This window comes from Profundibacterium mesophilum KAUST100406-0324, assembly GCF_009835145.1.
Lineage (GTDB): Bacteria > Pseudomonadota > Alphaproteobacteria > Rhodobacterales > Rhodobacteraceae > Profundibacterium > Profundibacterium mesophilum.
The window spans coordinates 1-55,829 of the sequence record NZ_APKE01000035.1 but is presented as its reverse complement, the minus strand read 5'-3'; the positions used below and the strand labels follow the sequence as shown (position 1 = coordinate 55,829).

The 55,829-nt window shown below is 66.0% G+C and carries 53 protein-coding genes, 1 tRNA gene and 1 pseudogene (1 of these 55 running past the window's edge); 37 read left to right on the top strand and 18 right to left on the bottom strand.

From position 1 onward, the window contains the following. A protein-coding gene (gene coaD, locus PMES_RS14090; RefSeq protein ID WP_159966368.1) for a pantetheine-phosphate adenylyltransferase crosses the window boundary here: on the top strand, positions 1-470 show its 3' portion. The gene continues 22 nt to the left of window position 1, outside the view; 470 of the gene's 492 nt are visible here — the last part of the coding sequence; its start codon lies beyond the left edge, outside the window; its stop codon occupies positions 468-470. Further along, positions 463-1,392, top strand: a complete 930-nt coding sequence (locus tag PMES_RS14085) for a Gfo/Idh/MocA family protein (RefSeq protein WP_159966367.1) — start codon at positions 463-465, stop codon at positions 1,390-1,392. Before coaD ends, PMES_RS14085 begins: the two co-directional genes overlap by 8 nt. Before the next feature lie 40 nt (positions 1,393-1,432). On the opposite strand, the gene PMES_RS14080 is transcribed toward PMES_RS14085, so the two are convergent. Further along, positions 1,433-1,909, bottom strand: a complete 477-nt coding sequence (locus PMES_RS14080) for a DUF305 domain-containing protein (protein ID WP_159966366.1) — start codon at positions 1,907-1,909, stop codon at positions 1,433-1,435. A gap of 214 nt (positions 1,910-2,123) precedes the next feature. Here PMES_RS14080 and PMES_RS14075 point away from each other — a divergent pair, with 214 nt between their 5' ends. The 5 genes from PMES_RS14075 to PMES_RS14055 all read left to right on the top strand — a co-directional run bounded on the left by PMES_RS14075 (position 2,124) and on the right by PMES_RS14055 (position 6,747). Then, positions 2,124-3,329: a type 2 periplasmic-binding domain-containing protein gene (locus PMES_RS14075; RefSeq protein WP_159966365.1), complete on the top strand. Its 1,206-nt coding sequence runs from the start codon at positions 2,124-2,126 to the stop codon at positions 3,327-3,329. Between the two features lie 117 nt (positions 3,330-3,446). After that, entirely contained in the window at positions 3,447-4,343 is an 897-nt protein-coding gene (locus PMES_RS14070; protein ID WP_159966364.1) for a YicC/YloC family endoribonuclease, read from the top strand. A gap of 4 nt (positions 4,344-4,347) precedes the next feature. Then, positions 4,348-5,004 (top strand): guanylate kinase, encoded by a 657-nt coding sequence (gene gmk, locus PMES_RS14065; RefSeq protein ID WP_159966363.1) that lies wholly within the window; start codon positions 4,348-4,350, stop codon positions 5,002-5,004. Beyond that, positions 4,985-5,512 carry a gamma carbonic anhydrase family protein gene (locus PMES_RS14060; protein WP_159966362.1) on the top strand — a complete coding sequence of 176 codons (528 nt, stop codon included), beginning with the start codon at positions 4,985-4,987 and terminating at the stop codon, positions 5,510-5,512. Before gmk ends, PMES_RS14060 begins: the two co-directional genes overlap by 20 nt. 41 nt (positions 5,513-5,553) lie before the next feature. Next, positions 5,554-6,747: a trans-sulfuration enzyme family protein gene (locus PMES_RS14055; protein ID WP_159966361.1), complete on the top strand. Its 1,194-nt coding sequence runs from the start codon at positions 5,554-5,556 to the stop codon at positions 6,745-6,747. On the opposite strand, the gene PMES_RS14050 is transcribed toward PMES_RS14055, so the two are convergent. Beyond that, positions 6,736-7,125 carry a hypothetical protein gene (locus tag PMES_RS14050; protein ID WP_159966360.1) on the bottom strand — a complete coding sequence of 130 codons (390 nt, stop codon included), beginning with the start codon at positions 7,123-7,125 and terminating at the stop codon, positions 6,736-6,738. The two genes, PMES_RS14055 and PMES_RS14050, sit on opposite strands and share 12 nt — an antisense overlap. Positions 7,126-7,362: 237 nt before the next feature. Here PMES_RS14050 and PMES_RS14045 point away from each other — a divergent pair, with 237 nt between their 5' ends. The 7 genes from PMES_RS14045 to phoB all read left to right on the top strand — a co-directional run bounded on the left by PMES_RS14045 (position 7,363) and on the right by phoB (position 14,492). Next, positions 7,363-8,376, top strand: coding sequence for an ATP-binding protein (locus tag PMES_RS14045; protein WP_159966465.1), 1,014 nt, complete (start codon positions 7,363-7,365; stop codon positions 8,374-8,376). Between the two features lie 114 nt (positions 8,377-8,490). Beyond that, complete coding sequence (locus tag PMES_RS14040; protein WP_159966359.1) at positions 8,491-9,528, top strand: PstS family phosphate ABC transporter substrate-binding protein; 1,038 nt, start codon at positions 8,491-8,493, stop codon at positions 9,526-9,528. 72 nt (positions 9,529-9,600) lie between these two features. Continuing rightward, a complete protein-coding gene (gene pstC, locus PMES_RS14035; RefSeq protein WP_159966358.1) occupies positions 9,601-10,974 on the top strand; it encodes a phosphate ABC transporter permease subunit PstC in 1,374 nt (457 codons plus the stop codon). Between the two features lie 10 nt (positions 10,975-10,984). Next, on the top strand, positions 10,985-12,253 hold the full coding sequence (gene pstA / locus PMES_RS14030; protein ID WP_201289010.1) for a phosphate ABC transporter permease PstA: 1,269 nt from the start codon (positions 10,985-10,987) through the stop codon (positions 12,251-12,253). 17 nt (positions 12,254-12,270) lie between these two features. Further along, on the top strand, positions 12,271-13,074 hold the full coding sequence (gene pstB / locus PMES_RS14025; protein WP_159966356.1) for a phosphate ABC transporter ATP-binding protein PstB: 804 nt from the start codon (positions 12,271-12,273) through the stop codon (positions 13,072-13,074). Positions 13,075-13,085: 11 nt separating this feature from the next. Continuing rightward, positions 13,086-13,799 carry a phosphate signaling complex protein PhoU gene (phoU, locus tag PMES_RS14020; RefSeq protein WP_159966355.1) on the top strand — a complete coding sequence of 238 codons (714 nt, stop codon included), beginning with the start codon at positions 13,086-13,088 and terminating at the stop codon, positions 13,797-13,799. 3 nt (positions 13,800-13,802) lie between these two features. Further along, on the top strand, positions 13,803-14,492 hold the full coding sequence (gene phoB / locus PMES_RS14015) for a phosphate regulon transcriptional regulator PhoB (RefSeq protein WP_159966354.1): 690 nt from the start codon (positions 13,803-13,805) through the stop codon (positions 14,490-14,492). Positions 14,493-14,721: 229 nt separating this feature from the next. Here phoB and PMES_RS14010 read toward each other — a convergent pair whose 3' ends face one another. Further along, entirely contained in the window at positions 14,722-15,897 is a 1,176-nt protein-coding gene (locus tag PMES_RS14010; RefSeq protein WP_159966353.1) for a glycosyltransferase, read from the bottom strand. Between the two features lie 145 nt (positions 15,898-16,042). On the opposite strand from PMES_RS14010, the gene PMES_RS14005 reads away from it, so the two are divergent. Next, complete coding sequence (locus PMES_RS14005) at positions 16,043-16,885, top strand: phosphotransferase (protein WP_159966352.1); 843 nt, start codon at positions 16,043-16,045, stop codon at positions 16,883-16,885. Positions 16,886-17,026: 141 nt separating this feature from the next. Here PMES_RS14005 and tsf read toward each other — a convergent pair whose 3' ends face one another. Both tsf and rpsB read right to left on the bottom strand, forming a co-directional pair. Then, positions 17,027-17,902, bottom strand: a complete 876-nt coding sequence (gene tsf, locus PMES_RS14000) for a translation elongation factor Ts (RefSeq protein ID WP_159966351.1) — start codon at positions 17,900-17,902, stop codon at positions 17,027-17,029. A gap of 90 nt (positions 17,903-17,992) precedes the next feature. Beyond that, positions 17,993-18,859, bottom strand: a complete 867-nt coding sequence (gene rpsB, locus PMES_RS13995) for a 30S ribosomal protein S2 (protein ID WP_159966350.1) — start codon at positions 18,857-18,859, stop codon at positions 17,993-17,995. Between the two features lie 259 nt (positions 18,860-19,118). Between rpsB and PMES_RS13990 the strand changes: the two genes are divergently transcribed. The 3 genes from PMES_RS13990 to PMES_RS13980 all read left to right on the top strand — a co-directional run bounded on the left by PMES_RS13990 (position 19,119) and on the right by PMES_RS13980 (position 21,719). Then, a complete protein-coding gene (locus PMES_RS13990; RefSeq protein ID WP_159966349.1) occupies positions 19,119-20,012 on the top strand; it encodes a PfkB family carbohydrate kinase in 894 nt (297 codons plus the stop codon). Then, entirely contained in the window at positions 20,009-20,926 is a 918-nt protein-coding gene (locus PMES_RS13985; RefSeq protein WP_159966348.1) for a pseudouridine-5'-phosphate glycosidase, read from the top strand. Before PMES_RS13990 ends, PMES_RS13985 begins: the two co-directional genes overlap by 4 nt. Before the next feature lie 79 nt (positions 20,927-21,005). After that, entirely contained in the window at positions 21,006-21,719 is a 714-nt protein-coding gene (locus PMES_RS13980) for a DUF502 domain-containing protein (protein ID WP_159966347.1), read from the top strand. 5 nt (positions 21,720-21,724) lie between these two features. Here the strand turns inward: PMES_RS13980 and PMES_RS13975 are convergent, their stop codons facing one another. Together PMES_RS13975 and PMES_RS13970 are read right to left on the bottom strand one after the other, a co-directional pair. Next, positions 21,725-22,753: a patatin-like phospholipase family protein gene (locus tag PMES_RS13975; RefSeq protein WP_159966346.1), complete on the bottom strand. Its 1,029-nt coding sequence runs from the start codon at positions 22,751-22,753 to the stop codon at positions 21,725-21,727. Between the two features lie 11 nt (positions 22,754-22,764). Then, positions 22,765-23,538 (bottom strand): 3-hydroxybutyrate dehydrogenase, encoded by a 774-nt coding sequence (locus tag PMES_RS13970; protein ID WP_159966345.1) that lies wholly within the window; start codon positions 23,536-23,538, stop codon positions 22,765-22,767. A 289-nt stretch (positions 23,539-23,827) separates the two neighbouring features. Between PMES_RS13970 and PMES_RS13965 the strand changes: the two genes are divergently transcribed. The 7 genes from PMES_RS13965 to PMES_RS13935 all read left to right on the top strand — a co-directional run bounded on the left by PMES_RS13965 (position 23,828) and on the right by PMES_RS13935 (position 30,284). Beyond that, positions 23,828-25,654, top strand: a complete 1,827-nt coding sequence (locus PMES_RS13965; protein WP_159966344.1) for an extracellular solute-binding protein — start codon at positions 23,828-23,830, stop codon at positions 25,652-25,654. Between the two features lie 4 nt (positions 25,655-25,658). Further along, positions 25,659-25,808 carry a hypothetical protein gene (locus PMES_RS13960; protein WP_159966343.1) on the top strand — a complete coding sequence of 50 codons (150 nt, stop codon included), beginning with the start codon at positions 25,659-25,661 and terminating at the stop codon, positions 25,806-25,808. A 139-nt stretch (positions 25,809-25,947) separates the two neighbouring features. Beyond that, a complete protein-coding gene (locus PMES_RS13955) occupies positions 25,948-26,295 on the top strand; it encodes a CsbD family protein (RefSeq protein ID WP_159966342.1) in 348 nt (115 codons plus the stop codon). Between the two features lie 44 nt (positions 26,296-26,339). Continuing rightward, positions 26,340-27,881 (top strand): class I adenylate-forming enzyme family protein, encoded by a 1,542-nt coding sequence (locus PMES_RS13950; RefSeq protein WP_159966464.1) that lies wholly within the window; start codon positions 26,340-26,342, stop codon positions 27,879-27,881. Next, positions 27,878-28,546, top strand: a complete 669-nt coding sequence (locus PMES_RS13945) for a DsbA family oxidoreductase (protein WP_159966341.1) — start codon at positions 27,878-27,880, stop codon at positions 28,544-28,546. The genes PMES_RS13950 and PMES_RS13945 overlap by 4 nt, the downstream gene beginning before the upstream one ends. Then, positions 28,543-29,772: a multidrug effflux MFS transporter gene (locus tag PMES_RS13940; RefSeq protein WP_268892426.1), complete on the top strand. Its 1,230-nt coding sequence runs from the start codon at positions 28,543-28,545 to the stop codon at positions 29,770-29,772. The genes PMES_RS13945 and PMES_RS13940 overlap by 4 nt, the downstream gene beginning before the upstream one ends. A gap of 119 nt (positions 29,773-29,891) precedes the next feature. Further along, complete coding sequence (locus PMES_RS13935) at positions 29,892-30,284, top strand: plastocyanin/azurin family copper-binding protein (protein ID WP_159966340.1); 393 nt, start codon at positions 29,892-29,894, stop codon at positions 30,282-30,284. 75 nt (positions 30,285-30,359) lie between these two features. Here the strand turns inward: PMES_RS13935 and mfd are convergent, their stop codons facing one another. Together mfd and PMES_RS13925 are read right to left on the bottom strand one after the other, a co-directional pair. Then, complete coding sequence (mfd, locus tag PMES_RS13930; protein ID WP_159966339.1) at positions 30,360-33,815, bottom strand: transcription-repair coupling factor; 3,456 nt, start codon at positions 33,813-33,815, stop codon at positions 30,360-30,362. A gap of 82 nt (positions 33,816-33,897) precedes the next feature. Further along, entirely contained in the window at positions 33,898-34,425 is a 528-nt protein-coding gene (locus PMES_RS13925; RefSeq protein WP_159966338.1) for a component of SufBCD complex, read from the bottom strand. A 123-nt stretch (positions 34,426-34,548) separates the two neighbouring features. Here PMES_RS13925 and hemB point away from each other — a divergent pair, with 123 nt between their 5' ends. The 4 genes from hemB to trpE all read left to right on the top strand — a co-directional run bounded on the left by hemB (position 34,549) and on the right by trpE (position 39,714). Further along, positions 34,549-35,544 (top strand): porphobilinogen synthase, encoded by a 996-nt coding sequence (gene hemB, locus PMES_RS13920; RefSeq protein ID WP_236549813.1) that lies wholly within the window; start codon positions 34,549-34,551, stop codon positions 35,542-35,544. Between the two features lie 128 nt (positions 35,545-35,672). Beyond that, positions 35,673-36,233: a lipid-binding SYLF domain-containing protein gene (locus PMES_RS13915; protein ID WP_159966336.1), complete on the top strand. Its 561-nt coding sequence runs from the start codon at positions 35,673-35,675 to the stop codon at positions 36,231-36,233. 104 nt (positions 36,234-36,337) lie between these two features. Next, positions 36,338-38,200: a peptidylprolyl isomerase gene (locus PMES_RS13910; protein WP_159966335.1), complete on the top strand. Its 1,863-nt coding sequence runs from the start codon at positions 36,338-36,340 to the stop codon at positions 38,198-38,200. Between the two features lie 5 nt (positions 38,201-38,205). After that, positions 38,206-39,714, top strand: a complete 1,509-nt coding sequence (gene trpE / locus PMES_RS13905) for an anthranilate synthase component I (RefSeq protein WP_159966334.1) — start codon at positions 38,206-38,208, stop codon at positions 39,712-39,714. Positions 39,715-39,787: 73 nt separating this feature from the next. Here trpE and PMES_RS13900 read toward each other — a convergent pair whose 3' ends face one another. Next, positions 39,788-40,660: an NAD(P)-dependent oxidoreductase gene (locus PMES_RS13900; RefSeq protein ID WP_159966333.1), complete on the bottom strand. Its 873-nt coding sequence runs from the start codon at positions 40,658-40,660 to the stop codon at positions 39,788-39,790. Between the two features lie 86 nt (positions 40,661-40,746). Between PMES_RS13900 and PMES_RS13895 the strand changes: the two genes are divergently transcribed. Then, entirely contained in the window at positions 40,747-43,227 is a 2,481-nt protein-coding gene (locus tag PMES_RS13895) for a penicillin acylase family protein (protein WP_159966332.1), read from the top strand. Between the two features lie 467 nt (positions 43,228-43,694). After that, positions 43,695-44,465 carry an invasion associated locus B family protein gene (locus PMES_RS13890; RefSeq protein ID WP_159966331.1) on the top strand — a complete coding sequence of 257 codons (771 nt, stop codon included), beginning with the start codon at positions 43,695-43,697 and terminating at the stop codon, positions 44,463-44,465. A 59-nt stretch (positions 44,466-44,524) separates the two neighbouring features. Here PMES_RS13890 and PMES_RS13885 read toward each other — a convergent pair whose 3' ends face one another. The 4 genes from PMES_RS13885 to PMES_RS13870 are packed head-to-tail and all read right to left on the bottom strand — an operon-like array spanning position 44,525 to position 48,808. After that, positions 44,525-45,733 (bottom strand): beta-ketoacyl-[acyl-carrier-protein] synthase family protein, encoded by a 1,209-nt coding sequence (locus tag PMES_RS13885; RefSeq protein WP_159966330.1) that lies wholly within the window; start codon positions 45,731-45,733, stop codon positions 44,525-44,527. Beyond that, positions 45,730-45,996, bottom strand: coding sequence for an acyl carrier protein (locus PMES_RS13880; RefSeq protein ID WP_159966329.1), 267 nt, complete (start codon positions 45,994-45,996; stop codon positions 45,730-45,732). The genes PMES_RS13885 and PMES_RS13880 overlap by 4 nt, the downstream gene beginning before the upstream one ends. A 30-nt stretch (positions 45,997-46,026) precedes the next feature. Further along, complete coding sequence (locus PMES_RS13875) at positions 46,027-47,118, bottom strand: UDP-3-O-(3-hydroxymyristoyl)glucosamine N-acyltransferase (RefSeq protein WP_159966328.1); 1,092 nt, start codon at positions 47,116-47,118, stop codon at positions 46,027-46,029. Positions 47,119-47,152: 34 nt separating this feature from the next. Then, positions 47,153-48,808, bottom strand: coding sequence for a L,D-transpeptidase family protein (locus PMES_RS13870; RefSeq protein ID WP_159966327.1), 1,656 nt, complete (start codon positions 48,806-48,808; stop codon positions 47,153-47,155). Positions 48,809-49,172: 364 nt separating this feature from the next. Between PMES_RS13870 and mepK the strand changes: the two genes are divergently transcribed. Then, a complete protein-coding gene (gene mepK / locus PMES_RS13865) occupies positions 49,173-49,742 on the top strand; it encodes a peptidoglycan L,D-endopeptidase MepK (RefSeq protein ID WP_159966326.1) in 570 nt (189 codons plus the stop codon). Between the two features lie 351 nt (positions 49,743-50,093). Here the strand turns inward: mepK and PMES_RS13860 are convergent. Continuing rightward, a tRNA-Leu gene (locus PMES_RS13860) sits at positions 50,094-50,177 on the bottom strand. Positions 50,178-50,252: 75 nt separating this feature from the next. After that, positions 50,253-51,113: a KPN_02809 family neutral zinc metallopeptidase gene (gene ypfJ, locus PMES_RS13855; RefSeq protein ID WP_159966325.1), complete on the bottom strand. Its 861-nt coding sequence runs from the start codon at positions 51,111-51,113 to the stop codon at positions 50,253-50,255. Between the two features lie 102 nt (positions 51,114-51,215). Here ypfJ and PMES_RS13850 point away from each other — a divergent pair, with 102 nt between their 5' ends. Beyond that, positions 51,216-51,794 carry a YqaA family protein gene (locus tag PMES_RS13850; RefSeq protein WP_159966324.1) on the top strand — a complete coding sequence of 193 codons (579 nt, stop codon included), beginning with the start codon at positions 51,216-51,218 and terminating at the stop codon, positions 51,792-51,794. Further along, positions 51,791-52,252, top strand: a complete 462-nt coding sequence (locus PMES_RS13845) for a disulfide bond formation protein B (protein WP_159966323.1) — start codon at positions 51,791-51,793, stop codon at positions 52,250-52,252. The genes PMES_RS13850 and PMES_RS13845 overlap by 4 nt, the downstream gene beginning before the upstream one ends. Positions 52,253-52,291: 39 nt before the next feature. On the opposite strand, the gene PMES_RS13840 is transcribed toward PMES_RS13845, so the two are convergent. Beyond that, complete coding sequence (locus PMES_RS13840) at positions 52,292-52,714, bottom strand: Lrp/AsnC family transcriptional regulator (protein WP_159966322.1); 423 nt, start codon at positions 52,712-52,714, stop codon at positions 52,292-52,294. Between the two features lie 137 nt (positions 52,715-52,851). Here PMES_RS13840 and rocF point away from each other — a divergent pair, with 137 nt between their 5' ends. Then, complete coding sequence (gene rocF / locus PMES_RS13835; RefSeq protein ID WP_159966321.1) at positions 52,852-53,781, top strand: arginase; 930 nt, start codon at positions 52,852-52,854, stop codon at positions 53,779-53,781. A 103-nt stretch (positions 53,782-53,884) separates the two neighbouring features. After that, positions 53,885-54,913, top strand: coding sequence for an ornithine cyclodeaminase (gene ocd / locus PMES_RS13830; protein WP_236549820.1), 1,029 nt, complete (start codon positions 53,885-53,887; stop codon positions 54,911-54,913). Here the strand turns inward: ocd and PMES_RS13825 are convergent. Next, on the bottom strand, positions 54,889-55,311 hold the full coding sequence (locus PMES_RS13825; protein ID WP_159966320.1) for a PaaI family thioesterase: 423 nt from the start codon (positions 55,309-55,311) through the stop codon (positions 54,889-54,891). The two genes, ocd and PMES_RS13825, sit on opposite strands and share 25 nt — an antisense overlap. 57 nt (positions 55,312-55,368) lie before the next feature. Here PMES_RS13825 and PMES_RS13820 point away from each other — a divergent pair. Continuing rightward, positions 55,369-55,752: pseudogene (locus PMES_RS13820) on the top strand (enoyl-CoA hydratase-related protein); the annotation flags it as partial. Positions 55,753-55,829: the final 77 nt, after the last annotated feature.

The following is a 55,829-nucleotide window of genomic DNA, read 5'->3' as shown; positions in this document are numbered from 1 at the left end:
GAACGTTCGATCCCGTCACGCTGGGTCATCTCGACATCATCTGCCGGGCCTGTGTCTTGGTCGACCGCCTCGTGATCGGCGTGGCGATCAACCGCGACAAGGGTCCGCTCTTTTCGCTCGACGAGCGCGTGGCGATGATCGAGGCGGAGTGCACGGCCCTGTCGGCGCAGACGGGCACCGAGATCGTCGCGCATCCGTTCGAGAACCTGTTGATCGACGCGGCGCGCGATGTCGGGGCGGGCCTGATCATCAGGGGCCTGCGCGCGGTCGCGGATTTCGAATACGAATACCAGATGGTGGGGATGAACCGCGTGCTCGACAGCTCGGTCGAGACGGTGTTCCTGATGGCCGACGCACGGCATCAGGCGATCGCCTCCAAGCTCGTCAAGGAGATCGCGCGCCATGGCGGCGACGTGTCGAAATTCGTGCCGCACGAGGTGAACCGGGCATTGCGGAGCCGCCTTGACTGAGGGCCGGCGCCCAATCCTCCTCGCGGGGATCGGAAAGATCGCCCGCGATCAGCATGTGCCCGCCATCCTCGGCGGGGATGACTGGGAACTGGCGGCGACGGTCAGTCGCAACGCGGGCATCGACGGCGCGCCGGGATATGCCACGCTTGCAGAGGCGCTCGGGGCACATCCCGAGATCGAGACGGTCTCGCTCGCGCTGCCGCCGGGGCCGCGTTTCGCCTATGCGGCAGAGGCGATCGCCGCCGGGCGCCATGTGATGCTCGAGAAACCGCCCGGCGCCACGCTCGCCGAATGCAGGCGGCTGCGCTCCCTCGCGCATTCGCACGGCGTCACGCTCTTCGGCAGCTGGCATTCGCGCGCCGCCCATGCGGTGGATGCGGCGACCCAATGGCTGAAGGGTCGCGATCTGCGGCGTGCCGATCTGATCTGGAAGGAGGATGTGCGCCATTGGCATCCTGGCCAGGAATGGATTTGGGAGCCCGGCGGGCTCGGGGTGTTCGATCCCGGGAGCAACGGGCTGTCGATCCTGACCGCGCTCATGCCGGGCGCCCTGCATCTTCGCAGCGCGGTGCTCGACGTGCCGGCCAATCGCGACACGCCCATCGCCGCGCAACTCGTCTTCGACCACGAGAGCGCCGAGGTGACGGGACGGCTCGACTGGCGCGGGACCGAGCCGCAGGCCTGGGACATCCTTCTCGAGACGGACAGCGGTGCCGCGCGGCTCGGCGATGGCGGCGCGATCTTCGAGCCCGGGGGCGGCGCGCGCATCGAGGGGGAGGACCGGGAGTATCCCGCGCTCTACGAGACGATGGCGCAGCTCGTCAGGGAAGGGCGCAGCGTGCTCGATCTCGAGCCCCTCATCCACGTGGCGGATGCCTTCATGATCGGCCGCCGCCGCCTCACCGATCCCTTCGACTGGTAGGCCCCGCGCCGCGATACCATGGGCGCGGGGCGACAGCCGCTCAGCGCCCGTCGATCTCGGGCGTGGCGGCCGGGCCGCCTTCGAGATCGGCAATGAGCGCCTTCATCTCGGCGATCTCGCGGCGCTGTGCCTCTATGATCTCGTCGGCCAGCTTGCGCACGCGCGGATCGCTGATCTCGGCGCGCTCGCTGGTCAGGATGGCGATCGAATGGTGCGGGATCATCGCCCTCATCCAGGAGGCGTCCTGAACCGTCTGCTGACTGCGCACCAGCCAGAGCGAGCCGGCCGCGATCACCGCCGCACCCGCGAAGATCGCAATGTTGAGCGATTTCCTGTCATACATCGACAGCATGAAGGCGAGCATGATCACCGCCATCACGCCGCCCATCATGATCGCCATGTACACCCGCGTTTCGCTGAATGTCAGGTGATCGGCGGCATAGGTGTTGAGATACATCAATCCGAACATGACAACCGTGGAGGTTGCGATCATCGCGAAGAAACGTCCGTAGCCCATTGGTCTTGCTCCTATGCTTGGCGAGTTTCGGCGGCAGGTGCCGCATGGACCCGAAACACACCTCCCATGCTGGAGGGTTCCTTCCGAGCGTAATGCCCGCCATCCGGCCGGCCATGACGGCTCCCCGCACGGGTCGCCGAAGGTGCGTTGAACTCGCCGGTCGAATTGTGCAGGCTCGCGGACACAGCACATACAGTCACGAGGTCTGGCGAACATGACCAAGGCAGCTTCCGAACGCCCCCGCCGGCGCATGACACTTGTCGGCATTGCGATGGCCGGCATGACGCTGGCCGCATCCCTGCCCACGCGCACGGCAGCCGCAGGGCCCGAGGCTCCGGGAAAGCCGGTGATCGGGGCGACGCTCGGTGCGGCGGCGCCGGGGCACGACACGCAGGAGGAAACCGAGCGCGGGCAACCCCTGCCACCCGGTGCGATCGAGTTCGTCATCCCCTTCACCGAGACGGGGGGCTCCGCGCGCTGGGCGAACTTCTATGCCAGGATGCTGTCCGAAGCGCTGGATGACCCGCCCCGGCAGGTGCTCGTGCGCTACCGCCCCGGTGGCGGGTCGACCCTTGGGGCGAACTGGTTCTCGGCGCAGGCGGGGCGCGGGGCGGATCTGCTGTTCGGCACCTCGGCACAGACGCAGTTCTCCTACCTGCTGGGCGATCCGCGGGCACAATACGACTACGCGGGATGGCGTCCGCTCCTCGCCTCCGGCACCGGCGGGCTGATCTACGGCAACGCGGCGCTTGCGCGCGCCTTCGCCGCCGATCCCACGATCCTGCGCGAGGTCCCGGTGCGCTACGGTGCGGTCAGCGCGACGGGGCTCGATCTGCTGGCGCTGCTCGCGCTCGACCTGCTTGGCGTGCAGATCACCGATCCGTTCAAGTTCGAAAGCCGCGCGGAGACCCGCCGGGCCTTTCTCGACGGCGATACCGACCTCGACTTTCAGACCGTGCCGGCTTTCCAGAGGCAGACGGGCGGGCGGAAGGGAACGCGGGGAAACGCGCTGATGACCTTCGGCACGCTCGAGGCAAACGGCGAGATCGGCCGTGACCCCCTTCTGCCCGAGGTTCCGACCGTCCTCGAAATCTGCGACGCCTTGCCCGAATGCACGCCCGACGGGGCCGGATGGGACGCATGGCGCGCCTTTCTCATCGGCGGTCTGGCCGCGCAGAAGATGCTGTTCGCGCCCGAGGACGCCCCGACGGAGGTGATCGAGGAATACGAGGCCGCGTTCGCCGCGATGGTCGCGGAGGATGATTTCGAGGCCAAGGCCTTCGAGGCGATCGACCCCTATCCGCAGCTCGCCGGCGCTGATGCGCAGACCGCGCTCGACGCCATTACCGAGCTGACGCCCGAGGCACGCGTGTTCGTGCGCGACTGGCTCGAGCAGCGCTACGGCGTGATCATCGAATAGAGCCGCGCCGACCGGGACTGGCCCGGCATGGGCCACCGGGCAAGGGGCGCGCGCGATTGCCAGCTTCGCGCGCCTTTGCTAGGGCAAACGGGCCATGTGCCTGAAGGGAAGACGTGAATGCTCCATTCGATGACGGGTTTCGCCGCCGGGACCGGCGCCGCCGAGGGCTGGAGCTGGAGCTGGGACCTGCGGTCGGTGAACGGACGCGGTCTCGACATGAAGCTGCGCCTGCCCGATTGGATCGAGGGTCTCGAGGCGGCGGTGCGCGCCCGCATGCAAGGGGCCGCGACACGTGGCAACATAACGCTCGGGCTGCGGCTTGCGCGCGATCCCGAGATGACGCGCGGCGGCGGGATCAACACCGAGGCATTGGCCGAGATGCTCGCCCGCGTGCGGCGGATCGAGGGCGCGGCGCAGGAGGCGGGCCTCGTGCTTGGCCCCGTGACGGCGACCGACATCCTCGCCATGCGGGGGGTTCAGGATCTGCAGATGCGCGGCGGGGAGGACCATTCGGCCCTTCGCGATGCGCTCTTGCACGATCTGTCCGAGATGCTGCGCCAGTTCGAAGCGAGCCGGGCGGAGGAGGGCGCGCGCATCGGGGCGCATCTTCGCGCGCGGCTCGATGAGATCGGCGCGCTTACCGAGCGGGCAGTCGCGCTGGCACAGGAGCGTGCGGGCGGGCTGCGCGCGCAGATGGAGGCGGCGCTGGAGCGGGCGCTCGACGCACGTCCCGATATCGACCCCGCGCGGCTCGAAGAGGAGCTTGCGCTGATCGCGGTGAAGATCGACGTCTCCGAGGAGATCGAACGCCTGCAGACGCATCTTCTGGCCGCGCGTACGCTTCTGGCGGCGGGCGGGCCGGCGGGACGCAAGCTCGACTTCCTGACGCAGGAGTTCAACCGCGAGGCGAACACCCTGTGCGCGAAGGCACAGCACGGCCCCCTCACCAGAACCGGACTTGACCTGAAATACGCCATAGATCAGATGCGCGAGCAAGTTCAGAACCTGGAGTAAGACATTGGCGAGACGCGGCCTTCTCATCATCCTCAGCTCGCCATCGGGGGCCGGCAAGTCCACCTTGGCCAAACGCCTGATGCTCTGGGACGACGCGCTGAGCTTTTCTGTCTCGGCAACCACGCGTGCGCCGCGCGCGGGCGAGCTGGACGGGCGCGAGTATTATTTTCGCAGCCGTGACGAGTTCGCCGCCATGATCGCCGGCGGCGAGATGCTGGAGCATGCGGAGGTCTTCGGCAACTTCTACGGCTCGCCCGCCGCGCCGGTCCAGGCGGCGATCACCGAGGGGCGCGACGTGCTTTTCGACATCGACTGGCAGGGCGGCCAGCAGATCCGGAACTCGATCCTGGGCAAGCATACCTTGTCCATCTTCATCCTCCCCCCGTCCATACCGGAGCTGGAGCGGCGGCTGCGCTCACGCGCGCAGGACAGCGATGGGGTCATCGCCGCGCGCATGCGCAAGAGCCGCGACGAGATCAGCCACTGGCCCGAATACGACTACGTTCTGGTCAATGACGATCTCGACGAGACCGAGGAGCGTCTGAAGACGATCGTCAGCGCCGAGCGGATGCGCATCTCGCAACAGCCGTCCCTGGTCGAGACGGTCCGGCGGCTCAATCACGAATTCGAGGAGAGAAACGATGACGATCTACGCCCTTGACGACATCCGCCCCGAACTGCCGCAGGACGGCTCGGCCTGGATCGCGCCCGATGCGAATGTGATCGGGCGCGTGATCCTCATGCCAGACAGCTCGATCTGGTTCGGCGCGACGCTGCGCGGCGACAACGAGCCGATCACCGTCGGACGCGGCAGCAACATCCAGGAGAATTGCGTGCTCCATACCGATCCGGGCTTCCCGCTCGAGATCGGCGAGGATTGCACGATCGGGCACAAGGCGATTCTGCATGGCTGCACCATCGGGGATGGCAGCCTCATCGGCATGGGCGCGACGGTGCTGAACGGCGCCCGGATCGGCAAAGGCTGCCTGATCGGGGCCGGTGCCCTTGTCACAGAAGGCAAGGAGATCCCCGATGGCAGCCTCGTGATGGGTGCGCCCGGCAAGATCGTCAGGAGGCTCGACGACGCCGCGCTCGAAGGCCTGCGTGCCTCGGCCGCGAATTACCGCAGGAACGCGGCACGCTTCCGCGCAGGGCTCACCGCCCTTTGAACGGTCAGCGGCCGCATTTATCCCTCAACCCGGAAGACAACATGACCGATACACCCCGCACGATCGTCCGCCGCACCCCGTGGCCCGAAAGCAGCAGCCGCGCGGTTGTCACGCCCCTGCAACCTTCCGTCGTCTATTCGAGCGAGAGCCCCGATGCGCTCGACGATCAGTACGAGGGGCGCGCCAAGGGCTACACCTACGCGCGGGAGGGACATCCGAACGCCGAGGTCCTGGCCCGCAAGATCGACGCGATGGAAGGCACCGAGGGCGGGCTCGTGACCGGCTCGGGGATGGCGGCGGTCACGGCCGCCCTTCTGGGGTGCCTGAAGGCGGGGGATCACGTGCTCGGCGGCACGCAGCTCTACGGCCGCTCGCTGCGCATGATGAACGAGGAGCTGCCGCGGTTTGGCGTCGCCACGAGCCTTGCCGATGCCGGCGATGCCGCGGCGATCGAGGCGGCGCTGCGGCCCGAAACGCGGATGATCCTGGTCGAGCTGGTCTCGAACCCGACACTGCGCCTCGCCGATCTCGACGCGATCGCCGATCTGGCCCGGCGCCGGGGGATCCTCCTGGCAGTGGACAACACCTTCACCACGCCCCGGGCGCTGCGCCCGTTCGAGCGTGGTGCGGATATCGTCATCCACTCGGTGACCAAGCTCCTGGCAGGGCATTCCGATGTCACTCTGGGTTACGTCGCCGCGCGCGATCCGGCGCTGCGCGAGGCGATCCGGGTGACCGCGATCACCCTTGGCCTGACGCCGAGCCCCTTCGACTGCTGGCTCGCCGAGCGTGGCCTCTACTCGTTCGAGCTGCGCTATGACAGGGCCGAGGAGAATGCCGCGCGGCTGGCCGATCACCTGGCGGGCTGTCCGGGGGTGCGCGAGCTCCTCTACCCGATGCGCCCGGATCATCCCGACCATGACCGCGCGAGGGTGCTTCTGGGCGAGCGGGGCGGCAACATGGTGACATTCACGTTGAACGGGGGACGGGCAGAGGCCAATGCCTTCGTCCGGGCCGCGCGCACCATCGCCTTCGCACCGACGCTTGGCGATATCGGAACGACGATCAGCCATCCCGCAACGTCCTCGCACCGCGCGCTGAGCGCAGAGGGGCGACGCGCGCTTGGGCTCAGCGAGGGGAGTTTCCGGATTTCGGTCGGCATCGAGCCGATCGACCTTCTTCTGCGCGAGTTCGAGAGCGCCATCGCCGCGAGCGGGGCTGCCTCAGCCGAGTAGACGGTCCTCCGGCAGAATGGCGAATTCGAAGCCCAGGTCGAGATCCGCGATCTCGTCACGGACGATCGGGATGACATTCTCAGAGGTGCTCTGCGCGCGGTAGGTGCCCCTGAACCGGCAGCATTGCAGGATCTGCGCAAGATCGATGCAATCGAAGTTTTTGGCGATGAGCGGGGAGATGACCTCGCAGGGATTGTAGAGCCTGACCATCAGCTCGATCTCGGCGAGGTCATCGGCCCACAGGCGACCCTCCACATCGGGCTTATAGGCCTTCTCCGCCGGTCCCGGACCGGGTCCGAACCCGGCGAAGAGGGTGATGACAGCCTTCCGGGCACCGGATGTCTGGGGCATTTGCAGGACTTTCGAATCCGTGAACATGATGGTTACTCGTTTCCTGATGGGTCGATGAGAACTGACGAATGGACTTGCCGTGAATGTGGAAATATCGCGAAAAAGGTTTCGAACCTGTATACCTTGATACAGATAAACATGCATCTAGGCTTATTCATAGCCCTTTATCGCCGAACGGGGTGGACTTGTGCGTATCTTACGTAACGTGACATCGTGACGGTGCCGCAGCGTCGAAGCCCGGAAACGGCGGACCTCGCCATCCTCATGGCCCTGCCGCAGCCGGCGCTCGTGATTTCGGCGAGCGGGCGGGTGCGGGCGGCCAATGCGCCGGCGGCACGTTTGCTGGGGCAGGAGCTCGCCGGACTACCCTATGCAAGCGTCCTGCGGCAGCCGGCGCTGCTCAACGCAGTTGCCGATACGCGGCGCAGCGGGCTGGCCAACACCTGCCGGTATCGCGGCATCGACGCCGAGCGGGACCTGCTGTGGAAGGTGCATGTGCGCCCGGTATCGGATGGAAGCATCCTGGTGAGCTTCGAGGACATCTCGGGTGTCGAGCAGGCCGAGCTCGTGCGGCGTGAATTTGTCGCGAATATCGGCCATGAGCTGCGCAGCCCGCTCACCGCCATGCTGGGGTTCATCGAGACGCTGCGCGGCGCGGCGCGAAACGACCCGGATGCCCGCTCACGCTTCCTCGGCATCATGGCACAGGAGGCGGCGCGCATGAGCCGGCTGGTGGGCGATCTGCTCTCGCTCAGCGAGGTCGAGGGGTCAGAGCGCCGGCCGCCTGCGGGGCAGGTGGCGCTGGACGAGATCCTCGCCGGCGCCGTTGAGGCGCTGCGGCCCGTCGCCGAGGAAGCCGGAAGCACGATCGATCTCGACCTGGACCGCGCCGTACCGCCCGTCAACGGCGAGCGTGATCAGCTCACCCGGGTGGCGCGCAACCTTGTCGAGAACGCGATCAAGTATGGCGGCAAGCGGATCGGGATCGGGCTGCACATGGCCACCCAAGGAGCGCCCGAGGCACGAATCTCGGTGACCGATGACGGGGCCGGGATCGCGCCGGAGCATCTTCCCAGGCTCACCGAGCGGTTCTACCGCGTCGATGCGCACCGGGCGCGCGGCGCCGGCGGGACCGGGCTCGGCCTTGCGATCGTCAAGCATATCGTCTCGCGCCATCGCGGCCGGCTGCTCATCGAAAGCGTTCCGGGGCAGGGGAGCCGTTTCACCGTTTGCCTTCCGGCACTGAGGGAGGCGCCCCTGGACGCAAAAAACGGCTGAGAACCGGTTATTGTCATCAAACCGTTACAAGCCTGTCACAGAAGTTCGACAACTGCATCCTAGATGACAGGCACGCGCCCGACCGGGCCGTCCGACCGAATACAGGAGTTCCGAATGTCCACTGCACGTCTGACCGTCTCCACGCTCGCCATGCTCGCCGCCGGTGCGAGTGCTGCCAGCGCGCGGGACGAGATCCGCATCGTCGGATCCTCGACCGTCTTTCCTTATACGCAAGCCGTCGCGGAGCAATTCGCCAACAACACCGGCGCACCATCTCCGATTGTCGAGTCGACTGGCACGGGCGGCGGCATGAAAATTTTCTGCGGAGGCATCGGCGAATCCTATCCCGACATCACCGGCGCGAGCCGCGCGATGAAGCCTTCCGAATACGAACTGTGCCAGCAGAACGGTGTCACCGACATCTCCGAGGCGCTGATCGGCTATGACGGTCTTTCGATCGCGATCTCGCGGGCCAACGAGATGGAGTGGGACCTGACGCTCGAGGATATTTACCTGGGACTGGCAGCGCAGGTGCCAGTCGAGGGCGAATGGGCCGACAATCCTTACACGCGCTGGACAGAAATCAATCCCGATCTGCCGGATGTCGAGATCCTGGCCTATGGCCCGCCGCCCACCTCCGGTACGCGCGACGCTTTTGTCGAGCTCGCCATGCATGCCGGCTGCGAGGAGCTCGACTTCGTGAAGGAAGGTGGCTTCGACGGAGATTGGATCAAGCAGAATTGCTCGCGCATGCGTCAGGACGGACCGTTCGTCGAGGCCGGTGAAAACGACAATCTCATCGTTCAGCGCCTCGATGCCGATCCCAACGCGATGGGGATCTTCGGCTACAGCTTCCTCTACGAGAATCTCGACCGTTTGAAGCCGGTCATGATCAACGGGGTCGAGCCGGCCACCGAGACAATTGCCGACAAGAGCTACCCGATCTCGCGTCCCCTTTACTTCTACGTCAAGAACGCGCATCGCGGCGTGATCCCCAATCTCGACGCCTTTATCGAGGAATACATGTCCGATGACGCGCTCGAGCAGGGCGGTTACCTTGCCGAACGTGGTCTCGTTGCCCTCGGAGAGGACGAGCTCACCCAGCTTCAGGACAATGTTCTGGACGGCAAGCCGATGGACCTTCAGGACTAATCGCGCTACCACCTTTTCGGGCCCGGGCCGCTTGCGGCCCGGGCCCGTTATGTTTCTGCGGGGGTTCTTTGCATGACTACACTGGCATTCGCCACGCTACTGGCCGCCGCGATCGCCGGCTATGCCTGGAACCGCAGGGCGGCCTCCGTGATCCGTGCCCGTGACGGCCGCCTGCATTCGCTGAGCGGCTATCACGGGCTCTATTCCGCCCTGACGGTTTTGGTGCCGCTCGTTGTGGTCCTTCTCCTGTGGCTACTGCTGCAAGGGCAGGTGATCGATTGGCTCGTGGCGCGCGACGCCGCGCAGGAGCTCGCGCCCCTTGGATTGGGAGAGCGGCAACTCGCGATGACCGAGATCCGTTCGATTGCAGGCGGACGTGTGTTCGGCACGCCCAAGCCGTGGAAGCTGGAGGCGGCGGAGCGTCTTGTCTCGCTGCGCAGCCTTTCGGGCATCGCCATGCTCGCCGTTCTTGCCGCGAGCGCACTTGGCCTCATTATCGCAGCGCGCCGCCGCGTGAGCGCGGGTTTCCGGGCGCGCCAGAATGTCGAGCGGATCGTCTCCGGCCTTATGATCTTCTGTTCGCTGGTGGCGATCTTCACCACCGTGGGCATCATTGCCGCGCTGATGTTCGAGACGGCGCGGTTCCTTGACAAGGTGCCACTGAGCGAGTTCCTCTTCGGGACGAACTGGGAGCCGCAAATCCCGATCCGCGAGGGGCAGGTCGCCGCCGAAGGTGCCTTCGGCTGGCTGCCGGTGATCCTCGGCACGATGGTGATCTCGGTCGTGGCAATGGTGATCGCGGTGCCGGTGGGGCTTCTGTCGGCGATCTATCTCAACGAGTTCGCACCACGCACCTTGCGCGCCGTGGCCAAGCCGGTGCTCGAGATCCTCGCCGGTGTCCCCACGGTCGTCTACGGCTTCTTCGCCATCCTCGTCGTCGCCCCCGCGATGCGCAGCTTCGGCGCGAGCCTCGGGATCCCGGTCGCGCCCAACACCGCGCTGGCGGCCGGCAGCGTCATGGGCATCATGCTCATTCCCTTCATCTCCTCCTTCGCCGACGACGCGCTCTCCGCGGTTCCGCGCAGCCTGCGTGACGGCGCCCTCGCGCTCGGGGCGACGCGTGCCGAGACGATGCTCAACGTGCTTTTCCCCGCCGCGATACCGGGCATCGTGGGCGGTGTACTGCTCGCGGTCAGCCGCGCGATCGGAGAGACGATGATCGTCGTGATGGCCGCAGGCCTGATCGCCAAGATGACAATCAACCCGCTCGACAGCGTGACGACCGTGACGGTTCAGATCGTGACGCTGTTGATCGGGGATACCTCCTTCGACAACCCGAAGACACTCGCCGCCTTCGCGCTCGGGATGATGCTGTTCCTCGTGACCCTCGTGATCAACATCTTTGCCCTGCGCATCGTGCGCAAATACCGTGAAGCCTATGACTGAGGGCCGGTCCATGAACGACACAGCCGCCGATATCGTCCGCCAGAGCCTCGGCCGGCGCAGGCGCAAGCAGACGATGCTCAAGGCCTTCGGGCTCGGGGCGATCCTCTTCGCCTTCCTGATGCTCGGCATACTCGTCGCCTCGCTCGTCTCCTCGGGTTACAAGGCCTTCACGCAGACGGTCATCACCCTCGAGGTGCTGGTCGATCCCGAGGAGATACGCGCCGACCGGCTGCCGAGGGGCGGCTTCGACGATGTCCTCGCCGCAACGCTCGTATCCCGCATTCCCCAGGTCGACCCCGAGGACCGCGCACAGATGAAGGCCCTCGAGGGGCTTCTGTCGGACGGGGCGCAGTTCCAGCTGCGCGACCTCGTCGTGGACGATCCGGCGCTGATCGGGCAGGTGGTGGAGATCACCGTGCCGCTCTCGGACCCTTACGACCAGCTGGCAAAGGGGCTGATCGATCCGCTGACGCCGGAGGTGAACCGCCGGGTCAAGGATGACGAGATCGGGTATTTCCGCACGCTGGAGGAGCAGGGGCTCATCCGGCAGGCGCTCAACACCTGGCTTCTGACCAACGCCGATAGCCGCTTTCCTGAACTGGCGGGCCTGAAAGGCGCCCTGATCGGCTCTGCGTGGGCGCTTCTGATCTGCTTCGCGATCTCCTTTCCGCTCGGGATCGGAGCCGCGATTTACCTTGAGGAATTCGCGCCGCGCAACCGGGTGAGCGATTTCATCGAGGTCAACATCAACAACCTTGCGGCCGTGCCATCGGTGGTCTTCGGCCTGCTCGCGCTCGCGGTCTTCATCGGCTGGTTCGGCCTGCCACGATCCGCGCCGTTGGTGGGCGGGATGACACTGGCGCTGATGACCATGCCGACGATCATCATCGCGACCCGCGCGGCCCTCAAGGCCGTGCCGCCGTCGATCCGCGAAGCGGCGCTGGGGGTAGGGGCCTCGAAACATCAGGTCGTGTTCGGTCACGTCCTCCCGCTGGCCATGCCCGGCATCCTGACCGGCACCATCATCGGCCTCGCGCAGGCTCTCGGCGAGACGGCGCCGCTGCTTCTGATCGGCATGAACGCCTTCATCACCTCCGCGCCGGATACTCCGCTCGACAGCGCGACGGCCCTGCCGACGCAGATCTTCATCTGGGCAGACAGCCCCGAGCGCGGTTTCGTCAGCCGGACCTCGGCCGCGATCCTGGTCCTTCTGACATTCCTCATCACAATGAACGCCATCGCGATCTTCCTGCGCAGCAGGTTCGAACGCAAATGGTGAACGGAGAAGCCTTGAACATGACCCATACCGATCGGATCGTCGCGCAGGATGCGCCCGCCGCCGCCGGCTCCAAGATCTCGGCTCAGGATGTGAACGTTTGGTATGGGACCGCCCATGCCATCAAGGATGTCAGTGTCGAGATCGCCGACAAGACCGTAACGGCCTTCATCGGCCCCTCGGGCTGTGGCAAGTCGACCTTTTTGCGCTGCCTGAACCGGATGAACGACACGATCGACAGCGCCGCCGTCAGCGGCGATATCCGTATCGACGGCGAGGACATCTACGCCAGGGATATCGACCCGGTCCAGCTGCGCGCGAAGGTCGGCATGGTGTTCCAGAAACCCAACCCCTTTCCCAAGTCGATCTACGACAATGTCGCCTACGGCCCGAAGATCCACGGGCTTGCGCGCAGCAAGGCCGATCTGGACGAAATCGTCGAGCGGTCGCTGCGCCGCGCCGCGATCTGGGACGAGGTGAAGGACCGGCTGTCGGCGCCCGGCACGGGATTGTCCGGCGGGCAGCAGCAGCGCCTGTGCATCGCGCGGGCCGTGGCCACGGCGCCCGAGATCCTGCTGATGGACGAGCCCTGTTCCGCGCTCGATCCCATCGCCACCAGTCAGGTCGAGGAGCTGATCGACGAGCTGCGCGAGAACTACTCTGTCGTCATCGTGACTCACTCGATGCAGCAGGCCGCCCGCGTGAGCCAGCGCACCGCGTTCTTCCATCTGGGCAACCTCGTGGAATATGCCGACACGCCGCAAATCTTCACCAACCCGCAGGACAAGCGGACCGAAAGCTACATCACCGGACGGATCGGATAAGGGCAGGGATCATGGAAAGCAACGAACGTCACATCGCCTCCGCCTTCGACCGCGATCTGGAAGGTATCCAGTCGCTGATCATGCAGATGGGCGGCCTTGTGGAAGCGGCCATTCTCGACAGTGCCAAGAGCCTTGTCGACAGCGACGAGGAACTGGCCGCAAAGGTGCGCGCTGCCGACAAGCAGATCGACGCGCTCGAGGAGCGGGTCAACGAGGAAGCCGCGCGGGTGATCGCGCTCCGTGCCCCGATCGCCAGCGATTTGCGCACCGTTTTGAGTGTCATCAAGATCAGCGGCAATCTCGAACGCTGCGGGGATTACGCGAAGAACCTGGCGAAGCGCACCAGCGTCCTCGTGCAGCTTCAGCTTCCCGAAGGGTCGTCGAAATCCATCCGGCGCATGGCGCGCGAGGTCGAGGCGATGTTGAAGGATGCGCTCGATGCCTACCTGCAGCGCGACGCCGCTCTCGCGGAGACCGTTCGTCAGCGTGATCACGATGTCGATCAGATGTATAACGCGCTCTTTCGCGAGTTCCTGACGCATATGATGGAGGATCCGCGCAACATCACGGCCTGCATGCATCTCCATTTCATCGCCAAGAACATCGAGCGGATGGGTGATCACGTGACCTCCATCGCCGAACAGGTCGTCTATCTCGTGACCGGGGAGATCCCCGAGGAAGGACGCCTGAAGGGCGACCGGACCTCCTACGCCGCGCCGGATTGAGCCATGAGTGCTGATCGACCCTTGATTCTGCTGGTCGAGGACGAACCGGCGCAACGCGAAATACTGGCTTATAATTTGCGTGCCGAGGATTACGAGGTTTTCGAGACCGACCGCGGCGATGAAGTCATGTCGATGATCGCCGATCTGTCACCGGATGTCGTCGTGCTCGACTGGATGCTTCCGGGCCTTTCGGGCATCGAGATCTGCAGGATGATGAAGGCACGCGGCGAAACCCGGTCGATCCCGGTGATCATGCTGAGCGCGCGGTCATCGGAAGCGGACAAGGTCAGAGGTCTGGAGACGGGCGCCGACGATTACATGGTCAAACCCTATTCTGTCGTCGAACTGGTGGCGCGCATCAGGACACAACTGCGCCGCTCGCGGCCATCGGCGGCCGGGACGGTCCTCGTCTACGACGACATCACGCTCGATCCCGAAACGCACAAGGTGACGCGCGACGGGAGCGAGATCGCGCTCGGTCCCACGGAGTTCAGGCTTCTAACGACGTTGATGGAGCGTCCGGGCCGCGTATGGACCCGAGATCAGCTCCTCGACCGGGTCTGGGGGCGCGATATCTTCGTCGATACGCGCACCGTGGACGTCCATATCGGACGGTTGCGCAAATCCCTCGGCATTCACGGTGGCGTGGATCATCTCAGGACCGTCAGGGGAACGGGTTACGCGCTGGGTTGAGTAATATTCCGATCCCTATTCCCTTTCCTATAATCGGTATTATGTTACTAGATCGCGAATACGGAACAGGTCAGCTGCTTCTTGCACACCTGATTTTGTTATAATTCTTGTTTTGCACCACCAATCTTGCGTCTGAAAGCGAATATCCACTCGGACCCGCCGCGCTTGGCCGAGCGGAAAATTTCCTGCCGCTCATGCCCTCCATCTTCGAACGAACTGGACGTTACCCTTAGGCTGCGGTCGCCTTGGGTTCCTCGATCATCTCCCGGCCAAGGAGACCCCTGATCCAGCGGGCGCGCTGCGCATGCATGCTTTCGATCGTCCGTGTTCGCGCAAGCTGTTTGAGTTGCAGCTGGATATCCATCCTCACGGCGATCGGCGCGTTGATCAGATTGACGAGCGTATCGGCAAGGCTTCGTGCATTTCCCTGCTCATAGAAGATGCGACTGTCGAGCCCGAGATCGTTGTAGGCCGTGTTTCTCGGACAGATCGGAATGGCACCGCGCGAGATCGCATCGAAGATCAATCGCGGCTGCTCGTCGTTGAGGTTTGTCAGAAGCACGAAATCACTCTCGTGCACTGCGCCGAAGAACGGCCCGGGGTAAGCGAGCTGTCCTGTGAACTCCGTCTGCGCATCGATACCACGATCGCTCACCCGCTCTCGCAGGCGCGCCTCCTCGGCGCCGACCCCGACGATCGACAAGCGAATGTCCGTGCCGCCAGCGATCGCTTCTGCCGCCGCGTCTATGCCGACCCTGATCCCCTTCATGGGTTCCAGCCGCGAGGCGATCATCACCGTCGCCGGATCGTGAAGCTCGGGCTTCGGATCTTCGATATCGGCACTCCTGATCCAGCTCGCGACCTCGACATTCACCGTCTTGGCCCGGTCTTCCACCAGGCGTGCGACGCCCTGGCCCACAACGCGCACGGCATCGACCCTACGCGCGAGGTAGCGCTGCGTACGGCGGATGTTCTCTGCCCGCAGCCTCGCCCTCAGGCGCCCCGCAAAGCCCTTGCCCTGGGCATTCATCAGGGTCGTCTTCACCCGGTTGGAGGAAATACCGAGAATGGTCAGCCGCCCGTGCCGCCGCGCGATGCGCAGCACACGGCGCGCGAGCGCCGCGCGGCTCCAGTCGAAATTCCCCGGTAGCTCGACCACTTCGACCTTTTCAATAAGCGCCTCGAGCCGGTCGTCGGACAGCTCGTCATCCCCGGTGATCTCGATCAGCGGATCGAGCGGATCGAGCTTGCCCGACCGTATGGCATCGACGCCATCTGCAACATGAACCGGACAGATCAAACGCAGCCCGCCGAGCTCCTGCGAATTCGCGTTCACGTCGAGCGCCCAGAGCGGATCGGTGTAGAATTTTCCATCGTGGCGGACTACCGCAACGCGCGAAATCAACAGTGTCCTGTGGCTTTTCGCATTCTCATCGGAGGCGCCGCGTGGTAGCGAAGCAGCTTCTTTGTCAAAGTACAAGTCGGTAGCCTTCATGATAAGTCACAGCGTCGAAACGATCCGTGCCAGTCTGTCGTCCCGGTATGAACGAATGATTGAACCCGGGCAGATCGTTGCCGTCGGGAATGGTGCCTTCAAGGACGACGTAGCGGATGCCACCCTCAAGTTTCTCGCTCCAACGCCAGAGGGTGCGCCGGGGTTCCTGATCCTGTCCGGGCCGGGAAACCCCGATCTCGTCGCACGGGCCGTCCGGTCCATCAACGAGGCTCGGTCCGAAGTCAGTCCGCAGATCGCCGCGCCAATCCTTCCCGCTGTGCTCGAGGGAACGATATCGGGAATGTCCTTTGCCCTCTGGCCGCGAAGCCGCTCCCTCGATGAAGGCGGCAAGGTCAAGCGTCTCATACGCCGCCGCCTTTACGCTGGTGCGATCCTCGACTGGAATGCCGATCTGGTCCGGCAGACCCTCCTGCCCGGCCTCGCGCAAACTTTTCAGGACGACCTGCATGTCATTGCGAACGATGACCTATTTCCCCAGGAGATGCGCCGTGATGCGGATCGAGCCGCAACCCGTCTTGCGCGGGGGGAATGGACGCCCCGGCACGCACTGCACCATGGCGATTTCTGGTCCGGAAACATCCTGCTGCCGCAACGCGGCACCGGCCGCGCGTTCCATGTGATCGACTGGGCGGGCATGCAGCGCCGAGGGTATCCGTTCTACGATCTGGCCCGGATGAGTCAGTCGCTCCGGATCGGCCGACGGCAACATCACCGGCATGTCGAAAAGCTGCGCGCTATCGTAGACTGCGCCCCGCGGGACGTCACGTCATACATGCTCAGCGCCCTGGGCCATATAGGACGGAATCTCGAGCATTTCCCGCCGGAGCGCTACAGGGCAATGGCGATCGACATCTACGGAACGATGAACGCGGCGTGAGCAACGCGCCGGCGGGTCGCCCGTAGGCACGCCGCTTCACGGAGATGGTCCCGATCCGTACGGATCGATGCCCCCTCGCCTTCGGGGTCTTGGCGTCGGAGGGGACGGCCGCGCCCCCTCCAAAAGTCATCGGTCCTGGCCTCAGCCCTTGGCGGCTTTCGCCACCTCGGCTGCGAAATCTTCCTTCTCGACCTCGATCCCCTCGCCCACTTCGATGCGAATGAATTTCACGATCTCGATCCCGGCTTCCTTCGCGGCGTCGCCGACGGTCAGATCGGGGTTCACCACGAAGGGCTGGTTCAGAAGCGTCACTTCGGCAAAGTACTTCTTCATCCGGCCTTCGATCATCTTTTCGATGACCTGCTCGGGCTTGCCGCTTTCACGGGCCTGATCGCTGAGGACCTGCTTCTCGCGCTCGACAAGGGCGGGATCGAGATCCTCTTCGCCCAGCGAGGCGGGATTGACGGCAGCGACATGCATCGCGATCTGGCGCGCGGTGGCGCTGTCGTCGCCCTTGAAGGCGACGAGCACGCCGATCTTGCCCATGCCATCGGTCGCGGCATTGTGGACATAGGCGACGACCTGCTCGCCCTCGACCTTCTCCATGCGCCGCAGGCTCATGTTCTCGCCGATCGTGGCGATCTTGTCGGTGATCGCCGACTCGACGGATTTGCCATTGAGATCGGCGGCTTTCAGGCCGTCGACATCATCGACGGTCAGCGCGACATCGGCGATCTGGCCGACCATTTGCTGGAAGTCGGCGTTCTTGGCGACGAAGTCGGTTTCGGAGTTGATCTCGACGGCGACGCCCTTGCCGCCCTCGACCTTGACCGCGACGAGGCCCTCGGCGGCGGTGCGGCCGGATTTCTTGGCGGCCTTCGCGAGACCCTTGGTACGCAGCCAGTCGACCGCGGCTTCCATGTCGCCATCGGTTTCGGTCAGGGCCTTCTTGGCATCCATCATGCCGGCGCCGGTGGAGGTGCGCAGCTCTTTCACTTGTGCAGCGGTAATCGCCATGTCTTGGCTCTCCTCAAATTTGGGGATGGGATCTGCGGGAAGGCGAGCCCCTGCCCGCCTCCCCACGATCGCGCGAAACGCGAGGGCTGATCAGCCCTTGTTTTCCAGGTCGTAGGGCGCATCCTTGGCGATCGCGTCGTTGGACACGGCCTCGTCGGAGACGGTCATCGGCGCCTCGGAGTTCACCGGGGTGGTCTCGGGCTCTTCCTCGGCGCTCTCTTCGAGCGCGGCCTCTTCGAGCGCGCCGACATCGACACCGGCCGCGCCAAGCTGCGCGGACATGCCGTCGAGCGCGGCGCGGCTGGCCAGGTCGCAATAGAGCGAAATGGCGCGCGCGGCATCGTCGTTACCGGGAATGATGTAGTCGATGTTGTCGGGCGAGCAGTTGGTATCGACCACGGCCACGACCGGGATGCCAAGCTTCTTGGCTTCGGCGATGGCAAGGTCTTCCTTGTTCACGTCGATGACGAAGAGCAGGTCGGGAACGCCGCCCATCTCGCGGATGCCGCCGAGCGAGGCGTTCAGCTTCTCCTGGTCACGCTCCATCGACAGGCGCTCGCGCTTGGTCAGGCCTTCGGCGCCCTGCTCCATGCGCTCGTCGATCTCCTTGAGACGGTTGATCGACTGCGAGACGGTCTTCCAGTTGGTCAGCGTGCCGCCGAGCCAGCGATGGTTCATGTAATACTGTGCGCAACGCTCTGCGGCTTCCGCGACGGGCTTCTGAGCCTGACGCTTGGTGCCGACGAAGAGAACGCGGCCGCCCTTGGCGACGGTGTCGCGGATCACCTGCAGCGCCTGGTCCAGCATCGGGACCGTCTGCGTCAGGTCGAGAATGTGGATGCCATTGCGGTCGCCGTAGATGAACTCGCCCATGCGGGGGTTCCAGCGTTGCGTCTGGTGGCCAAAGTGAACACCAGCTTCGAGCAGCTGGCGAAGGGAAAACTCGGGGAGCGCCATTCCAATATCCTTTTTCCGGTTTGCGCCTCGGCGGGGCCTTCAGAGCATTCGCTCAACCGGCGGACCGGATGCCGGGATTTCTCCCCGTCATCGGCCCAAGCCCCACCTGTGAAGTGAGCGCCCAATAGTGCGCCGGACAGTGAGTTGCAAGGCGAAAGCGGCCGCGTGGCAGTTCGGATTACTTGAGTTTCGGTCACCCCGGCGCAGGATGCCCCCTCATGCCCTTGCTAAGACGGCATTTTGCGACCATCACCGCGCCATGACGAACGATTCAGAAATACTGTGCATCGGCTCGGTCCTGTGGGACGTGATCGGACGCTCCTCGGCCCATATGCGCGCCGGCAGCGATGTTCCCGGCCGGATCACGATGGTGCCCGGCGGCGTCGCGCTGAACATCGCGATGGGCCTGTCGCGCTTCGGCATCACCCCCACGCTGCTGAGCGCGGTGGGGCGCGATGCCGAGGGTGACCGGCTTGTCGAGCTATGCCGCTCCATGGGGCTTGGAACCGGGCTGCTATACAGGTCCGACGATCTGCCGACCGACCGCTACATGGCGATCGAGGGAGGCAATGGTCTCATCGCCGCGATCGCGGATGCCCACTCCCTCGAGATGGCCGGCGACAAGATCCTTGGCCCCCTTGCGGACGGACGCCTGGGCAGTGCCGACACCCCCTATCGTGGCCAGATCGCGCTCGATGGCAACCTCTCGTCGGACCTGATCGCGCAGATCGCCACCAGTGCGCTCTTCGCGGCCGCCGATCTGCGTATCGCCCCCGCCTCACCCGGCAAGGCCGAGCGCCTGATGCCGCTCATCGCCCATCCCGGCGCCACCATCTACGTCAATCTCGAGGAGGCGGGGCTTCTCCTGCATGCCCCGATGCCTGATGCCGCCGGCGCAGCGGCTGCCCTGCTGGGGCGCGGCGCCTACCGCGCGGTGGTCACCGATGGCGGACGGATGGCGGCGATGGCCGGACCGGGCGGCCTTGTCGAGGCATCGCCCCCCGAGGTTCTGGTCACGCGGGTGACGGGCGCGGGCGATACGTTCATGGCCGCCCATATCGCAGCCGAGCGGCGCGGCGAGATGCCCGACCCCGCATTGCGCACCGCCCTCGCGGCGGCGGCGGCCTATGTTTCAGGAGACGTTCCATCATGACCCTGCCCCTGATCCGCTCCGCCGAAGTGGCCTCGGCGCAAGCCGCCAACCGTCCCGTCGTCGCGCTCGAATCGACCATCGTGACCCATGGAATGCCCTTTCCCCGCAACCTCGAGACCGCGCGCCGCGTCGAGGAGGAAATCCGCAGGCATGGCGCGGTCCCGGCGACCATCGCCGTTCTGTCGGGGAGGCTGCATGTCGGCCTCGAACCCGATCAGCTCGAGGCGCTCGCGCAGCGCGGCGACGTGGCCAAGCTGAGCCGCGCCGATCTCGCCGCCTGCATCGCCTCCGGCGGCGATGGCGCGACGACCGTCGCGGCGACGATGATCGCGGCACGGCTCGCCGGGATCGAGGTCTTCGCCACCGGCGGCATCGGCGGCGTGCATCGCGGCGCCGAGCACAGCTTCGATGTCTCGGCGGACCTTCAGGAGCTGGCGCAGACCCCGGTCACGGTCGTGGCCGCCGGGGCGAAGGCGATCCTCGATCTGCCGAAGACCTGGGAAATGCTCGAAACCCTCGGCGTTCCGGTGATCGCCGTCGGACAGGACAGCCTGCCGGCCTTCTGGTCGCGCGTCTCGCCGCATCCCGCACCCCTGCGGATGGACGATGCGGCACAGATCGCGGCGGCACACCTGATGCGCGGGGCGATGGGCCTGCCGGGCGGACAGCTCGTCGCCAACCCGATCCCGCAGGACGACGAGATCCCGGCCGGCATGCTCGCGCCCGTGATCGAGCAGGCACTCGCCGAGGCGGATGCCCAGGGCATCAGCGCCAAGGCCGTGACGCCCTTCCTGCTGCAGCGGATTTTCGAGCTGACCGATGGGCGCTCGCTCGAGGCCAATATCGCGCTCGTGCTGAACAACGCCCGCCTTGGCGCCGCGATCGCCACCCGGATCACCGCCGCGCGGCGCTGAGCACCATGCCGGCCGCTTCACCATTGCCGCACCGCGCGCCAAGCCCTACATCTTCGCAAGCAGGATAGAATTGAGCACGATGAGCAAGCATTCGAGCGACGACGCGACAGCCACACGCCGCCGGCCCCGCTTCAGACGCCTGCGGGCCAATTTCCTGACCGGTCTCGTCGTGATCGCGCCGATCTTCCTGACCGTGTGGCTGATCTACGGTGTCGTCGGCTGGATCGACGGCTGGGTGCTGCCGCTTGTGCCGGCGCGGTTCCGCCCCGAGCAGTATATCGGGATCAACCTGCGCGGTGTCGGCGTCATCATCTTCCTGATCTTCACTGTGATTATCGGCTGGCTGGCCAAGGGCCTCATCGGGCGCTCGCTCCTGCGCTGGGGCGAGAGCCTGGTGAACCGGATGCCGGTTGTCAGGACGATCTATTCGAGCGTCAAGCAGCTCGCCGAGACCGTCTTCGCGCAGTCGGAAAGCTCGTTCGAGAAGGCCTGCCTGATCGAGTATCCGCGCAGGGGGATTTGGGCGATCGCCTTCATCTCGACCTCGGCGAAGGGAGAGATCGCACGCAGCATCCCGGTCGAGGAGCAGAAGCTGTCGATCTTCCTGCCGACCACGCCGAACCCGACCTCGGGATTCTTGCTGTTCCTGCCGCGCTCCGAAGTGATCGAGCTCGACATGAGCGTCGAGGACGCGGCGAAACTGGTGATCTCGGCGGGGCTCGTCTATCCCGGCACGAAGGAGAGCGCCGTCGCGGATGCCGAGCTCGCCGCCCATAGCCGGGCCGCGGAATAGTCGGATCAGCCGAACATCTGGCGCAGATCGACGGTCCCGCATTCATTCAGGTCATCGTAATGCGCATCGAGGAACCGCGCGGCGGCGGCGCGGCCCGCGGCCTTCAGCCGGCTCAGGATGATCGGCGAGGGAACCAGCTTCGTCGCGACGTTGAGGCTGGTCATGATGTCGTCATCGGCGATCATGTGCACCAGCACCTTGCGCATCGCATCCGCGGGCATCCGTCCCGAGGCGATCAGCCTCTGGACGAAGTCGATCGCGCGCAGCTCACGCAGAAGCGATGAGTTGAAGCTTATCTCGTTGATGCGGTTGAGGATTTCCTGTGCCGTGTAGGGTATGCCATCGCGTTCCAGCGGGTTGATGTTCACGATGACGATATCGGCCGGAAGGTCCTGATCGAACAAGGGAAAAAGCGCGGGATTGCCGGTATAACCGCCATCCCAATAGGCCTCGATCCGGCCCTCCTCCTCGATTTCGACCGCCTTGAAGATGGTTGGCAAGCAGGTCGAGGCCAGAAGCGCCTGCGGGCCGATCTGCGTGCCGGAGAAAATCCGGATCTTGCCGCTACGCACATTCGTCGCGCAGACATGCAGCCGCGGCCCCTCCTCGGCGCAGACGGCGCGCAGGCGCGGGTCTGCCACGATCTTCTCGAGCGGGTTGCGGTAGAGGGGGCCGTAGCTATAGGGGCTGACGCTGCGGCTCAGGAGGTCGGCGGCGCTGACCGGGACCGAGCGCTCGATGGCCCGGCTGATCTCGGCGGTGCCGGGGGCAAGTTCCGACAGCCAGCTCGCGATCCGCATGTCCGGGATCGCCCCGATCCCGTGCCACAGCCAGTCAAGCGTCTCGCGCGCACCGTCGCGTCCCCCCTCGACCAGCCCCGCCTTCAGCGCGGCACCGTTCAGCGCGCCGGCGGAGGTGCCGGAGATGGCGGCGATCTCGAGCCGTCCATCCTCCAGCAGACCGTCCAGAACGCCCCAGCAATAGGCGCCGTGCGCGCCGCCGCCCTGCAGCGCCAGATTGACCCTCTTGCCCATCAGTGCGCCGCTCAGAGCGCTGTCCAGCCGCCATCCACGCTGATGGTCGTGCCGGTGATCTGGTCGGCGGCGGGCGAGCACAGGAAGACGGCGGTTCCGCCCATCTGCTCGGTCGTCGCGAACTGCTTGGAAGGCTGGCGCGCGAGCATCACGTCGCGAATGACGGTCTCACGGTCCATTCCGTATTCCTTCATCGTGCCCGGGATCTGCTCCTCAACGAGGGGTGTGAGCACGTAGCCGGGGCAGATCGCGTTGCAGGTGATCGGCTCCTCGGCCGTCTCGAGCGCGATGGTCTTGGAAAAGCCGACGATGCCGTGCTTGGCCGCGACATAGGCCGACTTGTAGGGCGAGGCGGTCAGGCCATGGGCGGAGGCGATGTTGATCACCCTGCCCCAGCCCGACGCGCGCATCATCGGCAGCGCGGCCGCGACGGTGTGGTAGGCGGAGCTGAGATTGATGGCGATGATCGCGTCCCACTTCTCGGCCGGAAAGTCCTGGACCGGCGCGACATGCTGGATGCCGGCATTGTTGATCAGGATGTCGCAGCGTCCCGCGGAGGTGATGAGCTGGCGCGCGCTGTCGCCCTTCGACATGTCGGCCGGGATGTAGCGGGCCTCGACCCCGAACTCGGAGGCGATTCCCTCTGCCAGCGCATGGTCTTCCGGCAGGTTGGTGAAGGAGTTCAGGACGACATTCGCGCCGGCCTTCGCCAGCTCGCGTGCGATGCCCAGTCCGATGCCGGAATTCGACCCGGTGATGACGGCTGTCTTTCCTGCAAGTGTCATGAAACGCCTTTCCTTTTTAACCATGATCCCACCAGTCGGTTGTGGCACGCGGCTGCAGTGAGATGAACAGTCAAACCCCCAGTGCCCCGGCATTGCTTCCAAAAAAAAACGCCCGCACGAGGCGGGCGCTAGTTATTGAGGCAGGTTTCATACAGGCAAGAAACCTATCGAGCAGTAAGTTCTGTATACGCCTTTCATCTGCGCCTTCCAACCTAAAAGTTTGAAAAGGCTCACAAGCGCCCTTAGTCTGGAGCCAAGAAAAAAAGGACTTCGAGAGGTTGGAGCCAAGATGCCTACAAAAATTTGCACATCGTCAGTGAGGAAGCGCCGCACGCACCTGGGGGTGATTCTTGCCATCACCTTGCCCTTCAAACTTCATGCAGCACCTGAACATGGCATATCTATGTATGGCGCACCGGAGTTGCCACCAGATTTTGTGTCGGTTCCGTATGTGAACCCCGATGCACCAAAAGGTGGCAGAATTGTGTTCGGCGAATCTGGCAGTTTCGACAGTCTCAACCCGCACATTCTCAAGGGTCGGGCGCCTTATGGCATCGGGGCATATGTTTTCGAAGGTCTTATGGGCCGAAACTGGGACGAACCTTTCAGTTTGTATGGATTGATCGCAAAATCGGTGGAAACCGGGCCGAATCGTGAGTGGGTGGAGTTCGCGCTGCGTCCCGAGGCGCGGTTTTCCGACGGAAGCCAGGTGACGGCCGAGGATGTGCTGTGGTCCTTCGAGACGCTCGGCACGCAGGGCCATCCGCGCTACCAGGGCACGTGGTCGAAGATCGAGACCGCCGAGATGACCGCCCCGGACACGGTCCGATTCACCTTCAACACAGCCGACCGCGAGCTTCCGCTGATTCTCGGTCTCTGGCCGGTGCTCAAGAAGGCGCAATACGAGGGGCGCGACTTCGGCGAGAGCGGCATCGACATCGTGCCGATCGGATCGGGCCCCTACGAGATCGAGAGCTACGATCCGGGACGGGTCCTGACGCTCGAGCGCGACGAGGATTACTGGGCGGCCGAGCTGCCGATCATGCGCGGCCAGCACAATCTCGACGAAATCCGCTACGAGTATTTCGGTGACGGCGATGTCGTCTTCGAGGCCTTCAAGGCGGGCGAGGTCACCAGCTACCGCGAAGGCAACGCGGCCAAGTGGGACAGCCAGTACGACTTTCCCCGGATGCGCTCGGGCGAGGTGGTGAAATCGGAGATCCCGCATGAACGGCCCTCCGGCATCACAGGCTTCGTCATGAACACCCGCGGCGCGCCCTTCTCCGACTGGCGCGTGCGTGAGGCGATGATGCTGGCCTTCAACTACGAATTCGTCAGCCAGACGCTCAATGGCGGCACGCAGCCGCGGATCGCCTCCTATTTCTCCAACAGCGTCCTAGGCATGGAGGACGGCCCCGCCCCCGAGGGGGTCGCCGCGCTTCTTGCGCCCTTCGCGGGCGATCTGCCGCCCGATGCGCTTGAGGATTACGACCTGCCGGTTTCCGACGGCTCCGAACGCAATCGCAAGAACATCCGCAAGGCAATCGACATGATGGCCGAGGCCGGCTGGACGGTGCAGGACGGCCGGATGCGCAATGCCGAAGGACAGCCCTTCCGCTTCGAGATCCTGCTCAGCCAGGGGGCGACCGAGACCCAGCAGATGATCGACATATTCGCCGCGGCGCTCGAGCGCATGGGCATCGCCCCCACCGTGACGACGGTCGACAGCGCGCAATACAAGGAACGCACGCAGCGCTTCGATTTCGACATGGCCTTCTACAGGAGGGGCCTGTCGCTCAGTCCGGGCAACGAGCAGATGCTCTACTGGTCGTCCGAGGCCGCGGCCAACGAGGGCTCGCGCAACTGGATGGGCGTCACGCAGCCGGCGATCGACGCGATGATCCGCACCATGCTCGAAGCGGAAAGCCGCGAGCAGTTCATCACGGCGACGAAAGCTCTTGACCGGGTGTTGACCACGGGGCGCTATGTCATCCCGATCTGGTCCGATACGGTTTCGAGACTGGCGCATGATGCCGAGCTGAGATATCCCAAGCGCCTTCCCATGTATGGCGACTGGATCGGGTTCCAGCCGGATGTATGGTGGTATGAGGAATGACAGGATGAAACTTTCCATCGGCGCGCTGATCGGCGCGCTTTTTCTGTCGGGCTGCGCCGCGGTGACCGTTCCGGTCAAGATCGTGACCCTGCCCGTGCGGCTCGCGGTCGACACGGTCGATCACGTGACACGGGCGCCGGCGCCCTTCCGTTGACTGTCCGGGCCCCGTGCCCTTGGCGTGCCCTTTGGCGGGGCGCGGCCACCCGCCGGCGGGACGGGGCGCGGGAACTCTCTTGGCGGGCGGGGCATTGCCTTCCCGACCAAGCCCCCGTCCAAGCCAAGGAGAGAGCGTGATGAAATGGAAGACCGTCGCAGATAACTGGCCGGCCTTTCTCGACCGGATGGAGCAGACCTGGCCGCGGGCCGATCGCACCGATCTGGCAAATATCGAGGGAGACCGCGAACGGCTCGTGAGCTATCTTGCCGAGCGGCTCGAGCTGACACCGAACGAGGCGCGCGAGGAGATCGAGGAGTTCACTGAAGGCGCCGTGCCTTCGGATGTTGTGATGGACGAGCTGCACGACAACCAGAGCATCACCGACAGCGGGCGCAGCATTCCTGTCGGCGAGGATGTCTATTCCGAAGATCGCGATTTCGGCGACGACCGCCCCGCCGAGCCGCCGATCGGCCGCACCGACTGAGGCTGCCGCTTGCAATGCCGGGGCGGCGGGACTAGCCCGTGATCATGCCAGTCGCGATCCACGATTCCCCGCCCCCCGCGCCCGCACCGGCGCAGTTCAACATGGCCGCCCATGTGCTCGCCCATGCCGGCCGGCATCCGGGCAAGACCGCGCTCGAGATCGTCGGAGGCGCGGCGCCGCAAAGCTGGAGCTACGGCGCGCTCGAGGCGGCCGTGCGCGGCACCGCAAGCGGGCTTCGCGCCCTGCATGGCGGCTCGCTGGCCCCCGGCAGCCGTATCCTGATCCGGCTTGGCAACACCGTCGACTTCCCGATCCTCTATCTCGCCGCGCTTGCCTGCGACATGGTACCGGTTCCCACGTCGGCGCAGCTGACCATGCCCGAGATCACCAAGCTCGCGCAGATCGTCGAGCCGTCCGTCATCGTGGCCGCAGAGGGCGTCGCGCTTCCGCAAGGACCATGGCCGGTGATCACACAGGCCGAGCTCGGGGACATGCGCGCGCTGCCACCATCGGACTATGCCCTCGGGGATCCCGACCGCTTGGGCTACATCGTCTTTTCGTCGGGAACATCCGGCACGCCGCGGGCCGTGTGCCACGCGCATCGCGCGGTCTGGGCACGGCGAATGATGGTCGATGGCTGGTATGGCCTTGGACCGGATGACCGCCTGCTTCATGCTGGGGCCTTCAACTGGACATATACGCTCGGCACCGGCCTGATGGACCCTTGGGCGATCGGCGCCACGGCGCTCATCAGCGAGGAAGGTACGCCGGCGGCCCGGCTTCCGGCGCTCCTGCGCGAACATGATGTGACGATTTTTGCTGCTGCGCCGGGTGTTTACAGGCAGATGCTGAAGCATCCCGAAAAGTTCGGCAAGGGGGCTTTGCGCCATGGTCTTTCGGCTGGTGAGAAGCTTCCACCGGCCATTCGCGAGGCTTGGCGCGGCGTGACGCGAACCGAGATCCACGAGGCTTACGGCATGTCCGAATGCTCGACCTTCGTATCCGGCAGTCCCGCCGATCCCGCGCCGGCCGGAACGCTCGGCCGGCCGCAGCCGGGGCGGCGGGTGGCGGTGCTGAACCCCGACGGCGCGCCCGCGCCGCGCGGTGCGCCCGGACAGCTTGCGATCTCGCGCGGGGATACGGGGCTGATGCTGGGCTATCTCGGTGACCCCGCTTCGACGTCGGAGAAGTTTTCGGGCAGCTGGTTCCTGACCGGCGACATGGCGCAGATGGATGAGACGGGCGCCGTGAGCTACTTGGGACGCGACGACGATCTGATGAATGCGGGGGGGTTCAGGGTGTCGCCGCTCGAGATCGAGGAGGTCCTCGCGCTCTGCCCCGGCATCGTGGAATGCGCCGCGGCCGAGGTCGAGGTCAGGCCCGATGTCAGCGTCATCGCCGCCTTCTACGTCAGCGCGGCTCCGATCACCGAGGAAACGCTCGCCGCGCATTGCGCCGACCGTCTCGCCGCCTACAAGCGTCCCCGCCTCTATGTCAGGCTCGAGGCGTTGCCGCGCGGGGCGAACAACAAGCTGCTGCGCCGGACGCTGCGCAGCGTCCACTCCCTGAAAGGCCAGACCCCATGATCAAGCTCGACATCCTCTCCGATCCGATTTGTCCGTGGTGCTATATCGGAAAGGCCAATCTCGATGCCGCGCTCAAGGAGCGTCCCGGCCACCCCTTCACCTTCGAATGGCATCCGTTTCAACTCAACCCTGACATGCCGGCCGGCGGCATGGGACGCCGCGACTATCTCGAGACGAAATTCGGCGGCCGGGAGAACGCGGTGAAGGTCTACGCGCAGATCGAGCAGGCCGCGCAGGCCGCCGGTCTCGACATCGACTTCGCGCGCATCGAAACGACGCCCAACACGCTCGACGCCCACCGCCTCATCCACTGGGCCGGGCTCGAGGGCCGCCAGACGGCGGCGGTGGCCGCGCTTTTCTCGGACTATTTCACCCAAGGTCGCGATATCGGCGACCGCGCGGTCCTGCTCGATGTCGCCACCCGGATCGGCCTCGACCGCGAGATGACGGAGCGCCTCATGGAAAGCGATGCGGATGCGTCCGACATCAAGGTGCGCGACGCCCATGCACGGGCGCGCGGCGTCACGGGCGTGCCGACCTTCGTGGTCGGCCAGCAGCATGTCATGCCGGGCGCGCAGCCGCCCGAACTCTGGGTCCAGGTGATCGACGAGCTGATGGACCAGGTGGGCAGCGGCGCGCAGACGCCAGACCAGAACGGCGCTTGAGCCAAGCGAAGGGCATCGCAGCCGCGGGCAGACCACCGAAGCGCTCGCGCGCGGAGTTCATCGCCCTGATGGCGACCCTCTTCGCAACCGTCGCCTTCTCGATCGACGCAATGCTGCCCGCCCTGCCCGCGCTTGCGGCCGATCTGGCGCCGCGGGATGCGAACCGGGCGCAGCTCGTTCTCACCGCCTTCGTTCTGGGCATGGGAATCGGCACGCTCTTCGCGGGGCCGATCTCCGACGCGATCGGTCGCAAGCGAGCGATCTCGCTCGGCATCGCGCTTTATTGCATCGCGAGCGTGCTGGCCGTCCTCGCCACCTCGCTCGAGATGCTCCTTGTCGCCAGGCTGCTGCAGGGGCTCGGGGCCGCCGGGCCCCGGATCGTCTCGCTCGCGCTGGTGCGCGACCTCTACGAAGGGCGGCGGATGGCGCAGATCATGTCCTTCGTGATGATGATCTTCGTGCTGATCCCCGCCGTCGCACCGTTCATCGGATCGCTCGTGGTGCCGTATTTCGGCTGGCGCGGCATATTCGGACTTTTCGTTCTGCTGGGTCTGGTCAACCTCGTCTGGCTGAACCTGCGCCAGCCCGAGACCCTCCCGCCAGAGGCACGCCGCCCGCTGCGCGCGGCGGCCTTGCGATCGGCCCTGCGCGAGGTGCTGAGCCACAAGGCGGTCCGCCTCTACATCCTGGTCATGGCGCTGGGATACGGTCAGATGTTCGGCTATCTAAGCTCGGTACAGCAGATCTATGCCGAGGTCTTCGGCATCACCGACGACTTCCCGCTCTGGTTCATGGCGATGGCCCTGCTCTCGGGTCTCGGGACGATCACGAATGCGGCGCTGGTGATGCGCCTGGGAATGCGGCGCATCACGCTTGCCGCATACGGGGGGCAGGCGGTGATCTCGGCCGCCCTGCTTTTGCTCACGCTCGCCGGGTTCGGCGGAGCGGGCTCCTTTCCCGTCTTCTTCGCATGGTCGGTGTCGATCTTCTTGATGGCCGGCCTGACTTTCGGCAACCTCAACGCATTGGCACTGCAACCTCTGGGGCATGTCGCCGGCATGGCATCCTCGGTCACCGGTTCGATCGCCACTGTCCTCGCGGTCTTCATCGCGGCGCCGATCGGGCTCGCCTTCGACGGCACGCCCCTGCCCATGGTCGTGGGAACACTCACCTGCTCGGGTCTCGCGCTTTGTCTCATGCTCCGGACCCGTGCCCTGACGCCGTGATGCCCTGATACACGGGGATCGGAGGCGGGGTTCTCGATGGCGGGGGGAATCTTTGGCACGCCCCTGCCGGTTGGGGACCCATACCCTCCATCAGAAGGACCGTTCCATTGATGCGACCCATGACCGGCGCCCTGCTCGCCGCCATCACCCTGCTCGGAGCCTGCGGGCTGACCGGCCCCGCCAATACCGCCGCCCCGAGGGCCGCCGATGACGCGATCGTGGAAATGACGAATGATCTGCAATTCGCGCCGGCGGTCCTGACCATTTCGGCGGGAAGCACGGTCGCCTTCTCCAACGGCTCCTTGCTCGATCACACGGTTCACGGAAACCCGGTCGCCGCCGCCCATCCGCAGGATGTCGCGTTGCCCGAAGGGGCTGCGCCGTTCCAGGCCAGGGTGCCCGCCGGTCAGATATACCGACATGCCTTCAATACGCCCGGCACATACCGCTACTACTGCGATCCGCATCACGGGCTCGGGATGAAGGGAACGATCATCGTCACGGCGCGGTAACGGGTCCGCGCCGGCTCCCCCAAAGAAGCGCGAGATGGCGGCACGGTGCTTTCCTGCCCGCGCCGCCCTTCCCGCTCAGCGGGCCTTGCGGTGACGGGCCAGCGATTGCGCGATCGCGAAGGCACCCTTGATCTTGTCGGCCTCACGCTTCCAATCCGCCTGCACGACGATCTTGTTGTCGCGCACCTTCGCGCCCTCGGTCTCATTGAGAAATTCGACAAGACCCGCGGGATTGGCGAATTGGTCGTTGTGAAATTGCAGCGTCGCGCCCTTCGGACCCGCATCGAGCTTGGCGATGCCGGCCTTCTTGCACTCGGCCTTGATCCGCACCACCAAAAGCAGCGTGTTGACCTCGCGCGGCAGCTTGCCGAACCGATCGATCAACTCGGCTGCGAACCCCTCCAGCTCGACCTTGCTGCTCAGCTCCGACAGGCGCCTGTAGAGGCCGAGCCGGGTGTCGAGATCGGGCACGTATTCCTCTGGGATCAGCACCGGCACGCCGAGATTGATTTGCGGCGCCCATTGATCCTCGGCATCGTCGACGAGACCTTCACCCTCGCCCGATTTCATCTTCTCGATCGCCTCCTCGAGCATTGATTGGTAAAGCTCGTAGCCGACCTCGCGCACCTGCCCCGACTGCTCCTCGCCCAAAAGGTTGCCGGCGCCGCGAATATCGAGATCCTGGCTGGCAAGGTTGAAGCCGGCGCCGAGGCTGTCGAGCGAGCCCAGAACCCTGAGACGCTTCTCGGCCTGCGGCGTGAGTTTGGCGCGCGGGCGCGTCGTCAGATAGGCATAGGCGCGGGTCTTGGAGCGTCCGACACGGCCCCTGATCTGGTAGAGCTGCGACAGGCCGAACATGTCGGCGCGGTGCACGATCATCGTGTTCGCGGTCGGGATGTCGAGGCCGGACTCGACGATCGTGGTGGCCAGAAGCACATCGAACTTGCCGTCATAAAAAGCGTTCATCCGGTCATCGAGCTCGCCCGCCGCCATCTGCCCCGTCGCCACCACGACACTGACCTCGGGAACCTCCTCGCGCAGGAACTTCTCGATTTCGGGAATGTCGGCGACGCGCGGCACGACGAAGAAACTCTGCCCCCCGCGGTAATGCTCGCGCAAGAGCGCTTCGCGGATCGTCACCGTGTCGAACTCGCTGACATAGGTGCGGATCGCGAGACGATCCACCGGCGGCGTTCCGATGACGCTGAGATCGCGCACCCCCGTCAAGGACAGCTGCAGCGTGCGCGGGATCGGCGTCGCGGTCAGCGTCAGGACATGCACATCGGTGCGCAGCGATTTCAGCCGCTCCTTGTGCTTGACCCCGAAATGCTGCTCCTCGTCGATCACCATCAGGCCGAGATTCTTGAACTTCACCTGCTTGGACAAAAGTGCATGCGTTCCGATGACGATATCGACGCTGCCATTGGTCAGACCCTCGCGGGTTCGCGCCGCCTCCTTGGAACCGACAAAGCGCGACAGCTTGCCGATATTGATCGGGAAGCCGCGGAACCGCTCCTCGAAGCTCTTGTGATGCTGCCGCGCAAGGAGGGTCGTCGGCGCGATCACCGCCACCTGGACGCCCGACATGGCGGCGATGAAGGCCGCACGCATCGCGACCTCGGTCTTGCCGAAGCCGACATCGCCGACGACGAGCCGGTCCATGGGCGTGCCGGATGCCAGATCGCTCATCACATCGTCGATGGCCGAAAGCTGATCGTCGGTCTCGTCATAGGGAAAGCGGGCCGAGAACTCGGACCACAGATCCTCGGGCGGCTCCAGAACGGAGGACTTTCGCAGCATCCGCTCGGCGGCCACCTTGATGAGCCGCTCGGCCATCTCCCGGATGCGCTGCTTGAGCCTGGCCTTCTTGGCTTGCCACGCCCCGCCGCCCAGCTTGTCGAGCAGCCCCTCCTCCTGGCCGTAGCGCGACAGCAGCTCGATATTCTCGACCGGAAGGTAGAGGCGGTCGCCACCGGCATATTCGAGCAGGATGCATTCATGGGCCGCGCCGGCCGCCGTCACCACCTCGAGCCCGGTATAGCGGCCGACCCCGTGATCGACATGGACCACCAGGTCCCCGGCGCTGAGCGATTGCGCCTCGCTCAGGAAATTCTCGGCCCGGCGCTTCTTGGGCGCGCGCCGGATCAGCCTGTCCCCGAGCACGTCCTGCTCGGAGATCACGGTCAGCCGCGCCCCGTCCTCCGGCCCCTCGAAGCCATGCTCGAGCGGCCAGACGGCAAGGAGGAGCCGCCCCTTGCCCGACGGCACGTCGCGGAAATCGGCGATCGTCTCGGCGGCACTCAGCCCCTCGTCCTCGATCAGGCCGGCCAGGCGCTCGCGTGCCCCGTCGGAATAGCTGGCGATGATGACATGCCCGTCCTTGCGCCGTTCCTTGACGTGATCGGCAAGCGCGCTGAACAGGCTGAGGTTCTCCTGCTGGCGCTCGGGAGCGAAGTTGCGACCGATCCGCCCGCCCGCATCGATGACACCCGGCCCGCTCGCCTGCGGAAGCGGGTTGAACTGCACCAGCCTGTGGCCCGAGACCGCCCGCTCCCAGGCGCCGTCGTCGAGATAGAGCAGATCGGGCGCGGCGGGCTTGTATACCGAATCGAGCCGTTTCTTGCTCTGCAGGGCTTCGCGGCGGCTGTCATAGGCATCCTCGACCGTTTCCCAACGCGCCAGCCGCGATGCCGTCACCTGGTCGTCGAGGCAGATCGCGGCATCGGGCAGGTAATCGAAGAGCGTCTCGAGGCGTTCGTGAAAGAAGCCCAGCCAATGTTCGACACCGGCATGTTTCCGCCCCGCCGAAACCGCCTCGTAGAGTGGATCGTCGGTTCCCGCCGCGCCGAACTCGGCGCGGTAGTTCTGCCGGAAACGGGTGATGGCGGGATCGTCCAGGATGACCTCGCTCACCGGCGCCAGCTCGACCATCTGCAACGTGTCGGTGGTGCGCTGGCTGCCAGGATCGAAGCGGCGGGCGCTGTCGAGCTCGTCCCCGAAAAGATCGAGGCGCACCGGTGCGGGATGCCCCGGAGGCCAGACATCGATGATGCCACCGCGCACAGCGTAATCGCCCGGCTCCACGACCGATGGCGCCTGGGTGAACCCCATGCGCGACAGGAAGCGGCGCAGCGCCTGCTCGTCGAGCCTGTGACCGACCCGCGCGGTGAAGGCCGCTTCGCGCAGGGTGTCGCGGGCCGGCACCCTCTGGCTCGCGGCCGCGACCGTAGTGAGCAGGACGAAGCGCTTGGGCATGGCGTGAACCAGCGCCGCCAGCGTGGCCATCCGCGTGGCCGAGATATCGGCATTCGGAGACACCCGGTCATATGGAAGGCAATCCCATGCGGGAAAGGTGAAGACCGGCAGTTCGGGCGCGTAGAACCGCAATGCCGCCTGCATCGCCGCGAGGCGCCGGTCGTCGCGCGCCACGTGAAGGGCCGTTCCATTGCCGCGGGCAAGCTCGCGGGTGAGGAGCAGCGCATCGAAGCCTTCGGGCGCGCCGCCCATGCGGATGTGATCTGGGGCTGACATGGATGCTGAGGTAACGAGCGGCGCGGCGTTGTCAACGCGCAACTGGCGGCGCGCGGCGCGGCCGATCGCGCGGCCCCGTTGCTCAGCCGCCCAGCGGTCCGACGTCGAGGTTTCGATACATGCCCCACATCGCTGTGACGAAGATCGACACGATCCCGATCCCCTGCACCGTCTGCCGGTGCCGTGAGAGGCGCCGCCTCAACTCGTCGCCCGACGGCTCCTCGCTCGAGATGCGCCGCGCGGTCCGTAATCCCAAAAGCGCCACGAGGGTCAGCGGAAAGGCGATCAGGAAGACCGCCTGCGCGGATTCGATACCGTAGACGAAAGCCAGCAACCCAAGGCCCGTCAGCGCCATCGAACCGATGGCCACCAGCCATAGCCCAGAGACATGCACGATATAGAGAAGGCGGGTGACATGGATCGCGACGATCGTCTCGAGATCGCGCTCGGCCCGCCCCCCCAGGCGCGCGGCGCGGCCCACCATGTCGAAGGGCACGCCGATCACCCTGTGGCTCGCCTGCGACCAGACGGCCGCGAGGGCGATCCAGAACCACAGGTTCGAGAAGGACCGCATGTCGATCAGCTCGAAGACCGTCTCGTACCAATCCACCCGACCGGGCCTCCCCTTGCTCCATCGCCATGCGGCGCCCTGCGCAGGACTACACTTGAGGCGCCGCGAGATCCATGCAACTCAGACGTCCCGATGGCCATAGTTGCAAATGGAGCCCGCCCGATGTCCCAAGGCGCCTTCCCCGCCACCCGTTTCAGGCGCACCCGCTCGAGCGCCGCGCTGCGCGCGCTGACCCGGCAATGCACGCTCGGGGTGGACGATCTGATCTGGCCGGTCTTCGTGCGCGAGGGCGAGGACATCTCGGAGCCGATCGGCGCGATGCCGGGCGTGTCGCGGCACAGCATCGACAGGCTGGTCGAGGCGGTGCGCGAGGCCGCCGACCTGGGCATTCCGGCCATCTGCCTCTTTCCGTATGTCGATGCTTCGCTGAAGACGGAGGATTGCGCGCTCGCTTGGTCGGCGGACAACCTGAGCAACCGCGCCATCCGGGCGATCAAGGCCGCCGTTCCGCAGATCGCCGTGATGACCGACGTGGCGCTCGATCCCTACAACAGCCTCGGCCATGACGGCATCGTGCGCGGCGGACGCGTGATCAACGACGAGACCGTCGAGGCGCTCGTGAAGATGGCGCTCGCCCAGGCGGAGGCCGGCGCCGACATCCTGGGACCCTCGGACATGATGGACGGGCGGATCGGTGCGATGCGCCGCGCGCTCGAGGCCGGGGGGCATGTCGATGTCGCGATCATGTCCTACGGCGCGAAATATGCCAGCAGCTTCTATGGTCCTTTCCGTGACGCCGTCGGGGCGAGCGGCGCGCTGACGGGCGACAAGAAGACCTACCAGATGGATCCCGGCAATTCGGACGAGGCGCTGCGCCTCATCGCGCGTGATCTGAGCGAGGGCGCGGACATGGTGATGGTCAAGCCCGGACTGCCCTATCTCGACATCTGCCGGCGGGTGAAGGACGGCTTCGGCGTGCCGACCTATGCCTATCAGGTGTCGGGAGAATACGCGATGATCCGTGCCGCCGCCGAGCGCGGCTGGATCGATGGCGATGCGGTGATGGAGGAGTCGCTGCTCGCCTTCAAGCGCGCGGGGTGCGATGGCATCCTGACCTATTTCGCGCCGCAGATCGCCGCCAGGCTCGCCGCCCGGTAGCGTAGCGGGCGACGCGCGCCGGGGTTTTAGCGGATGACTCGCCCCCCGGCCACACTTATACTGCGCCCTGCCGCGCGGCCGGGACAGGCCTCCGGCGGAGGCGAGAGCAGTCATCGAAGGGCATCGAGATGAACATGACGACACGGCGCGGGTTCCTGGCCGGCGCGGCAACGAGCACGCTGCTCCTGGCAGGTTGCAACAACGGCGTTTCGGGACGCGGTCCGCAGACGATCGAGGCACGGGTCCGCTCGACCCTCGACTTCCTCTACCGCACCTATCCCGGCGTGCGCGATCTGGCCTCCAAGTCGTCCGGGCAGCTTGTCATGCCGCTCGTGACCGAGGCCGGTCTCGGGATCGGCGGCTCCTACGGGCGCGGCGCGCTCATGGTGCAGGATACCGTGGTTGACTACTATTCCTCGACCCAGGCCTCCATCGGCCTGCAGATCGGGGCGCAGCAATACGCCCATGTCCTCTTTTTCATGACCGACCGCTCGCTCTACCAGTTCCGCAACTCGCCCGGCTGGGCCGCGGGTGCCGATATCGAATACGCGGTCAACGATCGCGGCGGCAATCTGAGCGCGGAGACGACGACCTCGCTCTCGCCGGTCATCGCGGTGATCTTCGGCCAGGCGGGGCTGATCGCGGGTGCGACGGTGCGCGGCGCCAAGTACTCGCGCATCATTCCCTGACACATGCGGCGCGCGCGGGCCCGACGGGCCGCGCGGCCTTGCACCCCTGACCCGCCTGGCTTAGGCATTCGCCCGTAACATTCGGCAAAGGGTCAGGGAACAGCATGGCTGAGAGCAAACGGGGATCACTGTCCAAGGGTCTCGTGTGGATCATCCTGATCCTGCTGATCGTCGCCCTCGCGGGCTTCGGCGCAACCTCCTTCGGGGGCTCGCTGCGCTCGATCGGCTCGGTCGGGGACACCGAGATCCCGGTGGACAGCTACGCCCGCACCCTCGAGCAGCAGCTGCGCAATCTCGAGCAGAGCACCGGCCAGAGGATCACCTTCAGCGAGGCGCAGGCGGCCGGGATCGACCGCTCGGTTCTGCAGCAGGTGATCTCCGTGGCCGCGATCGAGGACGAGGCCGACGTTCTGCGCCTGTCGGTGGGTGATGCCGCGGTGCGCGACGAGATCCTGCGCATCCCCGCCTTCCAGGGTCTCGACGGCCAGTTCGACCGCGCCGCCTACGAGCTGGCCCTGCGCCGCAGCAACATGGATGTCGACGATTTCGAGCAGGGCATCCGCGACGAGACGGCACGCGCGCTGCTGCAGGGGGCCGTGGTCGGCGGCGTGCAGACGCCGGCGATCCTGACGGATACGCTCTTCAACTTTGCCCGCGAGACGCGCGATATCAGCATCGTCTTCCTGGGACCCGACGATCTGCCCGGCGATCTGCCCGCCCCGGGCGACGCGGAGCTGCGCGCCTTCTACGAGGAGACGCCCGAGCCCTTCACCGCGCCCGAGACGCGCAAGATCACCTACGCCTGGCTGACGCCCGAAATGCTGATCCCCGAGACCGATGTCGACGAGGACGCCTTGCGCGCGATCTACGAGGAGCGCGATGCCGAGTTCAACCAGCCCGAACGCCGCCTTGCAGAGCGCCTCGTCTTCGCCGACGCCCCGGCTGCCGAGGCCGCGGCCGCGGCGATTGCCGCCGGTGAGACCAGCTTCGACGCGCTTGTCGAGGAGCGGGGCCTGACGCTCGAGGATGTCGATCTGGGCACGGTATCGGCAGCCGATCTGGGCAGCGCCGCGGAGCCCGTCTTCGCCCTCACCGAGCCGGGGATCGCTGGCCCCGTGGAGACCGGCCTCGGGCCGGCGCTCTTCCGGGTGAACGCCATCCTCAACGCGCGCGAGACCCCTTTCGAGGAAGTGCGCGACGCCCTGTCCGACGAGGCCGCCGCGATCGAGGCCCGCCGCTCCATCTCCGACAAGATCGAACCCGTCGAGGACCTTCTGGCGGGCGGCGCGACGATCGAGGAGATCGCCGAGGAGACCCGCTTCGAGCTGGGCCAGATCGACTGGCATGACGGGCTGGCAAGCTTCGGCGGCAGGTCGATCGACGGCTACGAGGAATTCCGCGCCGCGGCCCTTGCCGCAAATCCGGGCGATTTCCCCGAGGTCGCGCAGCTTTCCGATGGCGGTCTCTTCATGATCCGTCTCGACGAGATCGTCCCGCCGGTGCTGCGTCCCTTCGAGGAGGTGCGCGCGGACGTGGCCGCCCGGTTCGACGCGAAGCGCAGCCGCGATCTCCTGATCGAACGGGCCGAGCAGATCGCGGCGGCCCAGAAGGAAGGCGAGACGCTCGAGGCGCAGGGCTTCACCCCCGAGGCGCGCCCCGCGCAGCTTCGCGATGCCTTCGCCGAGGACCTGCCGCAGGATGCCATCACGACGGCCTTCGAGATGGAACCGGGCGAGGCACGCGCCGTTGCCGGCCCCGATGGCGCCGTGATCGTGCGGCTCGACGCGGTGAACGCCGCCGACGCGCAGGCCGAGGAAGCGGTGCAGCTTCGGAACGCCTTTGCCGAGCGCACCGGACAAAGCTACGCGCAGGATATCATGACGGCCTATACCCGCGCCCTGGAACTCGAGAAGGGTATCACCTTGCAGCAATCGGCGATCAGCGCCGTCAACGCGCAGTTCAACTGACGACCATGCGCCTGACCCCCGATTTCGAGACCTTCGAGGCCGCTTATGCCCGCGGCGAGAACCAGGTCGTCTATGCCCGCCTCGCGGCCGATCTCGACACGCCCGTCTCCTTGATGATGAAGCTGTCCGGCGGCGGGCGTAACAGCTTCGTGCTGGAATCGGTCACTGGCGGCGAGACGCGCGGACGCTATTCCATGGTCGGGTTGAAGCCCGATCTCGTCTGGGAATGCCGCGGCACCTCCAGCCGCGTGAACCGCGCGGCGCAGCTTGGCGAGGAGCGGTTCGAGGAATGCGCAGAGCCGCCCCTCGACGCTTTGCGCACTCTGATCGCACAATCGCGGATCGAGCTGCCCGACGACCTTCCGGCGGCCTCCGCCGGTCTCTTCGGGTATCTCGGCTATGACATGATCCGGCTTGTGGAGCATCTCCCCGACGTCAATCCCGACCCGCTCGACCTTCCCGACGCGCTCATGCTGCGCCCCTCGATCGTGGCGGTGCTCGACGGTGTGAAGGGAGAGGTGACGCTGGTCTCGCCCGCCTGGACCGGCTCGGGCCTGTCTGCCGGCGACGCCTACGAGCAGGCGGCCGAACGTGTGAGGGAAGCGCTGCGCGATCTCGACCGCCCCGTCGCGGGAGAGGTTCGCGATCTGGGCGATCCCGACCCGCTGGTCGAGCCGGTCTCGAATTTCAGCCATGACGGGTATCTGTCGGCCGTCGAGACAGCGAAGGACTACATCCGTTCGGGCGACATCTTCCAGGTGGTCCCCTCGCAGCGCTGGGCGCAGCCTTTCGTCCATCCGCCCTTCGCGCTTTACCGCTCGCTGCGCCGGACCAACCCCTCGCCCTTCATGTTCTACTTCGATTTCGGCAGCTTCCAGGTCGTCGGCGCGAGCCCCGAGATCCTCGTGCGCGTCTTCGGCGGCGAGATCACCCTGCGCCCGGTCGCCGGGACACGTCCGCGCGGTGCGACGCCCGAGGAGGACCGCGCATACGAGGCCGATCTGCTTGCCGATACCAAGGAGCTTGCCGAGCACCTGATGCTGCTCGATCTGGGCCGCAACGATGTCGGGCGCGTCGCGAGGATCGGCACCGTCAAACCGACCGAGCAATTCGTGATCGAGCGCTACAGCCATGTCATGCACATCGTCTCGAATGTCACCGGGGAGCTCGCCGAGGGAGAGGACGCCCTGTCGGCGCTTCTTGCCGGAATGCCGGCCGGCACCGTCTCCGGCGCGCCGAAGATCCGCGCCATGGAGATCATCGACGAGCTCGAGCCGGAAAAGCGCGGCGTCTATGGCGGGGGCCTTGGCTATTTCAGCGCGGGCGGCGACATGGATATGTGCATCGCGCTGCGCACCGCGGTGATCCGCGACGAGACCCTCTATATCCAGGCCGGTGGCGGGGTGGTCTACGACAGTGATCCCGAGGCGGAGTTCCAAGAAACCGTCAACAAGTCCAACGCGATCCGCCGCGCCGCCGCCGATGCGGGGCGGTTCGTGCCCCGCGAGGAATGAGGGCGGGCGGGCCATCTTGTCCGCCCCGCCCTGCCCCTGCCCCTGCCCCTGCCCCTGCAGTGCCGGTCCGGCCTCAGCCGGCAGCGTTCAGGCGCTTGATCAATGCCGAGGTGTCCCAGCGGCCGCCGCCCATCTTCTGCAGGTCCTTGTAGAACTGGTCGACCAGCGCGGTGACCGGAAGCGAGGCCCCGTTCTCGTCGGCCGCATCGAGGCAGATCCCGAGATCCTTGCGCATCCAGTCGATCGCGAAGCCGTGATCGAACGCATCGTCGAGCATGGTCTCGTGACGGTTCTGCATCTGCCACGAACCTGCCGCGCCCTGGCTGATGACCTCGACCACCGCCGCGCCGTCGAGCCCGGCCTTCTGCGCGAAATGCAACGCCTCGCTCAATCCCTGGACGAGCCCCGCGATCGCGATCTGGTTGCACATCTTCGTCATCTGCCCGGCGCCGCTGCCGCCGATCCTGCGGCAGATCTTGGCGTAGCTCGCCATGACCGGCTCGGCCGCCGCGAAGGCCTCCTCCTCGCCGCCGCACATGATGCTGAGCGCGCCGTTCTGCGCGCCGGCCTGCCCGCCGGAGACGGGCGCGTCGACGAAGGCGATCCCCGCCTCCCGCGCCGCGGCCACCAGCTCGCGCGTCACGGCCGCCGAAACGGTCGTGTGGTCAACGAATGTCGTGCCGGCGCCCATTCCGGCGAAGGCGCCGTCGGGTCCGAGGCAGACATCCCTCAGATCGGCATCGTTGCCGACACAGGCCATGACGAACTCGGCCCCTTCGGCCGCGCCGCGCGGGGTTGCGGCATGGCCGCCCCCGTGGTCCTTGGCCCAGCTCTCCGCCTTGGCGGCGGTGCGGTTGTAGACCGTCACCTCGTGTCCCTTGGCCGCAAGGTGCCCGGCCATCGGGTAACCCATCACGCCAAGTCCCAGAAACGCCGTCTTCGCCATGTCTTTCCTCCTCCAGCCAAATCGCCTAAGCCCTTTGGTAACCACTGCGCCTTCCGGGTCAACCGCCCCACCTGACATGAGGTCACATGGCCACCACTTTCCGCTGGCTTCTGCGCCTGTTCCTCGGGCTGGCATGCCTTGCCGCGCTCGTCGTGATCGTCCTCTACTGGTTCGCAGGCCGCTCGCTTCCCGATTACGACAGGACGCTGACCGTGCCGGGCATCACGTCAGGGGTCGAGATCGTCCGCGACAGCTCGAGCGTGCCGCATATCTTCGGCGCAAGCGATCCGGACGTGTTCTACGGCCTCGGCTTCGCCCATGCGCAGGATCGCCTCTGGCAGATGACGATGATGCGCCGCGCGGCGCAGGGAAGGTTGTCGGAGATATTCGGGCGGCGCACGGTGAAGACGGACGAGCTTCTGCGCCGGCTCGACCTCTACGGGCTCTCGGTCCGCTCCGTCGAGGCACAGAGCGCGCAAACCCGCGCCGCGCTGAGCGCCTATGCCGCCGGCGTGAATGCCTGGCTCGACGAGGTGAACACGGGCGCCCTGGGACGCGGAGCACCCGAGTTCTTCCTCTTTTCGCCGCAGATCGCCCGCTGGCAACCCGCCGACAGCATCGCCCTCGTCAAGCTGATGGCCCTGCGGATGAGTGCCCAGCTGCCCAACGAGGTCCTGCGCGCGCGAAGCTCCCTTCTGCTCGAGGATGACCGCCTGCGCGACCTGATGCCCGACGTGCCCGGAGGCGGGATCACCGCCCTGCCCGAATACGCCGCGCTTTTCCCGAAGATGCGCGGGATGCAGTTCGCGGCGGCGGAACGGGCGCAGGAGGGGGATGCCTTCTATCCCGTCGGACCGGCGGATTTCGCGGGCGCCTCGAACGCGTGGGCGGCGGGTCCAAGCCGATCGGCGACGGGCGGCACGCTCCTGGCCAACGATCCCCACCTTGAGCTGACGGCGCCCTCGATCTGGTATCTCGCCCGGCTCGAGCTGGACACGGGCGGCGTGATCGGCGGCACGATCCCGGGCATCCCGGCGGTGCTCGTGGGACGAAGCGAACGGCTCGGTTGGGGCCTGACCTCCTCCTACATGGACGATCTCGATGTCTATATCGAACGGCTCGATCCGGACGATCCACAGCGCGTGGCCACGCCTGAGGGCATGCAGACGATGCGCAAGCGCAACTCGATCATCAGGATCAAGGATTCCGAGCCGATCTCGCTCACCCTGCGCTGGTCGCAAAATGGCCCCGTCCTGCCCGGCGGACATGCCGGGCTGGCGCAGATCACGCCGCCCGGCCATGTCACCTCGATCGCCTGGACAGGGCTCAGCGACAGCGACCGCTCGATCGGCGCGGCCATCGCGCTGATGAAGGCCGGATCGGTGGAGGAGGCAATCGCCGCGGGCAAGGATTTCGTCGCCCCGAGCCAGAACCTCACCCTGGTCGATGCCGAGACGATCGCCCTGAAGACCATCGGCGCCATGCCGCGCCGGGACCAGGATCATCAGAGCCTCGGACGGATGCCGAGCCCGGGCTGGGTTGCGGCGAACCGCTGGAAGGGCCTGTTCGACTATGCGTCCAACCCCGAATTCGTGGCGCCCTCGGGCGGCATTCTCGGCAATACGAACAACAAGCTGCTCGAGCGTCCCTTCCCGCTCCATGTCACCTATGACTGGGGCGACACGCAGCGCATCCATCGCTGGCGCCGCCTGATGCAGAGCCGCGAGGTGCACACACGCGAGAGCTTCATCGAGGCGCAGCTCGACACCGTGAGCTTTACCGCGCGCTCGCTCCTGCCGCTGGTCGCGGCGGACTTGTGGTATACGGGCGCGGCCGCGGCCGATGGCACGCCCGAACGCCAGCGGCAGAGGGCGCTCGAGCTGCTCGCGGGGTGGAACGGCGAGATGAGCGAGCACCTGCCCGAGCCGCTCATCTATGCCGCATGGCTGAACGCGCTGCAGCAAAGGCTGATCGAGGATGAACTCGGCCCCCTTGCCGGCGAGTTCATCCATGTGCAGCCGCTTTTCATCGAGCGCGTCTACCGTGATATCGACGGCGCCTCCGCTTGGTGTGACATCCGGCAATCGGCCCGGCTCGAAACCTGCAGCGACATGGCACGGATGGCGCTCGACGACGCGCTGATATGGATCTCCGAGCGCTATGGCCGCGCGTTCGAATCCCTGCGTTGGGGCGACGCCCACCAGGCCGCGCAGGATCATCCCGTGCTGGGCGAGATCATCGGCTTGAACTGGCTGACGAATATCCGCCAGTCGACGAGCGGCGGCGACAACACGCTGCGCCGAGGATTGACGCGCGGCACCGGCCCCGATCCGTTCCAGAACGTCCATGCGGCGGGCTACAGGGGCGTCTACGACTTCGCCGATCCCGACAGTTCAGTCTTCATCATCTCCACCGGGCAATCCGGTCACCCGCTTTCGCGGCATTACGACGATCTCGGCGAGCTGTGGCGGCGCGGCGAATACATTCCGATGTCCCTCGATCCACAACTGGCCCGCGCCGCGGCCGTGGGCGTCACCCGCCTCTTGCCGCGGCCCGCGGCGCGCTGAACCCGGCTTTCCAGCCGCGAGGCGAAGCGGCCACCGGGGTGAAAATCCGGTCCGAACGGCCACGCGCGAGGGCCTCGTTAACCATTTGGCTTCATGGTGAAGGAGACCCGCGCCGCATGGGCGGCGCCGGTCTTCCTCCCATCGGACTGGCCGCGCCTTGCAGGGCGCGGTCCTTTTTCCCCGATGCAAGGCCGAACCCGCGTCGGCCCGGTCACGAGGGATCGGCGAGTTGTCGCTTGACCTGTCCCGAGGAACTCCATAACCTTCCCTCAATAAACAAGTCGGCCAGTCCGGCAGGGAGATGAAACTATCGGGAAAGACCTGTTCTTGCAGGTCTTTTCTGCTTTCTGGGGCAGGCTTTCGCGGCTCTTCGGGCCACCGGCATATTGCCGCGCATTCCTCCCCTGACACTGCTCTGCAAGCATGATAGCGTCTGTGCGAATTCCTTAACGAACGATGGATGGACCATGACGCCAACACTCAAAACGATCTCCATCACGGCTCTTCTTGCCGGTGCCGCTCCCCTCTGGGCGCAGACCGATACGCCCGCGACGGACAGTGAGACCTCGGCACAGACCGAGCAGCAGGGTCAGGATGCGCAAGGCACGCAGGATGCGGCGCCCACCGGCATCGAGGCCGCCGTGCCCGGCGAGGATGGCCCCGACGCCCCCGCGACGCAGCCTGCGGGCGAAGCCGCCCCCGCGACGAACGACGCGGTCGAGGGTGGTGCGCAAGGCGCCTCCTCCGAGCTGCCGGCGCAGGAAGGCAACGGCGACGCGGTCGGCGAGACCTATATCTCCGAAAGCCACGGCGACTGGAACGTGCGCTGCGTGCGTACGGCCGAGGGAAGCGATCCCTGCCAGCTCTACCAGCTTCTGAAGGACGAGCGCGGCAATTCCGTCGCCGAGATCAGCCTCTTCGGCCTGCCGCAGAACGATCAGGTCGAAGCCGGTGCGACCATCATCACGCCGCTCGAGACGCTGCTGACCGAGCAGCTTTCGCTGTCGGTGGATGGCGGCAAGCAGAACAGCTACCCCTTCACCTTCTGCGCGGCCAATGGCTGCTACGCGCGTGTCGGGTTCACCGCGAGCGAAGTGAACCAGTTCAAGCGCGGCAATTCCGCCCTTATGCGCATCGTTCCGGCCGCCGCTCCCGATCAGATGATCGATCTGACGATCTCGCTGTCGGGCTTCACTGCGGGCTACGAAGCGGTCAATGCCGCCAATGCCGGCAACTGATCGACGGGGGGCCGGCGTAGAGCCGGCCCCTGCCGCCCGCGCGGAGCGTTAGCCGCGCTTCAGATACGGCGCAGGGCCAGAACCGCGTTCAATCCGCCGAATGCGAAAGCGTTGCTCATCGCGACATCGACATGTGCCCGGCGCGCCTCGTTCGGAACGACATCGAGCGGGCAGTCCGGATCGGGCGCCTCGAAACCGATGGTCGGCGCGACGATACCGTCGCGCAGCGCCATGATGCAGGCGAGAAGCTCGACGGCGCCCGTTCCCCCGATCAGGTGGCCATGCATCGATTTCGTCGACGAAATCAGCAAGCTTCCGGCATCCGTCCCGAAAACGTCCAGAACCGCCGCGCATTCGGTGCGGTCATTGGCGCTGGTCCCGGTCCCGTGGGCATTGATGTAGCCGACCTCGCCCGGCGCGATGCCCCCGTCGGACAGGGCACGGCGCATCGCGCGGGCTGCGCCGTCGCGCGATGGCATCACGATGTCCGACGCGTCAGAGGTCATCGAGAAACCGACCACTTCCGCCAGGATCTCCGCGCCGCGCGCTTTCGCGTGCTCGAACTCCTCGAAGACGAACATCCCCGCGCCCTCGCCCTGCACCATGCCGCTGCGCCCCAGGGAGAATGGCCGGCATGCCTCGCGCGACATCACGCGCAGCCCTTCCCAGGCCTTGACCCCGCCAAAGCACAGCATCGCCTCGGTGCCGCCCGTCAGCATTGCCTGCGCCAGCCCGGAGCGGATCATCGCGAAGGCCTGTCCCATCGCGTGGTTCGACGAGGAACAGGCGGAGGCGACGCTGTATGACGGACCCGTGAGACCGTATTCCATCGACACATGGCTCGCGGCCGCGTTGTTCATCAGCTTGGGCACGACGAAGGGATGGACGCGGTTCTTGCCATCCTCGTAGACGGTCCGGTAGCTCTCGTCCCACGTGCTCACGCCGCCGCCGGCCGTGCCGATGATGACGCCGCTTCGCTCGCCCAGATCGCCGTCGAAGGCGATACCGGATTGCTCCACCGCCTGGCGTGCGGCGAGCAGGGCATATTGGGTGAACCTGTCGAAAAGCCCGAGCTGTTGGCGACTGAACTGCTCCGCCGGGTCGTAGCCGCGGATCTGCCCCCCGATGCGGATCGAGAGGCGCTCGACATCGCGGAAATCCAGCGGCCCGATGCCGCATTCCCCCGCGCGCATCGCGGCCATCGTCTCCTCCACGGATCGGCCGAGTGCATTGATCGTGCCGGCCCCGGTAATGACGACCCGCTTCACGCCTTCTGTGCCTCGATCAGCCCCTCCACGGCGCCGATGATCGCGGCGACGGACGAGATGTCGAAGCCGCTCGCATCGGGATCGTTGGCGTTAAAGGGCACTTGGATGTCGAAAGCTTCCTCGATTGAGAAGATGGCCTCGACCAGCCCGAGGCTGTCGATCCCCAAATCCTCGAGGGACTGCTCGAGCGAGACGTCGGACGGCTCGAGAACCGCCTGCTCGGCAATGATCGCGATGACTTCTTGCCTGACGTCCTTCACCATACCGGTCCTTCCTTGGGCTGCGGCGCTGATCTAGCCAGTTTCCCCGGATTTTGAAACCGCTTTCTGACCCTGCTTCAACTGTCCCAGCAGGCGCGGCAGGCGGCGCAGCGCCTTGTACATATCGACATGCTGTTCCATCTTCACCGCCGGGAAACCCATCATGACGCGCCCCGCCGGAACGTTCGACAGGATTTTCGTCCCCCCCGTCGAGATGACGTCATCGCCGATGAAGATATTGTCCACGACGCCGGATTGACCGCCGAAGATGCAGCGGTCACCGACGGTGGTCGAGCCGGCGATGCCGGTCAATGCCGCGAGCAGGCAATCGCGCCCGAGAACCACGTTATGCGCGACATGGCACAGGTTGTCGATCTTGCAGCCGGAGCCCACGCGCGTTGCCCGGATGGTGCCCCGATCGATGCAGGCATTGGCGCCCAGCTCGACGTCATCACCGATCTCGACCCCGCCGAGCGAATGGATCCGAGTCCAGCTCTGCGCGGTGATCGCGCCCTGGTCGCCAAGGCTCTCGCGTGCCTTCTCGACGCCGCTCTTCTCGGGCGTCACGAAGGAGAGGCCATCGGCGCCGATGACGGCGCCCGGTTGCGCGATGAAGCGCGCGCCAATGCGAATGCGCGCGCCGATGCGCACGCCGGGATGAAGGAGGACATCATCGCCGATCTCGGTTTCCTCGGCGATGCTGCAATGGGCGGCGATCCGCGCCCCGGACCCGATACGGACATCGCGGCCGATCACGGCAAAGGGGCCGATCGCGGCACCCTCGCCGATCACCGCAGTGGGATCGACATGGGCCAGCGGGTGGGTGCCGGGCGCGATCTCGGGACCAGGATCGAGCATGGCCGTCACCCCCGCCATCGCGTAGCGGGGCCGCTGCACGTAGAGCGCCGCCGAGAGGCCGAGTTCCTGCCAATCCGCGCCTTCCCACAAGATCGCGGCACGCGCCCGCCCCTTGCCGAGCCCTTCGGCATAGGCGGGTGCCATCGCGAGGGCGATGTCTTCGGGGCCGGCGGAGGCGGGCTCCGCTGCACCGTTGATCGGGAGGGTTCCGTCGCCCTCCAGGCGCGCATCGAGCGCCTCGGCAAGTGCACTGACTGTGATCGACATCGGTTTCCCCCGTCCAGGCTTACGGAACGCAGACCTAGCTGCGATTTGCAGGCAGTTCCACCCCGGCCGCGAGAAGCGCCTCGAGGATCCGCGCGTCGCGGCCGTAGATGTCATCGCGATAGGCCATGCCGCCCTCTGGCCGTGCCATCGCGGTGCGATAGACGAGATGAACGGGCACGGGCACATCGAGATTGACCCGCGCCTCGCGTCCCGAGCGCAGGATACGCTGGAAATACGCTTCGGGATCATCTCGCTGCATCGCGAGCAGCGCATAGGCGAACTCGAAAGGCTCGGCGAGCCTCACGCAACCATGCGAGAAGGCGCGAACATTGCGATCAAAGAGGGATTTCGCGGGAGTATCATGAAGATAGATGTTATACTTGTTGGGGAACATGAACTTCACGAGGCCGAGCGCATTCGTATCGGAGGGCGGTTGGCGCATCGAGAAGGGAAAGCTGCGGGCGGTGTATTGCGAGAAGCCGCGCGCGCGGTTGACCTCACGGCCGGACCTGTCGGTGATCTTGAACTCCGACAAGGCGTTCGGGTTTTTCTTGAGCTTGGGAAGGTATTCGCCGACGACGATCGAGCGTGGCACGTACCAGCTGGGATTGATGACCATATGGTTCATCTCATCCGAAAATTCGGGTGTCTCGCGGTCAGCCTCGTCCTTGCCGATAACGGCACGGGTCTCGAAGGTAACCTCGCCGTCATCGACGATACGCGCGCTGTAATCGGTCAGGTTCACCCAGATATGCCGGGCCCCCAGCTCACGGTCGAGCCACCGCTCGCGCTCCATCGCGACGAGCACCTGCCCCAGCCGCGTCTCGGGCGCGACATCCATCGCGCCGAGCGTGCTCGGCCCCGCGACCCCGTCCTCGGCAAGACCGTGATCGCTCTGGAACCGCAAGACGGCTTCGCGCAAGGCGGCGTCGTAGCGTGCCCCCGGATGCGCCTCGATATATCCCATCAGCGCCAGCCGGTCGCGCAGGCGCACCACGCCGTCGCCGGCATCCCCGAGCTTCAGCTTCACGTCGCCCACGGGCCGGCCCCACCCGCCAGCTGCGATGACCGCTTCGAGCGAAAGCTTCTCGCGCATCAGGCGGAGATATTCCTGCCCATCGGGGGCGGCGTCGCGCAGGAAGGCGGCCGGAACCGCGCTTGAGAATTGCCGCAAGATCTCGGTGTCGGAGCGGCGCGTGACGGAACGCTTCATGTTCGGCGCCACATCCGACGGGGTGAGAACGCCGCCCTCAAGCCCACGGACCAGCGCGACGAAGAGTTTGCTCAACGCGATCTCCGCCTCGCCCAGCGACCGCGGATCGCCCGCCGAGGCAAGGATGTCGCGAATGCCCTCCGGGCGGTAGCGATCGGTCGGCAGACCGTGCAGCGCAGCGATCTCATGGGCGTTCAGAAGCATCACCCGGCGTGCGGTGGCGTTTTCATCCTGCCCCGTCCAGAGCGGCGCGTAGCCGGTCTCGCGATAGAAATCGGCCAGCGCGTCGAGCCCGGCGGCGCCTTCGGCGACCGCCTGCTGGAACGGGGTGATGCGAATGTCGCTTTCGCGGTCCTGCGCGGCGGCGGCGCTTGCCATGACCGCCGCGAGAATCGCCCCCCCCATCGCCGACCGAAGAAGCCGCGCGCCGCCGGCGCCTGCCTTGGAACATCCGCCCCGGGGTGCTGAATCGTGCATCGTCATCTCCGAACTGGTCATGCTCGCGGAAGTCCACAGGCGCGTTATTGTGGCTGTAGTGCAGCCACGCTCTCACGCACAACACCCGATGCGCCCTGCAAGTTGCCAGCTCACATGCTCTTTCGGCACCTGTTGCAAAAGCGCCCTCGGCGTGGCTCTCGCGCATGCGTAGGCGACAATCGGCAGAAAGTTCCCGCGTTAAGCAATTTTTTGCCGAACGGGTCCACCTTGCCCGCAGATCAGCCGATCGAGGGTTGGTCGAATTGGGTCGTCATGCGATAAATGGCCATCACCCCGGGGATGAGGTGAGAGGCAAGCCGCGATCAACGTGGCAACGACAGGTAGCAAACGGGACGCAGATATCATGACAGTGACATGTTCGACGGGCCTGACCAGGCGCGGCCTTCTTGGCGCATTCGCAGCAACCGCAGTGGCGGCGGCACCGACATTCTCCCAGGCTGCGGGGTTCCTGCGCGGCGCCGGCGATGTACGCCGGGTAAAGATGTATTCCGGCCGGACCGGAGAAAGCATCGACATGATCTATTGGATCGACGGCAAGTATATTCGCGAGTCGCTCGACGAGATTCACCACTTCATGCGCGATTGGCGCAATGACCAGGTCAAGAAGATCGACAGCCGCACGATCGACATCATGGCAGCAACGCATGATCTTCTCGACACGACAGAGCCTTACATGTTGATTTCCGGCTACCGCTCGCCCGAAACGAACGCGATGCTGCGCCGCCGTTCGAGCGGTGTCGCCAAGAACTCGCTGCACCTGCAGGGCCAGGCCGCCGATCTGCGGATGTCTTCCCGCTCGGTCAGCCAGGTTTCCCGTGCCGCGGCGGCCGTAAATGCCGGCGGCGTCGGACGCTACTCACGCTCCAATTTCGTCCATATGGATTGCGGATCAGTCCGCAGCTGGGGCACCTGAATACCACGCCAACCGCGTCGAGGCGCAAACAGCACCGATACGCAATCGGCTTTGGGCGGGCGACGGCTTCTTGCCGGCCCGCCTTTGGCACTGCCCAGAATTCGCTGCACAGACCGGGGATGAGGTTGGTAGCGGCGCGGGTCACGGCATCAAAACCGCTCTCGATGCCATAAGTTCCATCGGAACGTCTTTTTCCGACAATCATGCATCTGCGCGATGGCAGTGTCGAAGCCTTCGCTATGTGCTGTCGACTGCAACCGCCCCGAGGGCGCGGCCGATCCGTTCGCATTGGAAGGGCGCTCACCTACGGATGCAATGTTGTGCCCAGATGCCGGCAAATTCGGGAAAAGGTGGTGCGGGTGGTCGGACTCGAACCGACACTCCTTGCGGAAAGGGTGTTTGAGACCCTCGCGTCTACCATTCCGCCACACCCGCACATGAGACCGGGCTTCCCGGCGCTCGGCCGTCTGATTAGACGATGGCGCCGGGGCAGACAAGCGGCTTTGCGCGTCAGAGGGACTGCGCGCTGAACGTGTCGCAGGCCCGCACCTCGCCGGTCGAGTACCCTTCCGTGAACCAGCGGCGACGCTGCTCGGAAGTGCCGTGGGTGAAGGTCTCGGGTGCCGGTGCCCGGCCGGCGCCACGCTGAAGCGCATCGTCGCCGATCCGCGCGGCCGCGTTCATCGCCTCGTCCACGTCGCCCGGCTCGAGCGAGCCGAACTGCGCCTCGGCATGGCGCGCCCAGACACCGGAATAACAATCGGCCTGCAGCTCGATTCGGACGGAGATGGCATTCGCCTCCTCGGTCGAGACCTGCGCCCGCATGCGGTTGGCCTGCCCCAGGATACCGAGTTCCTGCTGGACGTGATGGGCAACCTCGTGGGCCACGACATAAGCTGCGGCGAAATCCCCCTTCGCGCCCAGATCACGCGACAGGGTCTCGAAGAAGGCCGTGTCGAGATAGGCGCTCTCGTCGGCGGGGCAATAGAACGGCCCCGTCGCGCCGGAGGCACCGCCGCAGGGGCTCTGCGTCACGCCCTTGAAGAGAACGAGTTTGGCCGGGACATATTCCTCGCCCAGTTGCTGCTCGAAGATGCGGGCCCAGACCTCCTCGGTATCGGCAAGGGTCACGGAGACGAACTGGGCCGTCTGCTCGTCCTCCTGGGTGATCCGCCCGCTGCCGGGGCTTCCCGCGATCTGGCCATTGCCGTTCTGAAGCAGCGGCGTCAGGTCGACTCCGAAGAACCAGCCGACCACGACGATCGCAAGAAGACCGATGCCGCCTGCACCGCCAACGGCGAGCCCGCGCCCTCCTCCAGATCTGCGACGATCCACGATATTGCTGCTGCCACGGCGGCCTCTCCACTTCATCTCGTCTCTCCGGGCTTGCCGGGCCACGTGATGCCGCCCGCGCGCGCATCTTGACGCCGCCGCGGCGGCGTGATGCATGGCGGTAACGCAAGGACCGCCGAAATGATCCGCAGCCTCTACGACATGACCCTGCATGCCTCCGCCAGCCGGTATGCGCTCTGGGTTCTCGCCCTCGTCGCCTTTCTCGAAAGCTCCGTCTTTCCGATCCCGCCCGACGTGCTCCTGATCCCGATGGTGATCGCGCGTCCCCGGCAGGCATGGCTCTTCGCCGCGATCGCGACGGCGGCCTCCGTCGCGGGGGGGCTGCTCGGTTACTGGATCGGCGCCGGTCTTTTCGAGAGCGTCGGGCGTCCGGTCCTCGAATTTTACGGAAAGGACGCCTATTTCGCCGAGTTCTCCGCCCGCTACAACGAATGGGGCGCTTGGGCGGTCCTGATGGCGGGCGTCACGCCCTTTCCCTTCAAGGTCATCACGATCCTGTCGGGAAGCACCGGCCTGTCGCTGCCGATCTTCATCATGGCAAGTATCATCGCACGGGCGGCGCGGTTCTTTCTCGTCGCGGCGCTCTTGTGGAAGTTCGGCCCCCCCGTGCGCGGCTTCATCGAACGCAGGCTGGGCCTGCTGACGATCATCTTCTTCGTCCTCCTCTTCGGCAGCTTCTTCCTGGTGAAATTCATATGACACGCCGCAGCCTGATCACGCTTGCCGCCGGCGGCTCCGCCGCGCTCCTCATCGCGGCCTTCGGCTTCCAGTATCTCGGCTACGCCCCGTGCAAGCTGTGCCTGTGGCAGCGCTGGCCGCACGGGGCGGCAATCGTGCTCGGTCTCATCGGGATCGCGGCGCCTTTGGCGATCGTGGTGATCGGCGGAGCCGCCGCCGCCGCGACGACGGCGCTGATCGGCGTCTACCACACCGGGGTCGAGCGCAGCTGGTGGGAAGGGCCGACCAGTTGCAGCGGCGATGGCGGCGACCTTCTGGGTATGTCCGGCGGAGATCTTCTATCCACCGCGATCCCCGAGACGGTCGTCATGTGCGACGAGGTCGCATGGTGGTTCGCCGGGCTGTCGATGGCCTCCTGGAATGCCATCGCGTCGTTCTGTCTCGTTCTGATCTGGCTCGCCGCGTTGCGCCGCCGCTGAGCCGCGCGGGGTCGCCGCCCCCTTCGGCGCGTGGTCTGTTCAGGCGCCCCGCGTGCTCAGCAGCAGGCTCGTCTCGCTGGAGCGCACACCGGGCTGGCGGCGGATCATCGCAAGGACGGTATCGAAATCCTCCAGCGTTCCGGTCGCGATCTCGACCACCAGGTCCCACTTCCCGTTGGTCGAGTGCACGGCCCGCACCTCGGGATGACCGGCCAGGCGGGCCGACAGGCGTTCGGCGCCGGCCCCTTCGATCGCAAGCATCATCAATCCCCTGACCGGACTGGTGACGGCATCGGCAGGGGTCACGACGGTGAACCCCCTGATGTCACCGCGCGCGCGCATCGCGGCAATGCGGGTGCGAACCGTGGCGCGCGACACGCCGGCCCGCGCCGCGAGTTCCTGGATGGGAAGCCGTGCGTCGCGGCGCAACTCTCCCAGCAGTGATAGGTCAACCTTGTCCATGATGGCAGTCCTACCCTGCAATCGGGGAAAGGTTGAGCCGAATTGCGCAATTTAATGGCTCAACTCCGCCGAGCGTTCGGCGCATCAAGTCCCGGACCGGGCGATGCCGCGCCGGGCAAGAACCCCGTGGAGGACCGATGAGCCAAGCCAGAACCTGCATTCTCGTGGGCGCCCCGCTCGATTGCGGCAAACGCCGCCAGGGATGCCGAATGGGCCCGGACGCGCTGCGCGTCGCGGGGCTTGCGCAGGCGCTTGCCGCGCTCGGCCACAAGGTGACGGATCGCGGCAACGTCGATCCCGGCCCGCCTGCCGCGACAGAAGGGCCCGCGCATATCCATGCGCTCGGCGACACAGTGGCCTGGACACGGGCGCTGAACGCCGAGGCGCGCGCCGCGATGCCGGCCGGATTGCCGATCTTCATGGGCGGCGATCATGCGATCTCCCTCGGGACGGTGTCGGGCGTCGCGGCCCATGCCCACGCGGCCGGGCGCCCGCAATTCGTGCTGTGGCTCGACGCCCATTCCGATTTTCACAGCCCCGAGACCACCCAGAGCGGCAACCTGCACGGAACGCCCCTGGCCTACGTTACCGGGCAGGACGGGTTCGGCGCTTTCCCCCCGCTCGCCGCCGCCATTCCCGAAACGCAGGTCTGCCTCATCGGTCTGCGCTCCGTCGATGGCGCCGAGCAGGCGGCTCTCCTGCGCACCGGCTGCCGGGCCCATGACATGCGCGAGATCGACGAGACCGGGATCGCGGCACCGCTGCGCGCCTTTCTCGACCGCGTCGCCGAGGCCGACGGAATGCTGCATGTCTCGCTGGATGTGGATTTCCTCGATCCCGCGATCGCTCCGGCGGTCGGCACCACCGTTCCGGGCGGGGCGACGTTCCGCGAGGCGCATCTCGTGATGGAAATGCTTCACGAGAGCGGGCGCGTCACCTCGCTCGACCTGGTCGAGTTGAACCCTTTCCTGGACGAGCGCGGCAAGACCGCCTCCCTGATGGTCGATCTCACCGCCTCCCTGCTGGGGCGCCGGGTTTTCGACCGCCCGACACGTTCGTTTGCCTGAGGATCACGCCATGACGTTGATGAACCGCCCCGCCGCGCATTCGGCCGGCCAATCCGCCGCAAGTGCCCTGCCCCGCGGCATTCCCGAAGCCTCCGCGCAGGCCATGGTGCCCTTCGTCGACGTCGCGAGGATGATGCAGATCATCCACGCGGTCGGCCTCGACGAAATGATACGCGGGATCGCCGGCGCAATCGGCGAGGATTTCGAACGCTGGGAGCAATTCGACAAGGTGGCCCGCGTCGCCTCACATTCCGAGGTCGGTGTCATCGAGCTGATGCCCACCTCGGACGGCACGCTCTACGGGTTCAAATACGTGAACGGTCATCCCGGCAACACCGCCGCGGGCCTGCAGACGGTCACGGCATTCGGGCTTCTGGCGGATGTCGCGACGGGCTACCCGGTCCTGCTCACCGAGATGACGGTTCTGACGGCGCTCAGGACCGCCGCGATGTCGGCGCTCGCTGCGCGTCACCTCGCGCCGCCGGACGCGCGCAGCATGGCCATCATCGGCAATGGCGCGCAATGCGAGTTCCAGGCGCGGGCCTTCGCCGCGATCTGCGGCATCGAGGAGATCAGGCTCTACGACATCGACAGGAGTGCAAGCGAGAAGGCCGCGCGCAACCTTGCCGACCAGCCCCTGCGCGTCAGCATCCACGACAGTGCGCAGGAGGCCGTCGAAGGCGCGCAGATCATCACCACCTGCACCGCCGACAAGGCCTATGCGACGATCCTGACCGACAACATGATCGGCGCCGGCGTCCATCTGAACGCTGTCGGCGGCGATTGCCCCGGCAAGACCGAGCTGCATCGCGACATTCTGCACCGGGCCGGGATCTTCGTCGAATACACGCCGCAGACCAGGGTCGAGGGCGAGATACAGCAACTCGATCCCGCGCATCCGGTCACCGAGCTGTGGGAGGTCATCGCGGGGACCGCACGCGGCCGGAGCGGGCCGGAGGAGATCACCCTCTTCGACAGTGTCGGCTTCGCGATCGAGGATTTCAGCGCCCTTCGCTACCTGTCGCGCAAGGCCCGCGAGACCGGCTTCTTCGTGCCACTGGACCTGCTCGCCGATCCCGACGAGCCGCGCGATCTTTACGGGATGCTTCAGCGGGCGGGCGGCAAGGCATAGGTCAGCCCCGCCCGCGCGACCGGCGCCGCGTCACCGTCGGAGCGCAGGATCACATCGCCCACGACAAGGGTCCTGCCGAACTTGAGGATCCGCGCCTCGGCCAGAAGATCGGTCGCGGCCAGGGGTTTGCGGAGGAAGTCGATCGAGCAGTTGGTCGTCACGGCCAGCGCCACCGGACCGAGCCGCGCGAGGATCGCGAGATAGATCGCGACATCGGCGAGGGCGAACATGCTCGGTCCCGAGACCGTGTTGCCGGGACGCAGGTGGCGCTCACTCACGGCGAGCCGGACCACGAGACTGTCGGTATCGACATGCTCGATCCTGAAATCATCGGCAACCTGCGGGAACTCCCGGTGCAGGAAATCCTTCAGCGCGTCCGCGCCCATCACTACGCTCATGCTTTCTCCGGCCATTGCCTCGCGCTAGACTTGGCGGCAATGAACCGGGAGGGCAAGATGACTTTGGTGCTCAGGCAGGACACGGATGCGGTCGCGCATCTGACATTGAACGCGCCGGAGCGGCTCAACCCGCTCAGTGACGCGATGCTGGCCGCGCTTTCGGAGCAGCTCGACGCGTTGGCCGCCGACAGAACGGTGCGCGCGGTGGTCATCGCTGGAGCCGGGCGCGCCTTCTGCGCCGGGCATGACCTGCGCGAGATGACGGCGGCCCGTGCGGCGCCCGATGGCGGCGCGGCGGCGTTCGGCGATCTCTTCGCACGGTGCAGCACGGTGATGCAGCGCATCATCGCCCTTCCCCAGCCGGTCATCGCACAGGTGCATGGCATCGCGGCGGCGGCGGGGTGCCAGCTCGTGGCGAGTTGCGATCTCGCAGTCGTAAGCGTTTCCTGGCCCGCACCTTCCCAATTCTCACCTGACCTGAGATTTCGCACCTGACGGAGATTAGGGCAGGAGTTTCG

What these genes read in the sequence shown, in the direction of transcription:
- PMES_RS14080 (WP_159966366.1), bottom strand. Translation starts at nt 1,909, where the DNA reads ATGGGCTACGGACGTTTCTTCGCGATGATCGCAACCTCCACGGTTGTC.
- PMES_RS14075 (WP_159966365.1), top strand. Translation starts at nt 2,124, where the DNA reads ATGACCAAGGCAGCTTCCGAACGCCCCCGCCGGCGCATGACACTTGTC.
- PMES_RS14070 (WP_159966364.1), top strand. Translation starts at nt 3,447, where the DNA reads ATGCTCCATTCGATGACGGGTTTCGCCGCCGGGACCGGCGCCGCCGAG.
- PMES_RS14060 (WP_159966362.1), top strand. Translation starts at nt 4,985, where the DNA reads ATGACGATCTACGCCCTTGACGACATCCGCCCCGAACTGCCGCAGGAC.
- PMES_RS14055 (WP_159966361.1), top strand. Translation starts at nt 5,554, where the DNA reads ATGACCGATACACCCCGCACGATCGTCCGCCGCACCCCGTGGCCCGAA.
- PMES_RS14050 (WP_159966360.1), bottom strand. Translation starts at nt 7,125, where the DNA reads ATGTTCACGGATTCGAAAGTCCTGCAAATGCCCCAGACATCCGGTGCC.
- PMES_RS14045 (WP_159966465.1), top strand. Translation starts at nt 7,363, where the DNA reads ATGGCCCTGCCGCAGCCGGCGCTCGTGATTTCGGCGAGCGGGCGGGTG.
- PMES_RS14040 (WP_159966359.1), top strand. Translation starts at nt 8,491, where the DNA reads ATGTCCACTGCACGTCTGACCGTCTCCACGCTCGCCATGCTCGCCGCC.
- pstC (WP_159966358.1), top strand. Translation starts at nt 9,601, where the DNA reads ATGACTACACTGGCATTCGCCACGCTACTGGCCGCCGCGATCGCCGGC.
- pstA (WP_201289010.1), top strand. Translation starts at nt 10,985, where the DNA reads ATGAACGACACAGCCGCCGATATCGTCCGCCAGAGCCTCGGCCGGCGC.
- pstB (WP_159966356.1), top strand. Translation starts at nt 12,271, where the DNA reads ATGACCCATACCGATCGGATCGTCGCGCAGGATGCGCCCGCCGCCGCC.
- phoU (WP_159966355.1), top strand. Translation starts at nt 13,086, where the DNA reads ATGGAAAGCAACGAACGTCACATCGCCTCCGCCTTCGACCGCGATCTG.
- phoB (WP_159966354.1), top strand. Translation starts at nt 13,803, where the DNA reads ATGAGTGCTGATCGACCCTTGATTCTGCTGGTCGAGGACGAACCGGCG.
- PMES_RS14005 (WP_159966352.1), top strand. Translation starts at nt 16,043, where the DNA reads ATGATTGAACCCGGGCAGATCGTTGCCGTCGGGAATGGTGCCTTCAAG.
- tsf (WP_159966351.1), bottom strand. Translation starts at nt 17,902, where the DNA reads ATGGCGATTACCGCTGCACAAGTGAAAGAGCTGCGCACCTCCACCGGC.
- rpsB (WP_159966350.1), bottom strand. Translation starts at nt 18,859, where the DNA reads ATGGCGCTCCCCGAGTTTTCCCTTCGCCAGCTGCTCGAAGCTGGTGTT.
- PMES_RS13990 (WP_159966349.1), top strand. Translation starts at nt 19,119, where the DNA reads ATGACGAACGATTCAGAAATACTGTGCATCGGCTCGGTCCTGTGGGAC.
- PMES_RS13985 (WP_159966348.1), top strand. Translation starts at nt 20,009, where the DNA reads ATGACCCTGCCCCTGATCCGCTCCGCCGAAGTGGCCTCGGCGCAAGCC.
- PMES_RS13980 (WP_159966347.1), top strand. Translation starts at nt 21,006, where the DNA reads ATGAGCAAGCATTCGAGCGACGACGCGACAGCCACACGCCGCCGGCCC.
- PMES_RS13975 (WP_159966346.1), bottom strand. Translation starts at nt 22,753, where the DNA reads ATGGGCAAGAGGGTCAATCTGGCGCTGCAGGGCGGCGGCGCGCACGGC.
- PMES_RS13970 (WP_159966345.1), bottom strand. Translation starts at nt 23,538, where the DNA reads ATGACACTTGCAGGAAAGACAGCCGTCATCACCGGGTCGAATTCCGGC.
- PMES_RS13965 (WP_159966344.1), top strand. Translation starts at nt 23,828, where the DNA reads ATGCCTACAAAAATTTGCACATCGTCAGTGAGGAAGCGCCGCACGCAC.
- PMES_RS13960 (WP_159966343.1), top strand. Translation starts at nt 25,659, where the DNA reads ATGAAACTTTCCATCGGCGCGCTGATCGGCGCGCTTTTTCTGTCGGGC.
- PMES_RS13955 (WP_159966342.1), top strand. Translation starts at nt 25,948, where the DNA reads ATGAAATGGAAGACCGTCGCAGATAACTGGCCGGCCTTTCTCGACCGG.
- PMES_RS13950 (WP_159966464.1), top strand. Translation starts at nt 26,340, where the DNA reads ATGCCAGTCGCGATCCACGATTCCCCGCCCCCCGCGCCCGCACCGGCG.
- PMES_RS13945 (WP_159966341.1), top strand. Translation starts at nt 27,878, where the DNA reads ATGATCAAGCTCGACATCCTCTCCGATCCGATTTGTCCGTGGTGCTAT.
- PMES_RS13935 (WP_159966340.1), top strand. Translation starts at nt 29,892, where the DNA reads ATGACCGGCGCCCTGCTCGCCGCCATCACCCTGCTCGGAGCCTGCGGG.
- mfd (WP_159966339.1), bottom strand. Translation starts at nt 33,815, where the DNA reads ATGTCAGCCCCAGATCACATCCGCATGGGCGGCGCGCCCGAAGGCTTC.
- hemB (WP_236549813.1), top strand. Translation starts at nt 34,549, where the DNA reads ATGTCCCAAGGCGCCTTCCCCGCCACCCGTTTCAGGCGCACCCGCTCG.
- PMES_RS13915 (WP_159966336.1), top strand. Translation starts at nt 35,673, where the DNA reads ATGAACATGACGACACGGCGCGGGTTCCTGGCCGGCGCGGCAACGAGC.
- PMES_RS13910 (WP_159966335.1), top strand. Translation starts at nt 36,338, where the DNA reads ATGGCTGAGAGCAAACGGGGATCACTGTCCAAGGGTCTCGTGTGGATC.
- trpE (WP_159966334.1), top strand. Translation starts at nt 38,206, where the DNA reads ATGCGCCTGACCCCCGATTTCGAGACCTTCGAGGCCGCTTATGCCCGC.
- PMES_RS13900 (WP_159966333.1), bottom strand. Translation starts at nt 40,660, where the DNA reads ATGGCGAAGACGGCGTTTCTGGGACTTGGCGTGATGGGTTACCCGATG.
- PMES_RS13895 (WP_159966332.1), top strand. Translation starts at nt 40,747, where the DNA reads ATGGCCACCACTTTCCGCTGGCTTCTGCGCCTGTTCCTCGGGCTGGCA.
- PMES_RS13890 (WP_159966331.1), top strand. Translation starts at nt 43,695, where the DNA reads ATGACGCCAACACTCAAAACGATCTCCATCACGGCTCTTCTTGCCGGT.
- PMES_RS13880 (WP_159966329.1), bottom strand. Translation starts at nt 45,996, where the DNA reads ATGGTGAAGGACGTCAGGCAAGAAGTCATCGCGATCATTGCCGAGCAG.
- PMES_RS13875 (WP_159966328.1), bottom strand. Translation starts at nt 47,118, where the DNA reads ATGTCGATCACAGTCAGTGCACTTGCCGAGGCGCTCGATGCGCGCCTG.
- PMES_RS13870 (WP_159966327.1), bottom strand. Translation starts at nt 48,808, where the DNA reads ATGCACGATTCAGCACCCCGGGGCGGATGTTCCAAGGCAGGCGCCGGC.
- mepK (WP_159966326.1), top strand. Translation starts at nt 49,173, where the DNA reads ATGACAGTGACATGTTCGACGGGCCTGACCAGGCGCGGCCTTCTTGGC.
- ypfJ (WP_159966325.1), bottom strand. Translation starts at nt 51,113, where the DNA reads ATGAAGTGGAGAGGCCGCCGTGGCAGCAGCAATATCGTGGATCGTCGC.
- PMES_RS13850 (WP_159966324.1), top strand. Translation starts at nt 51,216, where the DNA reads ATGATCCGCAGCCTCTACGACATGACCCTGCATGCCTCCGCCAGCCGG.
- PMES_RS13845 (WP_159966323.1), top strand. Translation starts at nt 51,791, where the DNA reads ATGACACGCCGCAGCCTGATCACGCTTGCCGCCGGCGGCTCCGCCGCG.
- PMES_RS13840 (WP_159966322.1), bottom strand. Translation starts at nt 52,714, where the DNA reads ATGGACAAGGTTGACCTATCACTGCTGGGAGAGTTGCGCCGCGACGCA.
- rocF (WP_159966321.1), top strand. Translation starts at nt 52,852, where the DNA reads ATGAGCCAAGCCAGAACCTGCATTCTCGTGGGCGCCCCGCTCGATTGC.
- ocd (WP_236549820.1), top strand. Translation starts at nt 53,885, where the DNA reads ATGGTGCCCTTCGTCGACGTCGCGAGGATGATGCAGATCATCCACGCG.
- PMES_RS13825 (WP_159966320.1), bottom strand. Translation starts at nt 55,311, where the DNA reads ATGAGCGTAGTGATGGGCGCGGACGCGCTGAAGGATTTCCTGCACCGG.